The sequence below is a fragment of the Bosea vestrisii genome, assembly GCF_030144325.1.
Classification (GTDB): domain Bacteria; phylum Pseudomonadota; class Alphaproteobacteria; order Rhizobiales; family Beijerinckiaceae; genus Allobosea; species Allobosea vestrisii_A.
This window is the reverse complement of sequence record NZ_CP126307.1, coordinates 4,491,179-4,548,583: the sequence shown is the minus strand read 5'-3', so window position 1 is coordinate 4,548,583 and position 57,405 is coordinate 4,491,179. Positions and strand designations below refer to the sequence as shown.

47 protein-coding genes and 4 pseudogenes (2 of these 51 only partly in view) are annotated in these 57,405 nt (G+C 67.2%); 19 read left to right on the top strand and 32 right to left on the bottom strand.

The window, feature by feature from the left end:
* The 4 genes and pseudogenes from QO058_RS22345 to QO058_RS22330 all read left to right on the top strand — a co-directional run.
* Positions 1-2,952, top strand: a pseudogene (locus QO058_RS22345) (transglutaminase family protein); it begins 431 nt to the left of the window's first position.
* Positions 2,953-2,960: 8 nt separating this feature from the next.
* Positions 2,961-5,483 carry a circularly permuted type 2 ATP-grasp protein gene (locus QO058_RS22340; RefSeq protein ID WP_284168421.1) on the top strand — a complete coding sequence of 841 codons (2,523 nt, stop codon included), beginning with the start codon at positions 2,961-2,963 and terminating at the stop codon, positions 5,481-5,483.
* A gap of 10 nt (positions 5,484-5,493) precedes the next feature.
* The gene (locus QO058_RS22335) at positions 5,494-6,372 is read left to right on the top strand and encodes a transglutaminase family protein (protein ID WP_284168420.1); all 879 of its coding nucleotides are present in this window, start codon (positions 5,494-5,496) and stop codon (positions 6,370-6,372) included.
* Positions 6,372-7,094, top strand: a complete 723-nt coding sequence (locus QO058_RS22330) for an HAD family hydrolase (protein ID WP_284168419.1) — start codon at positions 6,372-6,374, stop codon at positions 7,092-7,094. Before QO058_RS22335 ends, QO058_RS22330 begins: the two co-directional genes overlap by 1 nt.
* 9 nt (positions 7,095-7,103) lie before the next feature.
* Here the strand turns inward: QO058_RS22330 and QO058_RS22325 are convergent, their stop codons facing one another.
* Together QO058_RS22325 and QO058_RS22320 are read right to left on the bottom strand one after the other, a co-directional pair.
* Positions 7,104-8,018, bottom strand: coding sequence for a BMP family protein (locus QO058_RS22325; RefSeq protein WP_284168418.1), 915 nt, complete (start codon positions 8,016-8,018; stop codon positions 7,104-7,106).
* Between the two features lie 214 nt (positions 8,019-8,232).
* A complete protein-coding gene (locus QO058_RS22320) occupies positions 8,233-9,678 on the bottom strand; it encodes an aldehyde dehydrogenase family protein (protein ID WP_284168417.1) in 1,446 nt (481 codons plus the stop codon).
* Between the two features lie 81 nt (positions 9,679-9,759).
* Between QO058_RS22320 and QO058_RS22315 the strand changes: the two genes are divergently transcribed.
* Positions 9,760-11,337 carry a GGDEF domain-containing protein gene (locus QO058_RS22315; protein WP_284168416.1) on the top strand — a complete coding sequence of 526 codons (1,578 nt, stop codon included), beginning with the start codon at positions 9,760-9,762 and terminating at the stop codon, positions 11,335-11,337.
* A 38-nt stretch (positions 11,338-11,375) separates the two neighbouring features.
* Here QO058_RS22315 and QO058_RS22310 read toward each other — a convergent pair whose 3' ends face one another.
* The 6 genes and pseudogenes from QO058_RS22310 to QO058_RS22285 form a co-directional block, all read right to left on the bottom strand.
* The gene (locus tag QO058_RS22310) at positions 11,376-11,528 is read right to left on the bottom strand and encodes a hypothetical protein (protein WP_284168415.1); all 153 of its coding nucleotides are present in this window, start codon (positions 11,526-11,528) and stop codon (positions 11,376-11,378) included.
* 72 nt (positions 11,529-11,600) lie between these two features.
* Complete coding sequence (locus QO058_RS22305) at positions 11,601-12,296, bottom strand: phosphatase PAP2 family protein (protein WP_284168413.1); 696 nt, start codon at positions 12,294-12,296, stop codon at positions 11,601-11,603.
* 8 nt (positions 12,297-12,304) lie between these two features.
* Positions 12,305-12,829, bottom strand: coding sequence for a diacylglycerol/lipid kinase family protein (locus QO058_RS22300; protein ID WP_284168412.1), 525 nt, complete (start codon positions 12,827-12,829; stop codon positions 12,305-12,307).
* Between the two features lie 90 nt (positions 12,830-12,919).
* Positions 12,920-13,288, bottom strand: a pseudogene (locus tag QO058_RS31510) (diacylglycerol/lipid kinase family protein); the annotation flags it as partial.
* Between the two features lies 1 nt (position 13,289).
* Positions 13,290-14,186, bottom strand: coding sequence for a transglutaminase-like domain-containing protein (locus QO058_RS22290; RefSeq protein WP_284168410.1), 897 nt, complete (start codon positions 14,184-14,186; stop codon positions 13,290-13,292).
* Between the two features lie 222 nt (positions 14,187-14,408).
* Positions 14,409-14,792, bottom strand: coding sequence for a PRC-barrel domain-containing protein (locus tag QO058_RS22285; RefSeq protein WP_129158800.1), 384 nt, complete (start codon positions 14,790-14,792; stop codon positions 14,409-14,411).
* 361 nt (positions 14,793-15,153) lie between these two features.
* On the opposite strand from QO058_RS22285, the gene QO058_RS22280 reads away from it, so the two are divergent.
* Positions 15,154-15,420: a glycine zipper domain-containing protein gene (locus QO058_RS22280; RefSeq protein ID WP_284168409.1), complete on the top strand. Its 267-nt coding sequence runs from the start codon at positions 15,154-15,156 to the stop codon at positions 15,418-15,420.
* A gap of 45 nt (positions 15,421-15,465) precedes the next feature.
* Here QO058_RS22280 and hutC read toward each other — a convergent pair whose 3' ends face one another.
* Complete coding sequence (hutC, locus tag QO058_RS22275; RefSeq protein WP_284168408.1) at positions 15,466-16,215, bottom strand: histidine utilization repressor; 750 nt, start codon at positions 16,213-16,215, stop codon at positions 15,466-15,468.
* 14 nt (positions 16,216-16,229) lie between these two features.
* Entirely contained in the window at positions 16,230-17,597 is a 1,368-nt protein-coding gene (locus tag QO058_RS22270; RefSeq protein WP_284168407.1) for a formimidoylglutamate deiminase, read from the bottom strand.
* A 158-nt stretch (positions 17,598-17,755) separates the two neighbouring features.
* Here QO058_RS22270 and hutI point away from each other — a divergent pair, with 158 nt between their 5' ends.
* The 5 genes from hutI (at position 17,756) to QO058_RS22245 (ending at position 23,655) form a co-directional block, all read left to right on the top strand.
* Complete coding sequence (gene hutI / locus QO058_RS22265) at positions 17,756-18,922, top strand: imidazolonepropionase (protein WP_284172993.1); 1,167 nt, start codon at positions 17,756-17,758, stop codon at positions 18,920-18,922.
* Entirely contained in the window at positions 18,919-20,445 is a 1,527-nt protein-coding gene (hutH, locus tag QO058_RS22260) for a histidine ammonia-lyase (RefSeq protein WP_284168406.1), read from the top strand. The genes hutI and hutH overlap by 4 nt, the downstream gene beginning before the upstream one ends.
* Positions 20,442-21,251: an N-formylglutamate deformylase gene (hutG, locus tag QO058_RS22255; RefSeq protein ID WP_284168405.1), complete on the top strand. Its 810-nt coding sequence runs from the start codon at positions 20,442-20,444 to the stop codon at positions 21,249-21,251. Before hutH ends, hutG begins: the two co-directional genes overlap by 4 nt.
* Positions 21,248-22,915, top strand: coding sequence for a urocanate hydratase (gene hutU / locus QO058_RS22250; RefSeq protein WP_284168404.1), 1,668 nt, complete (start codon positions 21,248-21,250; stop codon positions 22,913-22,915). The genes hutG and hutU overlap by 4 nt, the downstream gene beginning before the upstream one ends.
* A gap of 161 nt (positions 22,916-23,076) precedes the next feature.
* Positions 23,077-23,655, top strand: coding sequence for a HutD/Ves family protein (locus QO058_RS22245; RefSeq protein WP_284168403.1), 579 nt, complete (start codon positions 23,077-23,079; stop codon positions 23,653-23,655).
* A 146-nt stretch (positions 23,656-23,801) separates the two neighbouring features.
* Here the strand turns inward: QO058_RS22245 and QO058_RS22240 are convergent, their stop codons facing one another.
* The gene (locus QO058_RS22240; RefSeq protein ID WP_284168401.1) at positions 23,802-24,878 is read right to left on the bottom strand and encodes a citrate synthase/methylcitrate synthase; all 1,077 of its coding nucleotides are present in this window, start codon (positions 24,876-24,878) and stop codon (positions 23,802-23,804) included.
* A gap of 96 nt (positions 24,879-24,974) precedes the next feature.
* Here QO058_RS22240 and QO058_RS31210 point away from each other — a divergent pair, with 96 nt between their 5' ends.
* Together QO058_RS31210 and QO058_RS31205 are read left to right on the top strand one after the other, a co-directional pair.
* The gene (locus QO058_RS31210) at positions 24,975-25,391 is read left to right on the top strand and encodes a citrate synthase (RefSeq protein WP_347975486.1); all 417 of its coding nucleotides are present in this window, start codon (positions 24,975-24,977) and stop codon (positions 25,389-25,391) included.
* A gap of 29 nt (positions 25,392-25,420) precedes the next feature.
* Positions 25,421-26,113, top strand: coding sequence for a citrate/2-methylcitrate synthase (locus QO058_RS31205; protein ID WP_347975484.1), 693 nt, complete (start codon positions 25,421-25,423; stop codon positions 26,111-26,113).
* A 7-nt stretch (positions 26,114-26,120) separates the two neighbouring features.
* On the opposite strand, the gene QO058_RS22230 is transcribed toward QO058_RS31205, so the two are convergent.
* The 11 genes and pseudogenes from QO058_RS22230 to QO058_RS22180 all read right to left on the bottom strand — a co-directional run bounded on the left by QO058_RS22230 (position 26,121) and on the right by QO058_RS22180 (position 36,183).
* Positions 26,121-26,717, bottom strand: a complete 597-nt coding sequence (locus QO058_RS22230; RefSeq protein ID WP_284168399.1) for a lyase family protein — start codon at positions 26,715-26,717, stop codon at positions 26,121-26,123.
* 63 nt (positions 26,718-26,780) lie between these two features.
* Complete coding sequence (locus tag QO058_RS22225; RefSeq protein WP_284168398.1) at positions 26,781-27,623, bottom strand: lyase family protein; 843 nt, start codon at positions 27,621-27,623, stop codon at positions 26,781-26,783.
* 195 nt (positions 27,624-27,818) lie between these two features.
* Positions 27,819-29,021 carry a class I SAM-dependent methyltransferase gene (locus tag QO058_RS22220; RefSeq protein ID WP_465248690.1) on the bottom strand — a complete coding sequence of 401 codons (1,203 nt, stop codon included), beginning with the start codon at positions 29,019-29,021 and terminating at the stop codon, positions 27,819-27,821.
* Positions 29,022-29,218: 197 nt separating this feature from the next.
* Positions 29,219-30,626 (bottom strand): annotated as a pseudogene (locus tag QO058_RS22215) (TRAP transporter large permease).
* Positions 30,627-30,629: 3 nt separating this feature from the next.
* Complete coding sequence (locus QO058_RS22210; RefSeq protein ID WP_284168396.1) at positions 30,630-31,208, bottom strand: TRAP transporter small permease; 579 nt, start codon at positions 31,206-31,208, stop codon at positions 30,630-30,632.
* Between the two features lie 58 nt (positions 31,209-31,266).
* Positions 31,267-32,238, bottom strand: coding sequence for a sialic acid TRAP transporter substrate-binding protein SiaP (locus tag QO058_RS22205; protein ID WP_284168395.1), 972 nt, complete (start codon positions 32,236-32,238; stop codon positions 31,267-31,269).
* Positions 32,239-32,280: 42 nt separating this feature from the next.
* Positions 32,281-33,033, bottom strand: coding sequence for a FadR/GntR family transcriptional regulator (locus QO058_RS22200; protein ID WP_284168394.1), 753 nt, complete (start codon positions 33,031-33,033; stop codon positions 32,281-32,283).
* A gap of 129 nt (positions 33,034-33,162) precedes the next feature.
* Positions 33,163-33,948: an ABC transporter ATP-binding protein gene (locus QO058_RS22195; RefSeq protein ID WP_284168393.1), complete on the bottom strand. Its 786-nt coding sequence runs from the start codon at positions 33,946-33,948 to the stop codon at positions 33,163-33,165.
* Positions 33,945-34,718 (bottom strand): ABC transporter permease, encoded by a 774-nt coding sequence (locus QO058_RS22190; RefSeq protein ID WP_284168392.1) that lies wholly within the window; start codon positions 34,716-34,718, stop codon positions 33,945-33,947. Before QO058_RS22190 ends, QO058_RS22195 begins: the two co-directional genes overlap by 4 nt.
* Positions 34,719-34,720: 2 nt before the next feature.
* Complete coding sequence (locus QO058_RS22185; protein ID WP_284168391.1) at positions 34,721-35,233, bottom strand: mismatch-specific DNA-glycosylase; 513 nt, start codon at positions 35,231-35,233, stop codon at positions 34,721-34,723.
* Positions 35,230-36,183 (bottom strand): ABC transporter substrate-binding protein, encoded by a 954-nt coding sequence (locus QO058_RS22180; RefSeq protein ID WP_284172992.1) that lies wholly within the window; start codon positions 36,181-36,183, stop codon positions 35,230-35,232. The genes QO058_RS22185 and QO058_RS22180 overlap by 4 nt, the downstream gene beginning before the upstream one ends.
* Before the next feature lie 313 nt (positions 36,184-36,496).
* Between QO058_RS22180 and QO058_RS22175 the strand changes: the two genes are divergently transcribed.
* Positions 36,497-38,053, top strand: coding sequence for an acetolactate synthase large subunit (locus QO058_RS22175; RefSeq protein WP_284172991.1), 1,557 nt, complete (start codon positions 36,497-36,499; stop codon positions 38,051-38,053).
* Positions 38,054-38,325: 272 nt separating this feature from the next.
* Positions 38,326-38,832 carry a peptide-methionine (S)-S-oxide reductase MsrA gene (gene msrA / locus QO058_RS22170; protein WP_284168390.1) on the top strand — a complete coding sequence of 169 codons (507 nt, stop codon included), beginning with the start codon at positions 38,326-38,328 and terminating at the stop codon, positions 38,830-38,832.
* A 95-nt stretch (positions 38,833-38,927) separates the two neighbouring features.
* Here msrA and QO058_RS22165 read toward each other — a convergent pair whose 3' ends face one another.
* The 7 genes and pseudogenes from QO058_RS22165 to QO058_RS22135 form a co-directional block, all read right to left on the bottom strand.
* Positions 38,928-40,022: a histone deacetylase family protein gene (locus QO058_RS22165; protein WP_284168389.1), complete on the bottom strand. Its 1,095-nt coding sequence runs from the start codon at positions 40,020-40,022 to the stop codon at positions 38,928-38,930.
* 71 nt (positions 40,023-40,093) lie between these two features.
* Positions 40,094-40,684, bottom strand: coding sequence for an EAL domain-containing protein (locus QO058_RS22160; RefSeq protein ID WP_284168388.1), 591 nt, complete (start codon positions 40,682-40,684; stop codon positions 40,094-40,096).
* Positions 40,681-42,411 (bottom strand): putative bifunctional diguanylate cyclase/phosphodiesterase, encoded by a 1,731-nt coding sequence (locus tag QO058_RS22155; RefSeq protein ID WP_284168387.1) that lies wholly within the window; start codon positions 42,409-42,411, stop codon positions 40,681-40,683. Before QO058_RS22155 ends, QO058_RS22160 begins: the two co-directional genes overlap by 4 nt.
* A 74-nt stretch (positions 42,412-42,485) precedes the next feature.
* Positions 42,486-43,106, bottom strand: coding sequence for a TetR/AcrR family transcriptional regulator (locus QO058_RS22150; protein WP_284172990.1), 621 nt, complete (start codon positions 43,104-43,106; stop codon positions 42,486-42,488).
* Positions 43,103-43,690, bottom strand: coding sequence for an acyl-CoA dehydrogenase family protein (locus tag QO058_RS22145; protein ID WP_284168386.1), 588 nt, complete (start codon positions 43,688-43,690; stop codon positions 43,103-43,105). Before QO058_RS22145 ends, QO058_RS22150 begins: the two co-directional genes overlap by 4 nt.
* A gap of 85 nt (positions 43,691-43,775) precedes the next feature.
* Positions 43,776-44,279: pseudogene (locus QO058_RS22140) on the bottom strand (acyl-CoA dehydrogenase family protein); the annotation flags it as partial.
* Positions 44,280-44,429: 150 nt separating this feature from the next.
* Positions 44,430-44,693 (bottom strand): hypothetical protein, encoded by a 264-nt coding sequence (locus tag QO058_RS22135; RefSeq protein ID WP_126113652.1) that lies wholly within the window; start codon positions 44,691-44,693, stop codon positions 44,430-44,432.
* 256 nt (positions 44,694-44,949) lie between these two features.
* Between QO058_RS22135 and QO058_RS22130 the strand changes: the two genes are divergently transcribed.
* On the top strand, positions 44,950-46,125 hold the full coding sequence (locus tag QO058_RS22130; RefSeq protein WP_284168384.1) for a hypothetical protein: 1,176 nt from the start codon (positions 44,950-44,952) through the stop codon (positions 46,123-46,125).
* 55 nt (positions 46,126-46,180) lie between these two features.
* On the opposite strand, the gene QO058_RS22125 is transcribed toward QO058_RS22130, so the two are convergent.
* Together QO058_RS22125 and QO058_RS22120 are read right to left on the bottom strand one after the other, a co-directional pair.
* Positions 46,181-47,194, bottom strand: coding sequence for a TRAP transporter substrate-binding protein (locus QO058_RS22125; RefSeq protein ID WP_284168383.1), 1,014 nt, complete (start codon positions 47,192-47,194; stop codon positions 46,181-46,183).
* A 295-nt stretch (positions 47,195-47,489) separates the two neighbouring features.
* Positions 47,490-49,388 (bottom strand): TRAP transporter large permease, encoded by a 1,899-nt coding sequence (locus QO058_RS22120; RefSeq protein WP_284168382.1) that lies wholly within the window; start codon positions 49,386-49,388, stop codon positions 47,490-47,492.
* Between the two features lie 190 nt (positions 49,389-49,578).
* Here QO058_RS22120 and QO058_RS22115 point away from each other — a divergent pair, with 190 nt between their 5' ends.
* The 3 genes from QO058_RS22115 to QO058_RS22105 are packed head-to-tail and all read left to right on the top strand — an operon-like array spanning position 49,579 to position 52,921.
* Positions 49,579-50,430: an IclR family transcriptional regulator gene (locus QO058_RS22115; RefSeq protein WP_284168381.1), complete on the top strand. Its 852-nt coding sequence runs from the start codon at positions 49,579-49,581 to the stop codon at positions 50,428-50,430.
* Positions 50,427-52,067, top strand: a complete 1,641-nt coding sequence (locus tag QO058_RS22110) for an acyl-CoA synthetase (RefSeq protein ID WP_284168380.1) — start codon at positions 50,427-50,429, stop codon at positions 52,065-52,067. The genes QO058_RS22115 and QO058_RS22110 overlap by 4 nt, the downstream gene beginning before the upstream one ends.
* The gene (locus QO058_RS22105; RefSeq protein WP_284168379.1) at positions 52,064-52,921 is read left to right on the top strand and encodes a PCC domain-containing protein; all 858 of its coding nucleotides are present in this window, start codon (positions 52,064-52,066) and stop codon (positions 52,919-52,921) included. Before QO058_RS22110 ends, QO058_RS22105 begins: the two co-directional genes overlap by 4 nt.
* A gap of 12 nt (positions 52,922-52,933) precedes the next feature.
* Here QO058_RS22105 and QO058_RS22100 read toward each other — a convergent pair whose 3' ends face one another.
* Positions 52,934-57,405, bottom strand: partial view of an autotransporter domain-containing protein gene (locus tag QO058_RS22100; protein ID WP_284168378.1) — the 3' portion only. The gene runs 631 nt beyond the window's last position; 4,472 of the gene's 5,103 nt are visible here — the last part of the coding sequence; the start codon falls outside the window, past its right edge; it ends in the stop codon at positions 52,934-52,936.

Here is a 57,405-nt window from a genome sequence, read left to right as displayed (position 1 = left end):
CGTCGTCGATCTCAACGCCCGCCTGCAGCGGATGATCGCCTATGGCATCCGCATGGAGGCCGGCGTCCAGGAACCGGAGCAGACGCTGGCGATCAGGTCCGGCTCCTGCCGCGACACATCCTGGCTGCTGGTCCAGATCCTGCGCCATCTCGGCCTCGCCGCCCGCTTCGTCTCCGGCTACCTGATCCAGATGAAGGCGGACGTCGATCCGCTGGAAGGGCCGCGCGGCACCGACAAGGACTTCACCGACCTGCACGCCTGGGCCGAGGTCTATCTTCCCGGCGCCGGCTGGATCGGGATGGACCCGACCTCGGGCCTGCTCACCGGCGAGGGCCATCTGCCGCTGGCGGCGACGCCGCATTACCGCTCGGCCGCGCCGGTCAGCGGTGTCGCGAGCTATGCCGAGACGCAGTTCGGTTTCGAGATGAGCGTCGCGCGCGTTCACGAAGTGCCGCGCATCACCTTGCCCTTCTCGGATGAATCCTGGCTCGAGCTCGATGCTCTCGGCGAAAAGGTCGAGGCCGACCTCCAGGTGCAGGACGTCCGCCTCACCATGGGCGGCGAGCCGACCTTCGTCTCGATCGACGACCAGACCGGCGAGGAATGGAACACCGCGGCTGTCGGCCCGACCAAGCGCGAGCGCGCCGATGTGCTGATCCGGCGCCTGCGCGAGCGCTTCGCCCCCGGCGGCATGCTGCATTACGGCCAGGGCAAATGGTATCCGGGCGAGAGCCTGCCGCGCTGGGCTTTCGCGCTCTATTGGCGCGAGGATGGCGAGCCGATCTGGCGCAATGCCGCGCTGATCGCGCGCGAGCCCGGCGCCAAGACCGGCGGCGACCGCGAACACGAGGTCGTGCCGACCTCGGCTGCGGTCGAGACGCTCGCTGCCGGCCTGTCCGAGCGGCTCGGCCTCGGCGCGGATTACGTGCTGCCGGCCTATGAGGACACCGGCCACTGGCTGGTGAAGGAAGGCCAGCTGCCCGAGAATGTCGACCCGCTCGACCCGAAGCTGTCGGATCCGGAGGAGCGCGCCCGCATGGTCCGCGTCTTCGAGCGCGGGCTCGGCAAGCCGAGCGGCTATGTCATCCCGGTGCAGCGCTGGCAGGCGGCGGCGGAGGACCGGCGCTGGCGCTCGGAGAAATGGAAGCTCCGGCGCGGCAAGCTCTTCCTCGTCCCCGGCGATTCACCCGTCGGCTTCCGGCTGCCGCTCGGATCGCTGCAGCATGTGCCTGCAAAGGCCTATCCGCATATCCATCCGCAGGACCCGCTGGAGCCGCGCGGACCGCTGCCGCCCGCCGCGGCCGGTTCGCGCGGCGCACCGCGCGCCGCTGATCCGCCGCCCGCTTTCGACGGTCCGGTCCAACCGACTCGGCCAGCCGGAAGCAGCGAGCCCCAGACCCAGCGCCAGGACATCGTCGAACAGGAGCTCGGCGCCGAGTCGGTGCGCACCGCGCTCAGCATCGAGGTGCGCGACGGCGTGCTCTGCGTCTTCCTGCCGCCGGTCGAGCGGCTGGAGGACTATCTCGACCTCATCGCCAGCATCGAGGCCGCGGCCGAAGAGAAGGGCCAGCCGGTCCATATCGAGGGCTATTCCCCGCCGCATGATCCGCGCCTCAACGTCATCAAGGTCACGCCCGATCCCGGCGTGATCGAGGTCAATGTCCATCCGGCGAGGAACTGGGCGGAGGCGGTCTCGATCACGCGCGGCGTCTATGAGGAAGCACGCCAGTCGCGGCTCTGCGCCGAAAAGTTCATGGTCGACGGCCGCCATACCGGCACCGGTGGCGGCAACCATGTCGTGCTCGGCGGCATGACGCCGGCCGACAGCCCGTTCCTGCGCCGGCCGGACCTGCTCAAGAGCATCGTGCTCTACTGGCAGCGCCACCCTCGCTGTCCTACCTGTTCTCCGGCCTGTTCATCGGTCCGACCAGCCAGGCACCGCGCATTGACGAAGCCCGGCACGACCAGCTCTACGAACTCGAGATCGCGCTGGCGCAGACGCCCGGCCCGCAGGATCCGGCGATCCCGCTCTGGCTGGTCGACCGGCTCTACCGCAACCTCTTGGTCGACGTCTCCGGCAACACCCACCGCACCGAGATCTGCATCGACAAGCTCTATTCGCCTGATGGCCCGACCGGCCGGCTCGGGCTGATCGAGTTCCGCTCCTTCGAGATGCCGCCGGATGCGCGCATGTCGCTGGCGCAGCAACTCCTGATCCGGGCGCTGATCGCCTGGTTCTGGCGCGAGCCGCAGATCGGCAAGCTCACCCGCTGGGGCACGAGCCTGCACGACCGCTTCATGCTGCCCGAGCTCGTCTGGCAGGATTTCCGCGACGTGCTCGCCGATCTGGAGCGGGCCGGCTACCGCTTCGACCCGGCCTGGTTCGCGGCGCAGCACGAGTTCCGCTTCCCCTTCTTCGGCAAGGTCAACCAAGGCGGCGTCGAGCTCGAACTCCGCCAGGCGCTTGAGCCCTGGCATGTGATGGGCGAAGAGGGCGCGATCGGCGGTACGGTGCGCTATGTCGATTCCTCGGTCGAGCGGCTGCAGGTCAAGGCGAGCGGGCTCACCCCCGGTCGGCATGTCATCACCTGCAATGGCCGGGCGCTGCCGATGAGCGAGATTGCCGCGGGCATCGCCATCGCAGGCCTGCGCTTCAAGGCCTGGCAGCCGGCCTCGGGGCTGCATCCGACGGTTCCGGTGCATGCGCCGCTGACCTTCGACATCGTCGATAGTTGGGTCGGCCGCTCGCTCGGCGGCTGCGTCTACCATGTCGCCCATCCCGGCGGGCGCAATTACGAGACACCTCCTGTGAATTCCTACGAGGCGGAGGCCAGAAGGCTGGCCCGCTTCGAGGCGATCGGCCATAGTCCGGGGCCGCTGGCGATTCCCGCAGAAGAGCGCAATCCGGAGTTCCCGATGACCCTCGACCTGCGCCGGCCGATCGGGGTTTGAGGTCAAGGATGGCTCTGCAGGGCCGATCGAGCTCGATACGGGTGCGCAACGAGCGCCGCAATGCCTTGCTTGCGGGCTATCGGCCGCTGCCCGGCGCCTATGACGAGCTCATGGCGGCGGACGGCACGATCCGGCCGCAATGGGAGCCGTTCCTGGCGGAATGGTCAGCGCTGTCGAGCGATGAGCTGCAACGCCGCTTCGGCCTTGCCGACCGGCATGTCCGCGACACCGGCGTCTCCTATCGCGTCCATGGCGATCTCGACGAGAGTGATCCGCTGGCCGGCGAGCGCGCCTGGCCGCTGAACCACGCGCCGCTGGTGCTCACCGGACAGGAATGGAAGACGATCGCGGCCGGCGTCGCCCAGCGCGCGCAACTGCTCGATGCCGTGCTCGGCGACATCTATGGCCCCGGCAAGCTCGTGGCCGGCGGCGCCTTGCCGGCCGCCGCCATCACCGGCAGCCCCGATTACCTGCGGCCGCTTCAGGGCACGGGCGGCGCCGGGCAGCTCCAGATCTATGCCGCCGATCTCGGTCGCGGCCCGGATGGGCGCTGGTGGGTGCTGAACGACCGCACCCAGGCGCCATCGGGCGCCGGCTATGCGCTGGAGAACCGGCTCGCCATCGGGCGCGCCTTCCCGGACCTGTTCCGGACGATGAATGTCGAGCGGCTCGCCGCCTTCTTCCAGGGCTTCCGCGCCGGCCTCGTTGCCCGCGCCAGGCGGGTCGAGCCGCGGATTTGCCTGCTGACGCCGGGCCAGCTCAACGAGAGCTATTTCGAACAGGCCTATCTCGCCCGCTATCTCGGCTTCCTTCTGGTCGAGGGCGGCGATCTCGTGGTGCGCGACGGGCTGGTGCATGTCCGCACCATCGCCGGCTTCAAGCGCGCCGATGTGATCTGGCGGCGCATCGACGGCGATTTCGCCGACCCGCTGGAGCTCAACGCCCGTTCCGCGCTCGGCGTGCCCGGCCTGGTCGAGGCGGTGCGTGGCGAGAACGTCATCGTCGCCAACGGGCTCGGCTCCGGCGTGATCGAGGCGCGGGCGCTGATGGGTTTCATGCCGCGACTGGCGCGCGAGGTCCTCGGCGAGGAACTGATCCTGCCGAATATCGCGACCTGGTGGTGCGGCCAGCCGCGCGAGCGCCAGATCGTGCTCGACCGACTCGACGAGATGAATGTCGCACCGGCCTTCCGCGCACCCGGCGACGGGCTCGACGGCGGCACCGTGCTGGTCGCGGACCTCAGCAGCGCCGAGCGCGAAGCGCTTCGCACCCGCATCACGGAGCGCGGGCTCGACCATGTCGGACAGGAAGTGGTCCGGCTCTCGACCATGCCGGTGATGCAGGGCGGCCGGCTCGAGCCACGGCCGATGACGCTGCGCGTCTTCGCTGCGGCGACGCCAGATGGCTGGCAGGTGATGCCGGGCGGCTTCTGCCGCGTCTCCGACGAATCCGATGCGCGCGCCGTGACGATGCGCTCCGGTGTGCGCTCCAGCGATGTCTGGGTGACCTCCGACGAGCCGGTCGAACAGGTGACGCTGCTGCCGAGCCCGGACCGGATCGGGATCCGCCGCGTCGTCGGCATCCTGCCGAGCCGGGCGGCGGACAACCTGTTCTGGCTCGGGCGCTATCTGGAGCGCAGCGAGGCGACGCTGCGCCTGGTGCGCGCCCTGCTCGGACGCCTGATCAACGCCGACGACCAGGCGCCTGGCCATGGCGAAACGATCAAGCGGCTCGCCAATCTGCTCGTCGCCTGGGGAGCGGCCCCGGCCACGCCCAAGAATCGTCCCGTCGCGGCGCAGGCACGGGCCGCGTTGCACGAGCTCGATCAGTACGGCTCGGCCGCCGCCTCGGTCCGCGAGGCGCGGCGCACCGCCTCGGTCATCCGCGAACGCCTCTCCGTCGACGCCTGGCGGCTGTTCGGCGACCTCCAGCGCCAGCTCACCCCGCCGGGCAAGGTGGAGAGCGAGGGCGAGGCCTTCGAGATCGCCGACACCGCGCTGAAATCGCTCGCCGCCTTCTCGGGCCTGTCCCAGGAAAACATGGTGCGCGGCGCCGGCTGGCGCTTCCTCGATATCGGCCGGCGCATCGAGCGCGGCGTCACCACCTGCCGCTTCGCCCGCCATTTCATCGAGAACGACGCGCCGGGCAATTGCCTCGACGCGCTGCTCGACCTGACCGACTCGCAGATCACCTATCGCTCGCGCTACATGCTCGGCGCCTCGCTGCAGCCGGTGCTCGATCTCGTCATGCTCGATCCCTACAATCCGCGCTCGGTCGCCTTCCAGGTCGAACGGCTCGATGCCGAGATCGCGGCGCTGCCCTCGCTCAACGACGACGGCATGCTCGAGGAGCCGCGCCGGCTCGCGCTCAAGCTGGCCGCCGAGAACCGCACCGCCGAGGCAAGCCGTCTCGACCGCACCGGCATCCTGTTCTTCGAGCAATTGCTGATGGGTCTCTCAAGCGCGGTGGCCGAGCGTTATTTCCTGCAGAACTCCAGGCCGGAAGGTTCGCGGATGACGCGACTCGCGTAAGGGAGACGGCGTGATCTACGACATCCGCCATCTCACCACCTATGCCTATAGCCGGCCGGTCCCGTTCGCGCGTTGCGTCCTGCGCGTGCTGCCGCGCGAGGGGGCGGGTCAGCGCGTCTTGACGAGTGCGCTGGCGGTCGCGCCGCGCGGAGCAGAACGTCGGGACGGAGTCTGCTTCTTCGGCAACCGCACGACGACGCTGACGATCGCCAGGCCACATCGCGAATTGCGCATCGAGATGACCTCGCGGGTCGAGGTGATGCGGACCGCCGCCCCCTTCCCCGCCATGACCCGACACTGGGAGGAGGTCGCCCAGCTTGCGCTCGCGGCGCAGAGCCTCGCACCCGACTCCCCGGCCCAGTACCTCTACCCGAGCCGTCTTGCACCGACCGTGCCCGAGATCACCGACTATGCCCGCAAGAGCTTCCGGGCGAAGCGGCCGATCTTCGAGGCGGGCTGCGATCTGATGGCCCGCATCCGCAAGGAATTCCGCTACGATCCCGAGGCCACCGAGGTCGCGACCCCGATCCGCGAGGCTTTTTCCGCGCGCCACGGCGTCTGCCAGGACTTCGCCCACATCATGATCGCCGGCCTGCGCGGCCTCGGCCTGCCGGCCGCCTATGTCAGCGGCTATCTGCGCACCATCCCGCCACCGGGCCAGGCCAGGCTCGAAGGGGCGGATGCGACCCATGCCTGGGTGATGCTCTGGTGCGGACCGGAGACCGGTTGGATCGGGCTCGACCCGACCAACGACCTGATCGTCGCCGACGACCATATCGTCACCGCGACAGGGCGCGACTATGCCGACGTCTCGCCGCTCGACGGCGTGCTCGTCGGACCGGGCAGCCAGAAGCTCGACGTCAAGGTCGACGTCATCCCGGTGACCTGATGGCCGATACTATGAGGCCTTGGCCCGCCGTTCGAGGCCTGCTGTTCGACAAGGACGGCACGCTGATCGACTACCAGGCGAGCTGGGCGCCGACCAATCTCGAGGCCGGACGGCTGGCTGCGCAGGGCGACCTCGACCTCGCGGCGCGGCTGCTGACCGTGGCCGGCGTCGACCCCGCGACCGGCTATGCCATCTCGGATGGGCTGCTCGCCTCGGGCAACACCGAAGACGTGGCAGAGGCCTGGGCCGAGGCCGGCTCACCATTCGGCGCGGCGGAGCTGACCGATCGGCTCGACACCCTGTTCCGCTCGGCAGTCGTCGCGGCGGTGCCGGTCTGCGATCTCGCCGCCCTGTTCGCCAGCCTCGCAGGTCGCGGACTTGCCCTCGGTATCGCCTCCAGCGACAGCGAGGCGGCTGTCGCGGCGACCGCCGAGCGCTTCGGCCTCGAACCGCATCTCGCCTTTCTCTGCGGCTATGATTCCGGCCATGGCGCCAAGCCGGGGCGCGGCATGGTCGACGGCTTCTGCCGCGCGACGGAACTGCCGGTGGAAGCCGTCGCCGTCATCGGCGATTCCAGCCACGACATGCACATGGCGGCAGCGGCCGGCGCGGGCTATCGCATCGCCGTGCTCACCGGCGCCGGCAGCGCCGAAACGCTGCGCCCGCTCAGCCACCTGCTGCTGCCGAGCATCGCCACGCTGGAGCAGGCGCTGTTCGCCTGAAGCTGCAGCTCAGGCCGGATTCGCGAATTCCTCGCCCTGCCACTCCGTCGGCACCTCAAATCGGCGCGCGGCGATCTCGGCGGCCATTGTTTCGATCCTGGCCCGCGTCTCCGCCGGCACGGTCGCGGCCATGGTCAAGCGCACGGCCTCGGGGGACTCAAGGCCGATCTGCCGAATCTGCCCGACCGCAAGGTGGCCCGAAATGGCATGCGAAACCGCGTTGAACACGGCCCGCCCGACATCGGCGAAGGCGGACGCGACGAACACCTCCGGCGCCACCAGCGTCCAGTCGCGGACATTGCCGATCTGCTTGGCGCCGCCCTCGCGACAAGCCTCGATCGCGCCGGTGCGGCCGGCATTGAGCATGGTGAAGATGATGTCGGCCTTTGCCGCAATCATCGCGGCGGCGACTTTCTTCGACAGCGCATTGTCGTCCTGGTTGCCGGAGAAGTTGGTCAGGATCTTCACGTCGGGATTGGCGTGGCGGACACCGGCGGCATAAGCCGCCCGCCCCTTCAGACCCGGCGTCACCCGGATGCCGGACATGTGGCCGACGACACCGGTCCTGGTGGTCAGCCCGGCGAGCATGCCGGCGAGGAAAGCCGAGTGCTCCTGCAGCACTTCGTAGCTCGCCAGGTTTGGACCAGTGACATTGCCTTGCGTTACGACGAAGCGGCTGTTGGGGAACTCAGCCGCGACCGTCTTGGCCGCGGCGTTGTTCTGCCCGCCATGGGCGATGACGAGAAGTGGGGTCGTCGCGGCGAGTTTGCGCAGCGCGGCCGCCAGCTCCTCCAGCTTCGGCGGGACGCCCTGCTCGATGATGGCCGCAACGCCGAGGCGGCTTTCCGCCAGCTTCAACCCGTCATAGCCGGCCTGCATGAAGCCGCCATCATCGATCTTGCCGGCAAACAGCGCAGAAACCATGGGTGCGGCGGCGCCGGCTCGTCCCGACAACGATGTCATTGCCGCCAGAGCGAGAAAGCTACGGCGATGAAGCGATCCTGGCATGGTCCTGTCCCCGAGAAGCCGATCGGCCAGCTCAGCAAGACATATACCAGCGTGGATCGCTGCGCGGCAGGCGGACACGAAAAGGGCCGCGCTTGCGGCGCGGCCCTGGCTGTCGGCCTGAAGGCTCGCCTCAGGCGAGCGTATAGGCGGTCTTCACCGTGGTGTAGAACTCGCGGGCATAGGCGCCCTGCTCGCGCGGGCCGTAGCTCGAACCTTTCCGGCCGCCGAACGGTACATGATAGTCGACGCCCGCCGTGGCGAGGTTGACCATCACCATGCCGGCCTCGGCATTGCGCTTGAAGTGTGTCGCGTGCTTCAGCGAGGTCGTGCAGATGCCGGAGGACAGGCCGAACTCGGTGTCGTTGGCGACCGCGAGCGCCTCTTCGTAATCCTTGACGCGGACGACGTTGGCGACCGGGCCGAAGACCTCCTCGCGCGAGATGCGCATGGCGTTGGTCGTCTCGGTGAACAGCGCCGGCTGGAGATAGAAGCCGGGCGTCTCCCGGTTGAGCAGCTCGCCGCCCCAGGCGAGCTTGCCGCCCTCGTCACGGGCGATCTGGATGTATTTCAGGTTCTGGTCGAGCTGGCTCTGGTCGACGACCGGGCCGATCGTGGTGCCGGCCTTCAGCGCGTCGTCGACGGTGACGCCCTTCAGCCGCTCGATCGCCGCCTCGACGAAGCGGTCATGGATGCCGGCCTGGACGATCAGGCGCGAGGAGGCCGTGCAGCGCTGGCCGGTCGAGAAGAAGGCGCCCTGCACCGCGGCCTCGACCGCGGTCTTGAGGTCGGCATCATCGAGCACGACGAGCGGGTTCTTGCCGCCCATCTCGAGCTGGACCTTCTTCATCGGGTTGCCGGCGATGCAGGCCGTCGCGACCTTGCGGCCGGTCGAGACCGAGCCGGTGAAGGAGATCGCGTGCACATCCTTGTGCTCGAGCAGCGCCTGGCCGACGACCGAGCCGCGGCCCATCACCAGGTTGAGCACGCCCTTGGGCAGGCCAGCGCGCTGGATGATGTCGACCAGTGCCCAGGCCGAGCCGGGGACGAGGTCGGCCGGCTTGATCACGACGCAATTGCCGTAAGCCAGAGCCGGGGCGATCTTCCAGGCCGGGATCGCGATCGGGAAATTCCAGGGCGTGATCATGCCGATGATGCCAACCGGCTCGCGGGTGACCTCGACGCCGACGCCGGGGCGCACAGAGGGGATGCTCTCGCCGTTCAGACGCAGGCACTCGCCGGCGAAGAAGGCGAAGATCTGGCCGGCGCGGGTCGCCTCGCCGATCCCTTCCGGCAGGGTCTTGCCCTCCTCACGCGAGAGCAGCTTTCCGAGTTCCTCCTTGCGGGCGAGGATCTCGTCCGAGGCCTTCTTCAGGATCTCGTAGCGCTCCTGCGGCGTCGCGCGGCTCCAGGCCGGGAAGGCAGCCTTGGCGGCGGCGACGGCGTTGTTCAGGTCCTCGACCGACCCCTGCGCGTACTCACCGACGACGTCGTTGGTGTTGGAGGGATTGATGTTGCGCGAGGCGTTCTGCGCGCTAGCCCACTCGCCGGCGATCAGGTTCTTGAAAGGAGCATTCATCGCAAAGCCTCGTGCGTAACCGAAAGAGGAGCCGGTCTTAACCGTTTTATGTCGGCAAAGCCATGCGAGCAGGCCCGATGAATGGCGATGCAGGCCCCGCCGCCAGCGCATGCGGCAGTCCGAACAGGCTTGCTTCGACGCAGTTTGCGCCCGCCATTTCAGCTTGCTTTCACCTTTGTCTGGTTTGTTCTGGCGGCAATGAAGCTTGCTAGCGACCTTTACGTTCTGCATGCCCGCAACCAGGAGCAGGCAACCGCGTCGCGCTTGCCCCCATGGGGTGCAGCGGTGCTGGTCGCGGGCATCGTCTTCGCCGCAGCATTGTTCGGCCATCTCACCCGGCCGCTCGGCTTCCTGTCGACCTTCTGGCCTGCAAACGCCCTGCTGCTGGGCCTGATGGTGCGTAATCCCGGCTGGGCCGGGCCGTTTGGCTGGACAGGTGCGGCGGCGGGCTATCTTGCCGCCGATTTCGCCATGGGCGGCGGCGTTGGCCTGACATTGTGGCTGACGGCAGGCAATCTCACAAACGCCTTCGTCGGTTATCTGTTGTTCCAGCGCGTCGCCGGTCCGGATCGCCAGCTCGGGCGGCCGCAATCCCTGTTGTTCCTGCTGCTGATCGCGCTTGTCTCGGCGACCTTGGCCGCCACCGTCGGCAGCAGCGGCCTCGTCATCTATTTCGGTCACACTCGATTGCAGGCGTTCGAGTTTTTTCTGACCAGCGAGTTTGCCAGTAACCTCGTGGTCCTGCCGGTCGTTCTGACGGCGCCCCCGCTCACGCGGATCGTGCAGGGGTTGGTCACGCGCCCCATGCCAATGCGCGACCTGGCCAAGCGACTCCTGCCGGTTGCGGTCCTGTTGGTCTCGACCCTCGTCGGAACCTTGATCGGCGGCCCGACCGCGATCGCGATACCCGTCCCCGCAATCCTCTGGTGCGCGCTGAGCTACGGTATCTTTCCGACCACGATCCTGACCCTCCTGCTCGGCCTCTGGCAGGGCACCATTCTGCTCGCCAGTCTGCCACCGGGAGCCGCCGAACATGCGAACATGATCAGCTCGCATCGCTTTGGCGTGGCGGTGTTCTCGCTCGGGCCGATCATGGTCGCTGCGATCAATGCCGCCCGCTCGCACCTGCTGAGCGAGCTCGATCTGGCAGCCAATCAGGATGTTCTGACGAAGGTCCTGTCGCGCCGCGCCTTCCTCACGCGCAGCGAGGCCATGCTGGCGGAGAGCTTCTCCGCGAACCGGCCGGTGGCCCTGCTGATGCTGGATGTCGATCGCTTCAAGCCGATCAACGATCAATATGGTCATGCGGTCGGGGACGAGGTGCTCGCGGCCCTCGCGGAGAAGGTCGCGGCAATGCTGCGCCAAGGCGATCTGTTCGGGCGGATCGGTGGCGAGGAATTCGCGATCCTGTTGCCGCATCTGAACCAATCTGCGGCGCTGGCCCTGGCCGAGAGAATGCGCAATGGCTGCGCCGAGCTCCGCGTCCCGGTCGAAGTGGGTGAGCCGCTTGCAATCACCGTCAGCATCGGCGTCGTCTGGGGCATGGCGAGGCCCGGCTTCTCCTTGCTGCACCTGATGCAACAGGCCGACGCTGCGCTCTATCGGGCGAAGCGCGCCGGCCGCGATCGCGTCATCGACACGATGCTCGAGGCGGCCTGAGGCGACGCTTCGCGCCCGGCGGCATCTGAGCTGGCCGCCTACTTCTCCTTGATCGACAGGCCGTTCTTGCCGACCGAGATCTCGACGCCCTCGGGCTGCTTCTTCTCCTGATAGAGCGCATAACTGACGGCCCCGAGGCCGACGACCAGCAAGCCGACCAGGAGAACAAGCGTGTTGCGAGACAGCGTCATCAGGAGCTCCGTTGCAGGCGCCAGAGCGGCGCGCCCATCAACGCTGGCGCGGGCGCCTGGTTCCAGCCCGCCTCATATGACGGGCTCGCCGCGTGCCGCAGCGGCCTGCGCGATCTTCGTTTCCCTCCGAGCCGCGAAACGTCCGATCAGGAAGAGGGCAAGACCGGACCAGGCGACGCCAAGGCACCAGCCGCCGAGCACGTCGCTCGGCCAGTGCACGCCGAGATAGATCCTGCTCACCCCGATCGCGATCATCAGGGCCCAGGCGATCCAGAGGCAGAGCCGGGCAATGTCGGCACGGCGCGAGGCGATGCCGACGAAGCCAGCGATACCGAGCAGCACCACCGCCGAGAGGAAGGCATGACCGCTCGGGAAGCTCGCGGTGAAGGTCAGCGCCGCATGCTCGACGATGCCCGGCCGCTCGCGGCCGAAGGCGAGCTTGAGCAGCGTGCTCGTCCCCGTCGCCGCCAGGACATTGACCACCAAGCCGATCGCCAGCGGTCGATGGCCGCAAAGTCTCAGCGTCAGCGCCGCGATCACCGTCGCGATCCCCAACCCGATGAAGCTGCCAAGCGCGGTCAGGTCGCGCATCATCTCCCGGAACCAGGCCGGTCCGATCGGCACGGAGGGGTTGGCCGGGTCGCGAAACAACATCACCAACGCGCTGTCGACGGCGGACGTGCCATCGGAGACAACGTAGAAGGCCAGCCCCAGAAAGGCGAAGGTAGCCGCGACAGGCAGGAGAAAGCGCGGCTGGAGGAGGAACATCGAACGCCTCATGAAGGGAACTTGTACTCAGCTGGATAGGACGGAAGCTCGGCCGGCCGGGCAGCGATCACCTGCAACGCACCTGGCAGCAGACGATAGGCGAATGGGCTGGCGCGGCGCTCGACCTCGCCGTCGAAGGTGACATGACCGCGGCGCTTGTCGCGGCGGGTCAGGGTGACGGCGGTGCCCGTCAGCGAGATCAGGTGCCGGGAGTTGCGCCAGCCACCGGTCAGCATCGAGAACGCCACCTTGGCGCGCGACAGCGGGCCACCGGTATCGAGGATATGGATCTCGAATTCGCCACCATCGAGGCTGGTGCGACGCCATTCTGCACCGTCGAACTGGTTGACAGTGACCAGAACCGCATCGGCCTCGACCAGACGACGCTCGCCGGCGATCTCCATCTCGATACGGATAGGACGAGTGAACAGGATCGAGCGCGTCGCGGCGAAGAGAAAGGCGATGAGGCGGCTGAAGGGAAAGCGTCGGCGCGCATATTCGCGCTGGCGGGCCATCAGGCTGAAAAAACCCATGCCCGAAATCGAATGGAACAGGTGGCCATCGACGCTGCCGAGATCCATCGACACGGGCTCGCCCTGGCAAAGCGCAGCGATCTGCTGCTCCACCGTGCCGATGAGACCCAGATCGCGGCCGAGCACGTTGACGGTGCCGAGTGGAAGCACGCCCACGGGCCGCTCGCAACCGACCAGGACTGGAAGAGCGCCGTTGATGCTGCCGTCGCCGCCGGCGATGACCGGGGTCACAGCCTTATCGGCAACCGCGGCCTGCAGGCGTTCCCGCAGTTGGCGCGGTTGCACCAGTTCGACCTCGCCTCGGCACCCGGCCGCTTCGAAGGCCGCCTCGATGCGTTGCGCGAAGGTGTCGGATCCAGCCTCCAGAACCGTGCCGGCGCGCGCATTGGCGATGACGCGGAAGCAGCGCGTTGGCGCCGGCGTTTCGAGCTCGGGTGACGGTTCCGACAGTTTCGCCATGTCAGGCGGCGATATGGGCGTCTCTCTTGGCCGGAACAAGGCGGGCCGCCGCCGGCGCAATCCGCAGTAGCTCCTCCTCGACCTCTTCGGTGATCACCTCGAAGCGCCGCAGCCAGTGCGGACCGAAGGAGGTGAGCATCGGCACATCGGTCGCGTCACGACCGCGAGCAAGGACGATGCGGCCGATGCGGCGCTGGTTGTGGCGGGCGTCGAAGGTATGCCAGCGCCCGCCGAGCCAGACCTCGAACCAGGCGTTGAAGTCCATCGGCGCCGGGTTGGGCACGACGCCGATATCGCCGAGATAGCCGTTGCAATACCGCGCCGGGATGTTGAGGCAACGGCAGAGGGCGATGGCGAGATGGGCGAAGTCACGGCAGACACCGATGCGCTCTTCGAAGGCCTCGGCTGCGGTCCGGGTGTTGCGAGCGAACGCGTAACCGAAGCTGATATGATTATGGACGAACTGGGTCACGGCCTGAACGCGAGCCCAGCCCGGCTCGACCTGGCCGAACAGGCTCCAGGCGGTGCCAGCCAGCCGGTCGGTCTCGCAATAGCGGCTGCCGAGCAGATAGGGCAGGACCTCGTCCGGCAAGTCCGCCGGCATGGCCTCGCGGGCAGAGAGATCGGCCGCATCGGGCTCGCCGCTATCATGAATGAGGCCGTCGCATGCGAGCACGACACCGCCCGCCGGCGCGGTGAAACGGCGACAGATGTTACCGAACGGATCGAGATGCTGGCTGATCTCGATCGGCGCAGGCCGGGCCACGACGGGCGCCACGCGCATCTCGTCCGGGCGGATCAGATCGTGCCGGCGCGAGGGGTGAATATCAAGCAGCGTGAGCAGGGCGGTCGGCTGCTCGCAGACGACCTCGATCCGGTAGCCGTAACGAATGTGCATGATGACCTCGATGATGCACGAAGGGAGTTGCCCACCGTGGTGGGAGCGGTGCCCAGCCGGCACTCAATGACGCGCAGCTCCTGCCGAGGTTCCCGGTGAGGCAGCCCAAAAAAAGGTGCGGGCCTTTCGGCCCGCACCACGCAATCACGACGATCCGGCTGGGGGGATAGCGACCGCCGCGAGTTGCGCCTTTGTGTGGAACGCTGGCCCTGCGGCGCGCTCTCACATCATCCAATACGGCATCGTGCCGTAGTAATCGTGCACCCGCTTGCCGTATTCCTTGTCGTGCCAGTCAGGCTCGCCATCGGCGCCGTACATCGGGGCGGCTTCGAGCTTCTCGCGGGTCAACGGCACGACATAACCACCCTTCTCGACGTCGTAGTCGAGCATGCTCCACGGGATCGGGTGGTACTTCTCACCCAGGCCGAGGAAGCCGCCGAAGGACATGATCGCGTAGGCGACCTTGCCGGTCGCCTTGTCGAGCATGACGTCATAGATCGAGCCGAGATGCTCAGCGGCGGTGTTGTAGACTTCGGTTCCGGCAACACGAGCGCCGGCGATCAGCGGGTTGGCGGCGTGAGAGGCTGCGGTCATCGTAGCGCTCATCGGTCCCTCCATAAATAGCTTATTGGGCCGACCATCGAGCCGGCTCGTTCCATCAACCCGATGGGAGCAACCGGGTTCCCAACGCGAAAGACAAAAAGATCGTGCCGTTCAGACGGGACCCCGACAGCCGCGACGGCTCACACGGGGCAGGTGCGGAACAAATGCCGGCCAGCACGGTTTGAGGGTGGATTGAGCGTGCGGCTTCAGCCGACACGCTTCAGGCGGCAAGCGATCGCCAGGGAGGCGCTGCCGCACGACCCGCGACAACCACACGAGGATGCCGACGGCCCCTTTGCAAGTTCGTTCTTGCATGTCGCGCCGCGATGCCGCCGGAACTCGCCATGAAGGGAAGGAACGTCCTATGATGAAGAAGCTTCTACTGGTAACCGCTGCGGTGGCCGCGCTCGGCGCCTGCACGCCCCGCGAAGAGAGAACAGCCACCGGCGCGGTGATCGGCGCCGGCGCGGGCGCCCTCATCGGCGGCGCCGCGACAGGCCGTGCCGGCGGCGCGCTGGCGGGCGCTGCGATCGGCGGCGCCGGCGGCGCCATCATCGGCAATGCGACCTCGCCGGATCAGATCTGCTACGGCCGCGACGAGTGGGGCCGGCGCGTCCGCTACGCCTGCTGACAAACGCAACAGCGCGAATGGCGGCAATCACCCGCCATTCGCATGTCAAACCGCCCCATAAGGCCCGAAGCGCCCGACGAAGCGGTGACGACCGCCGGGATAGAGCAACCGCACGGCGGTGATCGGCTCGGACTGGTTCCAGGTCCGGCGCTCGACCAAGAGGCAGGGCTCGCCTGCATCGATCTTCAGCAGCTCCGCTTCCTGCAGCTCCGCCGCGATGGCGCTGATTGCATGCTCCGCCTGCGACCACAGGCTGTTCTGGAGGAGCCAGTCGCCGGGCGGTGTCTCGGTGAAGCTCTCCTCCAGGACCTGCGGCAGCGTGGCAAGGTGGATCACCCGGTCCTCCAGCACATGCGGCCTGCCATCGGCGAAGTGTAGCAAAGTCAGGTGCGTGATCTCCACGGAGCGGCGAAGTTCGAAGCGCGTCGCAACCTCGCGCTGCGCCTTGCCGTCACGCCGTTGCAGGATGCGATAGCTGTAGGCCTGCCCGAGTTCGCGAACCTCCTGCGGGATCGAGAGGATGTCGAGCATCGCATGGCTTGCCGGCGGGCTCGCGACGATCGTGCCCGAGCGGCGCCGGCGCGTGATCAGTCCCTCGCGGGCAAGCTGCGCGAGAGCCCGATGCACGGTCATGCGCGAGGCGCCAAGACGCTCCATCAGCGCATGCTCGGGCGGCACCGCCGTGCCCGGCGGCCAGGTCCCGGCCAGGATCAGATCGCGGACGGCGCGACGAATCTGGTCATAGAGCGGACCGGCTCCATCCAGCGCCACGGCATCGATCTGAGTGGCTGACATGGGCTCCCTGAGGCTCAGCTGAGGAGATTTCGGATCACCTTGCCATAGCGGGCAGCGATGCGGGCGCGGTCAATGTGCCGGCCGGCGCTGACCACAGGCTTTCCACCGACGACGACCTCCGCGACCGGCAAAGCGGGAGCGGCGAAGATGGCGCTGTCGAGGGCGAAGTCGCCAGCCTTGCCGACGATGGCGGGATGCTCGGCATCGAGCGTGACGAGGTCAGCGCGATGGCCGACCGCAATCGCGCCGATGCTGCGTCCGCAAGCCTGCGCGCCGCCGGCGCAGGCGTCCTGCCAGAGCCTCAAGCCAGCCGAGACGCCAGCTTCAGCCCAGAGCGCCCGCCGCCGATCCCGCAGGCGCTGCGAATATTCGAGAAGGCGCAATTCGCCACCGGCGCCGATCTCGACATTGGAATCGCTGCCGACACCGATGCGCCCGCCCGTCTCGCGGTAGCGCACGCCGTCGAAAATGCCGTCGCCGAGATTGGCCTCGGTGATCGGGCACAGGCCCGCGACAGCGCCGGAGAGCGCCATCGCATCGCGCTCGGCATCGCTCAGATGCGTCGCGTGGATCAGGCACCAGCGCTCGTTCACCGCGACGTTCTGCATGAGCAGCTCGACCGGGCGGCGGCCGGTGATGGCGAGGCTGTCCTCAACCTCGCGGGTCTGCTCGGCGACATGGATGTGCAGCGGCACGTCCTGGCGCAACTGCGTGAGCCAGCCGAGGTCTTCGAGTGCAACTGCCCGCAGCGAATGCGGCGCGAGGCCGACGCGGGCATCCGGCAGGCTTGCGACCGCCTTCTCGCTGCCCTCGATCAGGCGCGCATAAGCGTCGCGATCGTTGAGGAAGCGGCGCTGGCCCGGCGCGGCCGGCGCGCTGCCGAAATTGCCGTAGCGATAGAATACCGGCAGCAGGGTCAGGCCAATGCCGGTCTCCTCGGACGCCGCCGCGATCGCAGCGCCCATCGCGGCGATGTCGCCATAGGCGCGGCCGTCCTTGTCGTGGTGGAGGTAATGGAACTCGGCGAGCGCGGTGAAACCACCCTCCAGCATCTCGACCATGGCCTGGGCGGCGATCGCCTGGACATCGTCGGGGCTCAAGCGGTCGAGGAAGCGGTACATCACCTCGCGCCAGGTCCAGAAGGAATCTTCGGAGGCGCCGCGGCGCTCGGCGAGGCCCGCCATGCCGCGCTGGAAGGTGTGGCTGTGCAGATTGGGCAGGCCGGGCAGCGCGAGGCCGGCGAGCTTCGTCGCGCCAGCAGGCGCCGCCTGCCCCGCCGCGACCGACATGATCGTTCCATGATCGAGCGTCAGCGTGACGTTCTCGGCGAAGCCCTCGGGCAGCAGCGCCTGGGCGAGATGCAGTGTCGTATGTCCGGTCACGCTGGCGTCCCTCTTTAATTGCATATGCAAATGAAGCTTGCTATTTGCATATGCAATTGTCTAGCATAGCCACAAGGCAGATTAAGTCGAGAGGAGGCGACGTGGCGGCGACCCTTTCCCCCAGCGGACGAGTGTGGACCAACGCACGGCTCGCGACCATGGCGGCCGATGCAGGCACACCCTATGGCGCGATCGAGGACGGCACCGTCATTGCCCGCGACAGCCGCATCGTCTTCGCCGGCCCACGTGCCGAGGCGCCCTCCTTCGGCAGCGCCGAGGTGATCGATTGCGAGGGCCGCTGGATCACACCCGGGCTGATCGATTGCCACACCCATCTCGTCTATGGCGGCGATCGTGCCAACGAGTTCGAATTGCGCCTCAAGGGCGCGAGCTATGAAGAGATCGCCCGCGCGGGGGGCGGCATCGTCTCCAGCGTCAAGGCGACGCGCGCGGCAAGCGAAGATCAGCTCTTCGCCAGCGCCGACAAGCGCCTCGCCGCCCTGATCGCCGAGGGCGTCACCACCGTCGAGATCAAGTCGGGCTACGGGCTCGACACCGAGAGCGAGGTCAAGGTCCTCGCCGTCGCCCGCCGGCTCGGGCGCGAGCGTCCGGTCGGAGTGCAGGCCACCTTCCTCGGCGCCCATGCCGTGCCGGCCGAATTCAAAGGCCGTTCCGGCGACTACATCGACCTCGTCTGCGGGCCGATGCTCGACGCCATCGCGGAGCAAAACCTCGCCGACGCCGTCGACGTCTTCTGCGAGGGCATCGCCTTTTCGCCCGAGGAGACCGCTCGCGTCTTCACCGCGGCCAAGGCGAAGGGCCTGGCCGTCAAGATCCATGCCGAGCAGCTCTCCAATCTTGGCGGCGCAGCGCTGGCAGCCAGCTTCGGCGCCCTCTCGGCCGACCATCTCGAGCATCTCGACGAGGCCGGCGTCATTGCCATGGCCAGGGCCGGCACCGTCGCGGTGGTGCTGCCCGGCGCCTTCTACTTCCTGCGCGAGACACAAAAGCCGCCGATCGAACTGCTGCGCCAGCACGGCGTGCCGATCGCGCTCGCCACCGACGCCAATCCCGGCACCTCGCCGCTGACCTCGCCGCTGCTGACCATGAACATGGGCTGCACCTTGTTCCGGCTGACGCCTGAGGAGGCGCTGGCCGGCATGACCCGGAATGCCGCCCGCGCCCTCGGCCTCCAGGACGAGATCGGCACGCTCGAAGCCGGCAAGGCCTGCGATCTCGCAATCTGGGAGATCGAGCGCCCGGCCGAGCTCGCTTATCGCATCGGCTTCAACCCGCTTCACGCCCGCATCCGGAACGGACAATGACCACGCTCTCTCTCACTCCCGGCGAGGCCCGCCTCGCCGACTGGCGCCATGTCCTCGACGGCGCCACCGTCACCCTGACCCAGACCGGCGCCATCGCCGCCGCGCAGGCGATCGTCGACGACATCGTCGCCGCCGGCACCGTGACCTATGGCGTCAACACCGGCTTCGGCAAGCTCGCCAGCGTCCGCATTGCCGACAACGACCTCGCCAAGCTGCAGCGCAATCTCATCCTCTCGCATGCGGTCGGCACCGGCCCTGCTTTGCCGGACGAGGTCGTTTCCCTGATCCTCGCCATGAAAGCGGCGAGCCTGGCCCGCGGCGCGTCCGGTGTCCGCCTCGTCGTGGTCGAGGCGCTGATCGGCGCGCTGAAAGCCGGCGCGCTGCCGGTCGTGCCGGCCAAGGGCTCGGTCGGCGCCTCCGGCGATCTCGCCCCGCTCGCGCATCTCACCGCCGCGCTGATGGGCGTCGGCGAAATCAGGCTGAAAGGCGAAGTGCTGCCGGCAGCCGAGGCGCTGAAGCGCATCGGCCAGGCGCCGCTGGCGCTCGGCGCCAAGGAAGGCCTTGCGCTGATCAACGGCACGCAGGTCTCGGCCTCGCTGGCGCTGACCGGGCTCACCAGCATCGCCCGCGTCTTCGACGCCGCGCTGATCGCCGGCGCGCTCTCGGTCGATGCCCTCAAGGGCTCCGACACGCCGTTCGATCCGCGCATCCAGGCGCTGCGCGGTCAGCCCGGCCAGATCAAGGTCGCAGCATTGCTGCTGCAGTTGATCGCCGGCAGCGAAATCCGCGAGAGCCACCGCTTCGGCGATTCCAAGGTTCAGGACCCCTACTCGCTGCGCTGCCAGCCGCAGGTGATGGGCGCGGTGCGCGACCTGCTCGCCAACGTCGCCGCGACGCTCGCGATCGAGGCCAACGCCGTCACCGACAACCCGCTGGTGCTCGGGCCCGGCGAGATCGTCTCGGGCGGCAATTTCCACGCCGAGCCGGTCGCCTTCGCCGCCGATATGCTGGCGATGGCGGTCTGCGAGATCGGCAACCTCGCCGAGCGCCGCATCGCGCTGCTGGTCGATCCCGTCATGAGCGGCCTGCCGCCCTTCCTCGCCCGTGATGCCGGCCTCAACTCCGGCTTCATGATCGCGCAAGTGACCGCCGCCGCGCTGGCCTCCGAGAACAAGCAGAGGGCCTATCCGGCGTCGGTCGACACCATCCCGACCTCGGCCAATCAGGAAGACCATGTCTCGATGGCGACGCATGGTGCCTTCCGCCTGATCGAGATGGCGAAGAACGCGGCGAGCATCATCGCTGTCGAATTGATGGCCGCCGCCGAGGCGATCGAGCATCACCGGCCGATGAAGACCTCGCCGCGACTCGAGCCGGTGCTGGCGCTGATCCGCGGAAAAATCGCGCCGCTGACCGAAGACCGCTATCTCGCGCCCGACCTTGCGGCAGCGACGGAGCTCGTGCTCTCGGGCGCCCTCGGCAAGGCGGCGGGGGTCGACAGCTTCGCGGAGCTCTCCGCATGAGCAGCCCCACCGTCAGCGTTAGCCGCGCCTCGTCGCCGCTCGTCCTGTCGATGCCACATCCCGGCACCGGCCTGCCGGCCGAGGTCGCGGCGCAGCTCAATGCGCGCGGAAAGCTGGTCGAGGACACCGACTGGCATATGCGCCAGCTCTACGCCTTTACCGAGCGCTTCCAGCCGAGCATCGTCGAAGCACAGCTCTCGCGCTTCGTCATCGACCTCAATCGCGACCCGGCCGGCGTCTCGCTCTATCCCGGCCAGGCGACGACCGAGCTCGTGCCGACCACGACCTTCGACGGCGCGCCGATCTGGCAGACCAATCCCGACGAGGCCGAGATCGCCCGCCGGCGCGAGGCCTATTTCCAGCCCTATCACGACGCCCTCGCCGCCGAGATCGAACACGCCAGGGCGCAGCACGGCTTCTGCCTGCTCTGGGACTGCCATTCGATCAAGTCGGTGATCCCGCGCCTGTTTCCGGGCTCGCTGCCGACGCTCAATCTCGGCACCAATTCAGGCGCGAGCACTGCGCCTTCCGTCGAGGCTGCGGCTGCTGCGGCGATGGCCGGCGGCGCCTTCACACAGGTGGTCAACGGCCGCTTCAAGGGTGGCTGGATCACCAGGCATTACGGCCGCCCGGCGGACCACGTGCACGCGCTCCAGATGGAGATCGCGCTCTCGGCCTATCTCGACGATGAAACCGCGCCCTGGGCCTTCGCGCCCGCCAAGGCCGCCAGCCTGCAAGCCACCCTTTCCACCATGATCGAGGCGGCGCTCGCCGCCGCCACAAAGCTCGAACGGAGCAAGCCATGACCCGCATCGACAACAGCCGCGTCATCCGCGCGCCCCACGGCAACGAGCGCAGCGCCAAGTCCTGGCTGACCGAGGCGGCGCTGCGCATGCTGATGAACAATCTCGATCCTGATGTCGCGGAGAAGCCGGGCGAGCTCGTGGTCTATGGCGGCATCGGCCGCGCCGCCCGGACCTGGGAGGATTTCGACCGGATCTGCGCCTCGCTGCGCTCGCTCGAGGCCGACGAGACGCTGCTGGTCCAGTCCGGCAAGCCGGTCGGCATCTTCAAGACGCATCCGGACGCGCCGCGCGTGCTGATCGCGAACTCCAACCTCGTCCCGGCCTATGCCAATTGGGAGCATTTCCATCATCTCGATAAGCTCGGGCTGATGATGTACGGCCAGATGACGGCCGGCTCCTGGATCTATATCGGCACGCAAGGCATCGTTCAGGGCACTTACGAGACCTTCGTCGAGGTCGGCCGCCAGCACTACAATGGCAGCCTCAAGGGCAAGTGGGTCCTGACCGGCGGGCTCGGCGGCATGGGCGGCGCCCAGCCGCTGGCCGCGACCATGGCCGGCGCGTCGATGATCGCCGTCGAGTGCAGGCCGTCGAGCATCGATTTCCGCCTGCGCACCGGCTACCTCGACGAGAAGGCCGGCAGCGTCGATGAAGCCCTGAAAATCGTCGAGGCCGCCCATGCCAAGGGCAAGGCCGTCTCGGTCGGCGTGCTCGGCAACGCCGCCGAGATATTCCCCGATATGGTCCGCCGCGGCATCCGCCCGGATGTCGTCACCGACCAGACCTCGGCGCATGATCCGCTCAACGGCTATCTGCCGGCCGACTGGACGCTGGAAGAGTGGGAGGAGCGCCGGGAGCGCGATCCCGCCGGCACGATCCTGGCCGCCAAGACGTCGATGGCAAGCCATGTCAAGGCGATGCTCGACTTCCAGACAATGGGCGTGCCGACGCTCGACTACGGCAACAATATCCGCCAGATGGCGAAGGACATGGGCGTCGACAACGCCTTCGACTTTCCCGGCTTCGTCCCGGCCTATATCCGCCCGCTGTTCTGCCGCGGCGTCGGTCCATTCCGCTGGGCCGCTCTCTCCGGCGACCCGGAGGACATCTACCGCACCGACCAGCGCGTCAAGGAGCTGCTGCCCGACGACAAGCACCTGCACAACTGGCTCGACATGGCGCGCGAGCGCATCCAGTTCCAGGGCCTGCCGGCGCGGATCTGCTGGGTCGGCCTCGGCGACCGCCACCGGCTCGGCCTCGCCTTCAACGAGATGGTGGCCAAGGGCGAGCTCAAGGCCCCGGTCGTGATCGGGCGCGACCATCTCGATTCCGGCTCGGTCGCCTCGCCCAACCGCGAGACCGAGGCGATGAAGGACGGCTCGGACGCGGTCTCGGACTGGCCGCTGCTCAACGCCCTGCTCAACACGGCCGGCGGCGCGACCTGGGTCTCGCTGCACCATGGCGGCGGCGTCGGCATGGGCTATTCGCAGCATTCGGGCGTGGTCATCGTCGCCGACGGCACGCCGGAAGCGGCGAAGCGCCTCGAGCGCGTGCTTTGGAACGACCCGGCGACCGGCGTGATGCGCCATGCCGATGCCGGCTACGACATCGCTCTGGATTGCGCCCGGGAGAAGGGCCTGAAGCTGCCGGGGATTTTGGGCTGAGCCATCGTGTCATTCCGGGCTCCGCGTAAGCGGAGAACCCGGAACCCACGACTGGGTGAATCCTACCGATCACCACGTCGCACCCCGTCGTGGGTTCCGGGTTCGCCCTGCGGGCGCCCCCGGAATGACAAATGTTGAGCGCGAATACGAAGGACCGTTCCATGCGCATCATCCGCGCCGCCGACTGCCTGGTCATGCCGTGGAAGAACGGCGGCGGGACGACCACCGAGATCGCGGTGGCGCCGGAAGGCGCTTCATTTAACGATTTCGACTGGCGCATCAGCATGGCCCATGTCGGGCAGGACGGGCCGTTCTCGTCCTTCCCCGGCATCGACCGGACGCTGTCGGTGCTGACCGGCGCCGGGATCACGCTGGCCTTCGGCGATGGCGAACGCGTCAGGCTGGATCGCGCCAGCACACCCTACCCCTTCGCCGCCGACCGGACGGTCGACGGGATACTGGTCGACGGGGCAATCGACGATCTCAATGTGATGAGCCGGCGCGGCCGCTGGCGGCACCGGGTCGAGCGCATTTCCGACGCAGGCTCGCTCGCTACGAGCGAGGGCCTGCTGGTGCTCGTCGCCCGCCGAGGCGATTGGCTGGTGAACGGCGCGGCGATCGCCGCCGGCGACAGCGCGGTTCTCGATGCTCCCGGGCGCGTCGATCTTATGGCGAGCGACGGCGAGGCTGAACTTTATGCGGTTCGGTTGACGATCGAGGCGCGGGGAACCCTCTCCTGAAAGGAGAGGGCAGGGTGAGGTGTTCGGGAGGGATATCGCGAGCCTCAACCCAACCGCGCGGTCAGCATTCGCGGCACTGGTCGAGGGGCCTACACCTCACCCCTGCCCCTCTCCTTACAGGAGAGGGGTTCCCCGCGCATGACGCCTCAAGCCGCCCGCCTCGGCTGCGGGCCGACATAGACCGATTGCGGCCGGATCAGGCGGCCGGTCTCGATCTGTTCGCGGGCATGGGCGAGCCAGCCGGTGGTGCGGCCGAGCGCGAAGACGCAAGTGAAGGCCTCGGGCGGGAAGCCGAGCGCCTCGAGCAGCAGCGCGGTGTAGAATTCGACATTGGTTTCGAGCGAACGGCCGGGCTTGCGCTCGCGCAGGATGGCGAGGGCCGCCTGCTCGACGGCCTCGGCAAGGCGCAAGCGCCCGGCATCGGCGCCGAGCTTCGCAATCGCCTGCTTCAGCGCATCGGCGCGCGGATCGCGGACGCGATAGATGCGATGACCGAAGCCCATCAAGCGCTCGCCGCGACCCAGCGCATCTTCGAGCCAGGCACGTGCATTGGCCGGCTCGCCGATCGCGTCGAGCATCTCGATCACCGGGCCCGGCGCGCCGCCGTGCAGCGGGCCCTTCAGGGCACTGATCCCGGCCAGCACGGCCGAGACCAGCCCGGCCCGCGTCGAGGCGACGACACGCGCCGCGAAAGTGGAGGCGTTGAGGCCGTGATCGGCGACGGTGACGAGATAGCTGTCGAGCGCTGCCGCCTGGGCCGCGGTCGGCGCTTCGCCGCGCAGCATGCGCAGTGTATCGGCCGCCTGTGATAGCGCCGGATCGGGCGCGATCGGAGCAAGGCCGCGCCGCTTGCGGACAGCAGCCGCTGTGAAGACGGCCGGCGCGGCGAGCAGCTTTAGCGCCGTATCAGGTCCCTCGCCGTCAGCAATCTGCGCAGTCCAGGCGCGAATTGCCTCGACCGGGCCGAGACCATCCGCGAGCGCGGTGCGCTCGACCATGCCAAAGAGATCGGCTCGGGCACGGCCGAGCGCCAGCGAGAGCTCGCGGCCCTGTGGCAAGCCGGGCAGCAAGCCATCGAGCATCAACGCCGCCATCTCCTCGAAGCTGGTGCGGCCAGCGAGCTCGGCAAGGCTGTGGCCGCGGATCACCAGGCGACCGGCCGCGCCGTCGACCTCGGAGAGCACAGTATGGGCGGCGACGACGTCATCGAGACCATCGGACATGTCAGGAACTCCTCAAAACGTTCGTTTTGAAAATCGGCTCCCACATTGCAACAATCAATCTTGAACAATATAATCAATATATCTGAGGGAGAGGCGATGCAGGACTGGCTGACGGCACAGGAGGCGATGGCGCGGCTCGGCCTGAAGCCGCAGACGCTCTACGCCTATGTCAGCCGCGGGCTGATCGAGGCGCGCGGCGACGGCGAAGATTCGCGCCGCAGTCTCTACCGAGCCGAGGACGTCGCCCGGCTGGAGCATCGCAAGGCGCGTGGCCGGCGCCCGGCCGCGATCGCCGAGGACGCGATCGCCTATGGCGAGCCGGTGCTCGCCTCGGCCATCACCACGATCGAGCGCGGTGGCCTGTGGTATCGCGGTCAGGATGCGGCGCGACTGTCCGAGAGCGCCAAGCTGGAGGATATCGCGCGCCTGCTCTGGGATTGCGGCACGCAGCGCTTCCCGCCTTTGGCGACGATCGTGCCGCCGGGGAGCCGCTGGCGCGTGTCTTCGCGGTGATCGCGGCGCGGACCGCAACCGACCGGCCAATGGTCGGGCGAGCCAAGAAGGCGCTCTATCTCGAAGCCGCCGCCGTTCTCGACACGCTGGTCGACGCCATTGCCGGTGGGCCGGGCGAAGGGCCGATCCATGCCCGGCTGGCCCGGGCTTGGGGCTGCGAAACAGAAGGCGCCGAGCCGATCCGGCGAGCGCTCGTCCTGCTCGCAGACCACGAGCTCAACGCCTCGACCTTCGCTGCCCGCGTCACCGCCTCGACCGGCGCCTCGCTCGCCGCCTGCGCGCTGGCGGGGCTCGCAGCGCTCTCAGGGCCCTCGCATGGTGGTGTCGCGCCGCGCGTGCTGGCACTGATGCGGGACATCGAGCGCGACGGGCTGGAGGCGGCGCTGGCAGTAAGGCTGGAGACCGGCGCCAAATTGCCCGGCTTCGGTCACCCGCTCTATCCCGATGGCGACCCACGGGCGCGAGCCCTGTTCGCGGCGTTCGAGCCGCCAACCGCCTATGCGCAGGCGCAGGCCGCGATCGGCGCGCTGACCGGCGAGGAGCCGAATATCGATTTCGCCCTCAGCGCGCTCGCGGCGCGGCTTGAGCTGCCGGAAACCGCGCCGTTCCAGATCTTCGCCGCGGCGCGCTGCACCGGCTGGCTCGCCCATGCGCTGGAGCAGAATGAGACCGGCCGGCTGATCCGCCCCCGCGCCCGTTACATCGGCCCGGCGCCCGCCTGAGGCGACGCTACTGGACCTGTGCCCGCAGCGCCTCGAAATCCTTGTCGAGCCGTCCAAGCGAGGCCGCGATCCGCTCGTGCCCTTCCTTGATCCAGGCGCCCTGCTCCGCGATCCGCGCCTTGGCACCCGCCAGCATCCGCTCCATCTCGGCCGGCTGCGGGCCGCCGGCGGTGGCGCGGTTGCGCACGATCGCGACGGGGTCGAGCGTGGCGCGGAACTCGGCCTCGGCGATCGGAAGCTCGGCCGGATAGTCGGTACCTTTGACCGCCGCGGCATAGATCCGCTTCGCCTCGACATAGGGGAAATCGAGCGGCTTGATGTCGTGATCCTTGGCATGGGTGACGACCTCGGAGGCGAAATGGTGGCCGACGCGGAAGGGCAGCCTGTATTTGCGCATCAGGAGATCGGCCAGTTCCTGCGAGGCGGTCCAGTCGCTGTTCAGTTCCTCCAGCGCCCGCTCGGGGCTGATCACCAGCCCTTTCAGGATGCGGTCCCAGTTGGCGAGCACGGTGACCGCGCTCCTCACCATCGCGCTGTTGGGCTTGACGTCCTTGGGGTCGCTCATGCCCGGCGTGATGTTGTGGGCCTGGATCGCGGCTCCCATTGCCAGCGAGATCGCGGTCGAGGCCTGCTGGCGCGTGGTGTTGAGCAGGCCGGGATTGCGCTTCTACGGCATGGCGCTGGAGACATAGGTGTTGCCGTCGCCTTCCTGCAGCAGCATCCAGGGCCGCGCGAAGGCATATTGGGTCATGACGTCCTCGACGAAGGCGCCGGCATGGAGCGCGATGCTGGTGACGATCGCGCCCGCCTCGACCGGGTGCTCGGCCGAGGAGATCTGGCCGGCGTCATAGGCGTTGTCGACGATCGCCGCGAAGCCGAGATAATCGGCCATGCGCTTGCGGTTGAGCGGCCAGCTCGTGCCGTTGAGCACGGTCGTGCCCATCGCCGAGCGGTCGATCCGGGCATAGGCCTCGCGGATGCGCTCCGCGTCGCGTTCGAGGCCGGCGGCATGGCCGAGCAAAGTGTGGCCGAGGCTGTTCGGCTGGGCCGCAACGCCATTGGTGTAGTTCGGCACGATGGTCGCAGCGTGCTTTTCCGCCAGCCCGACCAGCGTTGCCGTGGTGCGATTGAGCTGGTCGGCGAGCGCCAGCATGTCGTCGCGCAGGATCGCGGCGCGGTAGGTCGCATGCATGTCCTGGCTCGAACGGCCGGCATGCAGGAGCGTGACTTCCTGACCGCCAGCCGCGATCAGCAGCGGTTCGAAGCTGATCACGGTCGAAGGTCGCTTCGCGCCGGGCTTGGCGCCCTCCTGCAGCACCTTGCCGAGACCAACCGCAATGCGCGGCGCCAGCGCCTTGTCGAGCAGGCCTTCATCCGTGTTGATCACGGCCGTGGCCTTGTTGATCTCGCCGAGCCAGAAGAACTCGTCGCGAGGCTGGCGTTCCTGGGCAAGGGCTGGAAGAGCTGACATCTGCGCTGCGAGCGCTAGCGCAATCATCGATGACCGCATGCTTGATCTCCGCTAGCCCCCGCCGGGCCGGAGCCTAGAGCCGGATGATCTCAAGTGGAACCGCTTTGCGGTTCCACTTGAGATCTGAATCCGTCTCTCATCAAAAAGTTAGAGCAGGACTATTGCGAAAAACCGGTTCCCACTTTTTCGCGTCCTGCTCTAGCGGGGGCATCGCGGCAGCTCAATCGCAAGCGCTCAGGCCGCCCGGTCGACCGGCTCGGCAGCCCTGCCCTTCTCGCTCATATAGTCCCGCGTCATCGGCAGCGTGCCCAGCCGCTTGGCGAGCTGGAGCTGGAAGACGACGAGACCGTCATAGCGGAAGCTCGCTTCGGAGGCGGCGAGGTAGAACTCCCACATCCTGGCGAAGCGCTCGTCATACATCGCGACGGCCTCCGGCCGATGGGCGAGGAAACGCTCGCGCCAGGCCTTCAGCGTCTCGGCATAGTGCAGGCGCAGCACTTCGACATCGGTGATGATCAACCCTTCCTGCTCCACCGCAGCGGCAACCTCCGACAGCGCCGGGATATAGCCGCCGGGGAAGATGTACTTGGCGATGAACGGGTTGGTCGCGCCGGGCGGCGTGCTGCGGCCGATCGTATGGATCAGGGCTACGCCGTCATCCTCGAGCAGCTCCCTGATCTTGCGGAAGTAGTCGCGATAGTAGCCGACGCCGACATGCTCGAACATGCCGACCGAGACGACGCGGTCGAAGCGCTCGCTCACGGCGCGGTAGTCCTGCAGCCGGAACTCGACCGGCAGTTTCGACTCTTCCGCTCGCTTGCTCGCCGTTGCGAGCTGCTCCTCCGACAATGTGATTCCGGTCACCCTGGCGCCGGTCTCGCGCGCGATCGAAAGCCCGAGCCCGCCCCAGCCGGAGCCGATGTCGAGCACGCGCTGGCCCGGCTTCAGGGCCAGCTTCGCCGCGATCCTGCGCTTCTTGGCGGCCTGCGCCTCCTCCAGCGTCGCGCCCGGATGCTCGAAGAAGGCGCAGGAATACTGCTGGTCGGCATCAAGGAAGAGCCGGAAGAACTCGCTCTTGAGATCGTAATGGTGATGGACGTTGTGCTTGGCCCAGGCCGGGGTGTTGTGCTGCTTCAGCCGCCTGACCGCTGTACGCAGCTTGGTCAGCGACCCGGCCCAGGCCGAGGGCGGCTGACGTGACAGCCCGCAGACCAGGGTCTCGAGCAATTGGTAGATCGTGCCGCGCTCGACGATGACGCGGCCATCCATCACGGCCTCGCCGAGCGCGAGCTCGGGATCGAGGGCCAATCTGAATTCGGTTTCACGGTCGGCAATACGCAACCTGATCGCCGGCACAGCACCTTGGCCGGCCGAATGGAGCGATCCATCGGCAAATACAACGTCAATCCTGGGTTCCCGGACCAACCGGGACAACATCTTCGCAATCAGCGCCCGCATGGCTCCACCTCGCGGCAGTGCCCCTTCGCCACCAAGATGGCAATCGCCCGCGGCAGCGTAACAGTGGGTTCGGCGCAGGGCCGATACACGCCCGCCGCATGCCGCAGCTGTCAGCCTCCTGACAGAAAAAATGGGGACTGCGGGCCATTTTCGCCAGTCCGCCCCCGTAAGGCGCCCTATCTGATCATGCCCATGGTGCGCGGCAACCAGAGCGTCAGCTCGGGGATGAAGGTGATCGCGAACAGCGCCGCAAAGAGCGGGATCAGCCAGGGCAGGATCGCCATGGTGGTGCGCTCGACCGAAAGCTTGGCGACGCGCGAGAGCACGAACAGCACCATGCCGAGCGGCGGGTGCAGCAACCCGATCATCAGGTTGAGCGTCAGGATCAGGCCGAAATGGATCGGGTCGACGCCGAGCTTGAGCGCGATCGGCAGCAGGATCGGCACGACGATGGTGATCGCCGCGATGGTGTCGAGGAAGCAGCCGATGAAGAGCAGCAGCAAATTGACCAGGATCAGGAACACCCACTTGTTCTGGGTGAAGCCGAGGATCAGGTCGGAGAGCAGTTGGGCCGTCTGCGACACCGTGAGCAGCCAGGCGAAGATCGAGGCCGCGGTGACGATGAACAGCACCGAGGCCGTTGTCTCGATCGTGTCGAACGTCGCTTTGGTCAGGCTGCGCATGGTCATCGAGCGATAGCGCACCAGGCCGAGGAAGAGCGACCAGATCACCGCCGCGGCAGCGGCCTCCGTCGGCGTGAACCAGCCCATGGTCATGCCGCCGATCAGGATGACCGGCGTCATCAGCGCCATCACAGCCGAAAAGTTGAAGTAGTAGTCCATGGCCAGCAGCACGGCGAGCGCGATGCCGATGGCGAGGTTGGGATCGAGCCCGGCGAAGACCAGCAGATAGGCCAGCACCGGGAAACCCATCACGACCAGCACCTCGACGCCGGCCGAGCCGAGTTCGCGCAGCGAGAACTTCGTGTCCGCCCCCCATTTGTAGATGCGGGCGAAGATCGCGACGGTGAGCATCATGAACAGCGTCATCACCACGCCGGGAATGACGCCGCCGAGGAAGAGCGCGCCGATCGAGGTGTTCGCCATCATGCCGTAGATGACGAAGGGCAAGGATGGCGGGATGATCGGCCCGAGCGTGGCGGAAGCGGCGGTGACGCCGACGGCGACCTCGGCCGAATAGCCATGGTCCTTCATCGCCTTGATCTCGATGGTACCGATGCCGGCGGCATCGGCGATCGCGGTGCCCGACATGCCGGAGAAGATCACCGAGCCGATGATGTTGACCTGGGCGAGGCCGCCACGCATCCAGCCGACGAGGGCCACCGCGAAGGCGTAGATGCGGCCGGTGACGCCGGCGATGTTCATCAGGTTGCCGGCGAGGATGAAGAAGGGCACCGCCAGCAATGGGAAGCTCTCGACGCCAGCGATCATGCGCTGGGCCAGGGATCACGTCCGGCACGGTGCCGGTGATGATGATGAAGGCGAGCGAGGCGACGGCCATCGAGATGGCGACGGGCACGCCGAGCACCATCAGGCCGAGGAAGGTTCCGAGCAGGATCAGCATGGGTCAGGCCTCCGAGCCGTCGAAGGCCGAGGGACGCTCCAGCACGGAGTAGCCGCGCCGCCAGTTCTGCCAGGCGACCTGGATCGCCCGTAGCGTCATCAGCGCGAAGGCGATCACGACGGCGTAGAACACCACCGATTTCGGGAACTGGATCGTCGTCATCATCTCGTCCGGGATGAGCTCGGCATAGCGATGCGTCAGCACCGTGCCGTAGGCGAAGAAGCCGATGCGCACGACGTCGACGAAGGTCGAGAGCGCCCGGCCGGCGCCATGCGACAGATAGCGGTAGAGGAAGTCGACCTGGATGTGGCGCGAGGCGCGCACGCAGAGCGCAGAGCCGAGGAAGACGACGACGATCAGCGCATAGATCGCGATCTCCTCGGTCCAGGCGAAGCTGTCGTTGAGGACATAGCGGGTGAAGAACTGCGCCACGACGCAGGCGACCATCAGCCAGAAGGCGGCGAGCGTGACCCAGTCCTCGAGACCGTAGCCAGAGAGATCGGCCGGCGGCGGCGCCTCGTCAAAGACGTGGGCGATTTCCTCGCTGGTGACTTGGGTATGGACTTCCGGCGTGGTGGTCATGGCTTCTTCCGCTCCGGCGAAGGCAGGCGGGCCGGCACGAGGCCGGCCCGCCGCGGCGTCACTTGATCGCCTGGATGCGCTCCCAGTCGGCCTTGCGATAGCCGTACTGCTCGAAGCTCACATTCTTCTGCACGGCGGCGAGGAAGTCGGCCTTGTCGATCTCGGTGACCGAGAGGCCCTTGTCCTTGAAGACCTGGACGAGCTTCACCTCATCGTCCTGGATCTTCTTGGTGGCGCGCGTCGCCGCCTCCTGGGCGACGTCGGTGAAGAGCTTGCGATCCTCGGGCGAGAGCTTGGCCCAGAGCTGCTTCGAGACGACCGTGTTGAGATGGTCGACGATGTGACCGGTCAGCACGATGTGCTTCTGCACCTCGTAGAACTTCTTGGCGTCGATGGTGTTGAGCGGGTTCTCCTGCGCCTCGACGGTGCCGTTCTGCAAAGCGAGATAGACCTCGGCGAAGGCGATCGGCGTGGTGTTGGCGCCGCAAGCGCGCGGCATGGCGAGATAGGCCGGCACGTCGGGCACGCGGATCTTCAGGCCCTTCATGTCGGCGCAGGTCTTGATCGGCTTGTTCGAGGTGGTGTGGCGCGTGCCGTAATAGGTCACGGCCAGGATCTGGTGGCCGCTCTTCTCCTCATAGCCCTTGGCCATCTCCTTGAAGACGTCGCTCTTCACATAGGCGAGCAGATGGTCGGGGCCGCGGAAGATGAAGGGGTAGTAGGTCACGCCGATCGGCGGATAGGCGCGGGCGGCGAAGCTCGAGCCGGAGATGATCATGTCGACCGTGCCCAGCGTCAGGCCCTGGTTGATGTCGGTCTCCTTGCCGAGCTGCGAGGCCGGGTAGACCGTGATCTCGTATTTGCCGTTGGAGCGCTTCTTGATCTCCTCGGCGGCCCAGACCGACTCGGTGTGGAACGGCTCGGAGGTCTCGTAGACATGGGCCCATTTCAGCTTGGTCTGGGCCTGCGCCGGGGCACCGGCGAAAAGAGCGCCGGCGGCGAGCGCGGCGAGAGCGTAGTGCAACTTCATCTCATGTCCTCCCTGGACTTAACGATGCGATTTGGCCTTGCGTCATTTGATCGGGCGTGGCCGGCGCTGACGCTCGCCTGCCCGCTTGAAGTCGGTCTCGCCGAAGCTCTGTGAAAAGCGCTCCTGCGAGGCCTGCAGATGAGCGCACATCGCCGTACGCGCCTCCTCGCTGTCCCCGCGCGTGAGCGCTGCATGGATGGCGCGGTGCTCATTAGCCGCGGCGCGCCATGACTCTTCGTTCTCGAAATATTGCGCGAGCTGGCGGAAATACGGGCTCATGCGCTGGTCGAAGAGCTCGCCGACGCAGCGCACCAGCACGGTGTTGCCGAGCACCGCCGCGATCTCGACATGGAAGGCGCGGTCGAGCGCGATCAGCCGTTCGGCCGGCAGCCCGGGCTGCTCCATCTGGTCGAGGATACCGGCGAGCCCGGCTAGTTGATCCGGCTTGGCCTGCACTGCGGCGTCGGCAGCGACCGCGCCCTCGATCAGCCTGCGCGCCGCGAGCACCTCGAACGGCCCTTCGACGGGAAAGCCGGTTCCGGCGAGTTGCGCTGCGGCCTGGGCAGAGTCGACGACATAGACGCCCGAGCCCATGCGAATGCGGACGCGGCCCTCGACCTCGAGGGCGATCAGGGCCTCGCGGACTGAGGGGCGGGAGACGCCGAGCTTCTCCGCAAGCTCGCGTTCGGGCGGCAGGCGGCTGCCGACCGGGAATTCATGCTGGTCGATGAGATGGCGCAATTGATCGGCGATCTGCCGATAAAGGCGCGGCGACTCGACGACTGCGAGCGGCATCAGCTCCCCGGACCCTTCCCTGCGCCGCCCGTTTTGTGCGGCATCGATTTGGCCATGTGGTCAGGCCAATTTCGCAAGGAAGGAACCACCATACCGGCGAGGAGTCAACCGGTATGGTGGCTGCAGTCGCTAGTGCCCCTCAGCCGCCAGCACGGCCTCGACCCGGATCTCCTCGACCAGCCGCTCCTTCAGGGCGACGAACTCCGGCGAGGTCTTGATCGTATAGGGCCTGGGATGGGGCAGCTCGACCGAAATGTCGGCCTTGATCCGGCCGGGCCTGGCGCTCATCACCACGACGCGCGAGCCGACGAAGATCGCCTCCTCGATGTCGTGGGTGACGAAGAGCACGGTCTTCTGCTCGCGCTCCCAGATGCCGAGCAGCATCTCCTGCATCAGCGCGCGGGTCTGGTTGTCGAGCGCGCCGAAGGGCTCGTCGAGCAGCAGGATCTTGGGGTCATTGGCCAGCGCACGGGCGATCGCGGTGCGCTGCTGCATGCCGCCCGAAAGCTGCTTCGGGAAATGGTCGACAAAGCCGGCGAGCCCGACGCGCTGCGCCCAATCGCGGGCGATGCCGAGCCGCTCGCGCTCCGGCACGCCCTTCTCGCGCAGGCCGAAGGCAATGTTCTGGGCCACATTCAGCCAGGGGAAGAGCGTATAGCTCTGGAAGACGAAGCCGCGATCGGCGCCCGGCCCGGTGACGGGCGCGCCGTCGAGCAGGATCTTGCCTTCGCTCGCCGTCTCCAGCCCGCCGATGATGCGCAGCAGCGTCGACTTTCCGCAGCCGGACGGGCCGAGAATGGTGATGAAGTCGTTGTCGGCGACGCTGAGCGAGGTCGGCATCAGCGCCCGCGTCGCCTGACCCTTGCCGCGCGCCGGGAAGACCTTGCCGACCTGGTCGATCAGGAGCTTGCTCATGCCTGCGCCCACGGAAACAGGCGCTGGTTGACCGCCTTGAAGAGGAAATCGGAGACCAGCCCGATCAGGCCGATGATGATGATGCCGAAGATGATCTGCCCGGTGTTCAGCAGCGCCTGGCTGTCGGTGATCATGTGGCCGATGCCGGAGGACGAGCCGATCAATTCCGCGACGATGACATAGGTCCAGGCCCAGCCGAGGACGAGGCGGAAGATCTCGGCGATCTCCGGCGCGGCATTGGGCAGCAGCACGCGGCGCACCACGGAAGGATCGCTCGCGCCCAGCGTATAGGCGGCGTCGACCAGATCGCGCCGGATGCCGCCGACCGCGACCGCGATCATCAGCACGAGCTGGAAGAACGAGCCGATGAAGATGACGAGCAGCTTCTGCGTCTCGCCGATGCCGGCCCAGAGGATCAGCAGCGGGATGAAGGCCGAGGCCGGCAGGTAGCGCGCGAAGGAGACGAAGGGCTCGAGGAAAGCCTCGACCGGCTTGTAGGCGCCCATCAGGATGCCGAACGGCAACGCCAGGACCACGGCCAGGACGAAGCCGCCCAGCACCCGCCAGATCGTCATGCCGATGTCGAACAGGAAGCCGTGGTTGACGAGCAGGTTCCAGCCCTCGGCGACCATCGTCAGCGGATCGGCGAGGAAGAGCCTCTGCACATAGCCGCCGAAGGTCGCGACGGACCAGACGGCGACGAAGAGCGCGAAGAAGGCGATGCCGTAGCCGACGCGGGCGCCGGCGGAGACGGGCTGGAGTGGTTTCATCGTCAGAAGCTCGCTTCCTTCGCGAGAGCGGCGAGTTCACGCCAGGGTTCGATCGACCAGTAACGAGAAGCTAGTCCAGCGGTCGAGGGCAGAACGAACACGTCAACTCCGGCCAAACGCTGCGGCTGCAGTCCAAACCCAAGTTGCGCACTTTGCTGGCCGAGCACCGTGGACGCTGCGCGTTTGCCATTGAAAGCAATCATACGAGGTAAGTTCAAAGCCATCCGTGCGTGAAAACCGGCGACATCGAAATGAGAGAAACGGAGTGAGGAATCCGGTCCAAACGTCAGCTTGGCAACATCGGTAAGGCCAACACCGTAGTATCGAAGTTCGCGGAATTGGGATGCCGCCAGCTTCGCCGGCACAAGACCAATCGCATGAATGACCCACCAGAACTTGTTGCCGCGCCCCGCGTAGTACTGGCCGGACAAGGCTGACGCCTTGCCGGCCTGCGTGCCGCAGAAGACGACGCGCAAGCCTGGCCCCAGCACGTCCGGCAGGACGTGATCAGTCACTTGCCGGCGACGTACTTCGTGTCGACCAGCGTGGTGATGTCGGGCTTGGCCTTGATCAGGCCGATCTCGAGCAGGAGGTCGGCAGCCTTGTTGGTGAAGGCCTGCCACTCGCCGGCGAAGAAGGCCTTGTTACCCTCGGCGTCCGACCAGCGCAGGAAGTTCGCCGACTTGCCGAACTGCTCGCCGGTCTGCTTCACATCGGCGCCCATGATGCCGTAGGCCTTGTCCTTGTCGGCCTTGATCAGCGCGAGCGCCTCGAAATAGCTCTTGGTCAGCGCCGTGGCGGCCGCATCGTTCTCGGCGAGGAATTTCGGGGTGCAGCCGAAGGTGTCCATCACCATCGGGTAGTCGAGCGTGGTGGCGATGATCTTGCCGGCATCGGGCTTCTCGCGCACCGCCGAGAGATAGGGCTCATAGGTCATGGCGGCGTCGTTCTGGCCGGCGATGAAGGCCTGCGCCGCCGGGCCGGGCTCCATGTTGACCACGCTGACGTCCTTCACCGACATGCCGTTCTCCTTGAGGATCCAGGCCAGGGCGAAATAGGGCGAGGTGCCGGGAGCGGAGGCTGCGACCGTCTTGCCCTTCAGGTCCTTGATCGAGCCGGTGGCGCTGCGCACCGCCATGCCGTCGGCGCCATAGCTCTTGTCGAGCTGGAAGATCTGCTTGGTCTTGATGCCGGCGGCGTCCCAGACGATCCAGGTCTCGACCGTGGTCGCAGCGCACTGGATGTCGCCCGAGGCGATGGCGAGGTGGCGGTCCTTCTGCGGGATCTTCTTGATCGAGACGTCGAGGCCGTTCTTGGCGAAGATGCCGGCCTCCTTGGCGAGCACCAGCGGGGCGAAGCCGGTCCAGCCGGAGATGCCGACATTGACCTTGGTCTGCGCCTGCGCGCCGCCCGCGGCGATGAGAGCCGCAAGGCCGATCCCAGCGGCTACCCCGATACGCTTCACAACTGTCATGACGAACCCACTCCCCTCTTGTTTCCGCTCGCAGCGGACACCCCGGCCATCGCAGCCCGATCGTGCCCGATAAAGCAAGCTTCGTTCCAAATCACGTTAAATGCATATGCAATTCCGTCAAGGCGCTGCGCTAATTGGCTTTGCGCGAACTCTGCTCGCCCGGCCGATCCCGGCCGGGCGGAGCGCGCGCTGATCAACGCCGCTTGGGAAAGCAATGACATTCTCTTGTTTGACACCGCAGGAGCGATCCCGTCCCCTCGGATCATCGGCGCGAAACGCCATGGCTATCGAGAGGTTCTTCCGGATGAATGGCGCCGACCGCCTGTGCGACACGCTGCTGGTCAACGATGTCGATGTCTGCTTCGCCAATCCCGGCACCTCCGAAATGCACTTCGTCGCGGCGCTCGACCGCAAGCCGCAGATGCGCTGCGTGCTCGGCCTGTTCGAGGGCGTGGTCACCGGCGCGGCCGATGGCTATGCCCGCATGGCCGACAAGCCGGCAGCGACGCTGCTTCACTGCGGGCCCGGCATGGCCAATGCGCTCGCCAACATGCACAACGCCAGGCGCGCCTGGACGCCGATGATCAACGTGGTCGGCGACCATGCCACCTACCACCTGCAGCATGATGCGCCGCTGACCAGCGACATCGAGAGCCTGGCCCGGCCGATGTCGCAGTTCGTGCGCCGCATCGCCTCGCCGGAGGATGTCGGTCCGGCGATCGGGGAAGCCTATGCCGCTTCGCTCAGCCTGCCCGGTGTCACCACCGTGATCCTGCCGGCCGATTGCGCCTGGGGCAGCGTCGAGCCGGCGGAGCTGAAGCCCACGCCGGTGCCGGCACCGAGAGAGGTCGATGCGGCGCTGATCCGCGAGGTCGCCGGCCTGCTGCGCAAGCATGGGCCGCGCGCGGCGATCATGCTGACCGGCTCGGCGCTGCGCGAGGGGCCGATGGCGATGGCGGCGCGTGTTTGCGCGGCGACCGGTGCCCAGATCTTCGCGCAGATGTCGAACGGCCGGATCGAGCGCGGCGTCGGCCGCGTCGCCATCCCGAAGGTGTTCTACCCGATCGACATGGCGCTGCAGCAGCTCAAGGACATCGACCTGCTCGTCCTGATCGGCGCCCAGGTGCCGGTCGGCTTCTTCGCCTATCCGGGCAAGCCAGGCCGGCTCGTGCATGAAGGCTGCCGCGTCGAGCAACTGGCCGTGCCCGGCGACGACCTGCCGAGCACGATCGAGGCGCTGGCCGACGCGCTCTCGGCCAAGGCGACACCGCCCGCCTTCATCGCCGCCCCGCAAGCCCAAAGCGAGGCGCTGCCGACCGGCGCGCTCGATGCCGACAAGGTTTGTACCATCGTCGCACGGCTCCTGCCGGAGAACGCGATCATCTGCGACGAATCCGTCTCGTCGGGCCGCAGCTTCTATTACGACTGCCATGGCGCGCCGCAGCACGACTACATCCAGCTCACCGGCGGCGCGATCGGCGAAGGCATCCCGCTTTGCGTCGGCGCGGCCGTCGCCTGCCCGGACCGCAAGGTCATCGGCATGCAGGCCGACGGCTCCGGCATGTACACGGTGCAGGGCCTGTGGACGCAGGCGCGCGAGAACCTCGATGTCATCACCGTCGTCTTCGCCAACCGGACCTACCAGATCCTGCACGGCGAGATGCGGGCGGTCGGCGTCAACGATTTCGGCCGCAACGCCAAGCTGATGCTCAACCTCGACGAGCCGGCGCTGGACTGGGTCGCGATGGCGAAGGGCATGGGCGTCGAGGCCGGACGGGCGACGACGGCCGAGGAGTTCACCCGGCTGTTCAAGGGCGCGCTCGGCCGGAAAGGGCCGTTCCTGATCGAGGCGGTGATCTGAGCGTAGTACGGAAGAGGCGCGAGAAACCCCTCCCCCTTGTGGGGAGGGGGTCGGGGTGGGGGGCGTAAAGTCGAAGCGAATTCGCCGGGAACCAGGCTGATCCGCTTCTACAAGTCCCGGATCACCCGGTCGCTCGCCCCCATCCCCATACCCTTCCCCACAAGGGGGAAGGGAGGAATCAAGGCGATCAGCCTTGCCAGCCGTAACCTGATGCGACGCCATGGCGAACTCAGGCTTCGATGCTTATCTCGGCGGGATCAAGGAGGTTTGACATGACGGAACGTGCTGTACTCGCAGGCGGTTGCTTCTGGGGCATGCAGGACCTGATCCGCAAGCTCCCCGGCGTCGAGACGACCCGGGTCGGCTACACCGGCGGCGACGTGAAGAATGCGACCTATCGCAATCACGGGACCCATGCCGAGGGCATCGAGATCACCTTCGATCCCGGCAAGATCGGCTACCGCCAACTGGTGGAGTTCTTCTTCCAGATCCATGATCCGACGACGCTGAACCGCCAGGGCAACGACCTCGGCACCAGCTATCGCTCGGGCATCTACTATGTCGACGAGGCGCAAAAGAAGACCGCCGAGGAGGTGATCGCCGAGGTCAACGCCTCCGGGCGCTGGCCGGGCAAGGTGACCACGGAACTGAAGCCCGAAGGCGATTTCTGGGAGGCGGAGCCGGAGCACCAGGATTATCTGGAGCGCTATCCGGCCGGCTACACCTGCCACTGGGTCCGCCCGGATTGGGTGCTGCCGCGTCGCGAGGCCGCGGAATAGCGGAACCTTCCTTCTCCCCTCGGGGGAGAAGGTGGCCCGGCGAAGCTGGGTCGGATGAGGGAAGGGTCGCGCAAGCGGCCCTTTTCTTCATCCAGTCACACCGCCCTCATCCCCCTGCCGGGACCTTCTCCCCCGAGGGGAGAAGGGGCATCACTTGAATCCACCCAGGAACGCGTCGAGGCAATCGCCGATCGCCTCGATCGCGTAACCCCCTCCTGCACCACCAAGGTCGGCAGGCCGAGCGCCTTTACCCGCTCGCCGATCGTGCCGAAATCGGCAGCTTCGAGCTTGAGCACGCCGATCGGATCGTCCTTGTGGGCGTCGTAGCCGAGCGCGATCACCAGGGCTTCCGCGCCGAACTCGCGGATGGCGCGACCGGCGCGGTCGACCGCCGCTTCCATCTCGGCGCCGGCAGCGCCGTGGGCGAGCGGCAGGTTGAGATTGAAGCCGTCCCCTGCCCCATTGCCGCGCTCGTCCTCATAGCCGGTGAAGAAGGGGTAGTAGTTGACGGGATCGGCATGGACCGAGATCGTCAGCACGTCGTCGCGACGATAGAAGATCTGCTGGGTACCGTCGCCGTGATGAGCGTCGACATCGAGGATCGCGACCTTGCCGAATTTGCTGCGCAGGCGCTGCGCCGCGATCGCTGTGTTGTTGAGATAGCAGAAGCCGGTGGCGCGGTCGGCGCGGGCGTGATGCCCCGAGGGGCGGCAGAGCGAATAGACGGCGCGTTCGCCGGCGAGGATCGCCTCGGCGCCCGAGACTGCCGTCTCGGCCGAGCGCAAGGTCGAGAGCCAGCAATGCTCGCCGACCGGCACGGAGAGGTCGCCGAGATACCAGCCGAGCTGGCCCATGATCCCGGTCGGCCGGCAGGGCGGGCGGACATCCTCGTCGGTACGGCCGCTCCAATAGGGGAAGGTGTTGGGCCAGGCCTCGGGTCCACGCTCGGGCAGGGCAAGCCAGCGCGCCCACAGCCCTTCGAGGAAGCGAACAAAGCCCTCGTCATGAACCGCAAGGATCGGGCCGGTGCCGTGCTCGGCCGGACGCTCCGGCGTGACGCCATGCTTGGCCAGCGCGCCGAGCAGCCGCTCGGTCCGCTCCGGCAGGTCCTTCGGCGCCACGATCTGGCCGAAGCGCATATATTGCTGCGGATCGTGCTTCGACTGGTCGGGATGGTAGAAGGCGCGCATGCAAGGCTCGTGGCTTTGATCCGGAAGCGCGCATAGCGCCACGAAAACCGCGCCGCGACCAGTGCGCCGGCTCAGGCAGCGGCACTATCCCCATGCATGGCGCCGTTCTTCGGCAACAGGTCCGGCAGCTGCAACAGCCAGGGCACGCGGCCGGCAGGCGCTGGCTTGGCATAGCGGTAGCCCTGCGCGAAGCGGCAGCCATGCTCGCGCAGGAAGGCCTCCTGCTCGAGAGTCTCGACCCCCTCGGCGACGACATCGAGACCGAGATCGGCCGCGAGCTGGATCAGCGCCCGCACGATCGCTGCGTCACCGCGCCCTTCGGCGACATGGCTGACGAAGCCGCGATCGATCTTGAGGGCATCGACCGGGAAGCGCTTGAGATGGGTCAGCGAGGCGTAGCCCGTGCCGAAATCGTCGAGCGCGACGCGCAGGCCCGCGGCGCGCAGCGTCTTCAGCGTGCGCTCGGCCTCATCGGCATTGCGGGTGAGCAGCACCGTCTCGGTGACCTCGACGCCGAAGCGATCGGCCGGCACACCGGCGGCTACCAGCTGACCGAGCAGGCGCTCCGGCAGCGCGGGGTCGCGGAAGACGCTCGCTGCGAGATTGACATGGACGTGCCCGACATCAAGGCCGGCGTCGAGCCAGCGCCTGAGATCGCTCACCGCCGCAGCGATGATCGCATCGCTGATCCCGTTGGCGATCTCGGCGTCCTGAAACCTTCCTGGAAGGCGGCGGCCGGGATGATGCCGCGCTCGGCATGGCGCCAACGCGCCAGCGCCTCGAAACCGATGATCCGGCCGGTGTCGAGCGCGACCTGCGGCTGGTAGAAGGGCAGGATGCGCTCCTCCTTCAGCGCGCCGGCCAGCCCCTGGCAGACGGCGACGCGGCGCGCCATCGCGGCCCGCATCGCCGGCTCGTAGACGATCGCCATGTTGCGGCCGTTCGCCTTGGCCCGGTAGAGCGCGAGATCGGCGTCCTTCATCAGCTCGACGGCATCCCGATCATGCTCGGGCGCGAACGCAAGGCCGAGGCTCGCCCGCGTCGCGATCGTCTGCCCGGCATGTTCGCAGGGCTGGCGCAGCACCTCGATCAGCCGCTCCCCCTTCGCCAGGGCCTGCGCCGCCGTCAGCCGCTCGGCGGAGAGCACGATGAACTCGTCACCGCCGAGACGGGCGACAAAGTCCTCCGGGCCGATCGCTGCGGAAAGCCGCGCCGCCGCCTGAATCAGCAGCGCGTCACCGGCATCGTGGCCGAGCGTGTCGTTGACCGATTTGAAGTCGTCGAGGTCGATCAGGAAGAGCCCGACCGCGCCGCCCTTGCGCGCCATGCGCGCCAGCTCCCGCTGCAGGCGCTCGCCAAAGAGCAGCCGATTCGGCAAGCCTGTCAGCGCATCATGTGTCGCCTGCAGGCGGGTCCGCGCTTCGGCCGCCTTGCGGTCGGTGATGTCGACGATCCCGGCGACGACTGCCGGTGCTTCGCCGATCGGCAGCGTCGTCGCGGTGATCAGGACGTCGCGCACGGCGCCGCTGCCGTCGCGGACCTTCGCCTCATGGCTTTTGATCTGCTCCTGCTCATGCAGCAAGCGGGCGATCATGCGCCTGTTGCCGCCATCGAGCAGGATGTCCTGGACCTGTGCCTGCGTGACCTCCTCGCCGAAATAGCGCTTTGCTGCATCGTTGCCGCGCAGGAAGCGGCCCTCCTCGCGCGAGGTGACGATGAGCGGGATCGGCACAGCCATGAAGATGCGCTCGATCATCGCCTGGCTGGCGACGAGCTCGTCCTTGGCCTGGCGCTCGGCCTGCGTCGCCGCCCATTCGAGCCGGCGCAGGCGGTTGCCGTGGACGACTACCAGCCCGAGCGCGAAATTGAGCATCACGAGGACGAGGATCAGGCCCGGCAAGGTCGTGGGCATCGGCCCGCGACCAAGGTAGCCGGCGAGCATCAGAGCACTGCAACCGACACCCAGGACCATGCTCCAGCGAAAGGCCGTCGGCGCCACCAGATAGAAGATCGAGGGCAGCATCAGCACGACGAAGAGCGCGAGATCACTGCGCGAGGACACCAGCAGCGCGACCGCGAGGGCGGTCGTGACCTCCCAGCCGATCAGCACTCCTTGCGCCTGCGAGAACCGCGTCGCTCGGCGCACTAGTGCGAAGCAGAGCAGCGAGGCGAAGACGACCGCGAGCCGTGCCGGCACGGCGACGAAGAAATGCGGCGTGCCGTGGAAGCGCCAGTCGCTGGCGAGGAAGAGCGTGTTGAGGATCGCCGAGATCAGGAAGATCAGGCGGCACTGCCGGAGCATTTCGGCAAAACGCGCATCGCGGAACGCCACCTCCCGGAGGGAATCGCGGAATTCACCACCGAATCGAAACAGGCCGTCGCGCGTCATGGCCTACCGTCACCCGGCGCTGGTCAAAGCGAGGTTAAGGTGAAATGGCCAGCTGTCTTGGCCAATAGTCTTGGCTAGCTCTCTCCGCCGACCTTGATCGGCGCGACCAGCGCCGCGAGTTCATCCGCAAGCTGGTCGATATCGAAGCGCCCCTCGCGATACCAGTCGACCGAGCCGTTCATTGCCCCGAGCAGGAAGAGGCGCAGCCGCTCCGGCGCGGCCCCCGCCGCGAGCGCGCCCGTGCCGGCGAGCTCCTCGATCAGCAAGCGCCAGACATCCTCATAGTCGCGCCGCATGCGCCGGACGCTCTCCGGCGTCGGGTTCTCGCCGAAGCTGAAGACCTTGATGCTGGCGCAGGTGTAGTCTGAATGGCCGTGCAGTGCCGACAAATGCGCTGCGATCGCCGCTGCGAGCCGGCGGCGCGGATCGGTTTCGCCGGCGGCGGCGAGCGCTGCCGCCACGGCCTCGTGGACTAAGCGGACACCGTCATTGACCACCGCCTCGACGATCTCCTCCTTCGAGGCGAAGTGATGGTAGAGGCTGGCCTTGCGGATGCCGACGGCTTCGGCGATCTCGCGCAGGCTGGTCTGGTGATAGCCATTGCTGCGCAGCAAACGTGCAGCATGATCGAGGATGAGGCGGCGTGCGCCGCCCGCCAGCTCCGCCCGCTCGCTGCGTCCCGTCACGACCGTCACAGGCGCTTCGCCACCTCTTCGAGCATGACTTCGGTGGCGCCGCCGCCGATCGCCTGGACGCGTGCGTCGCGGGCCATGCGCTCGATCGCGCTCTCGCGCATGAAGCCCATGCCGCCATGGAACTGGACGCAGGCGTACATGACCTCGTTGACCAGTTCGCCGCAATAAGCCTTGACCATCGAGACCTCGCGCGTCGCGTCGAAGCCCCTGGCATCGAGCCAGGCGGCATGGTGGACGAGCTGGCGCCCGGCCTCGACCTTGGCGGAGAGCATGGCGAGCTTCTGGCGGATCGCCTGCTTGTCCCAGAGCGGCGCGCCGAAGGCCATGCGCGTGCGGACATAGTCGACCGTCAGCTCGATCGCGGCCTGCGCCTCGCCCATCGCCATGGCGCCGATCACGGTGCGCTCGTTCTGGAAGTTGCGCATGATCGCGTAGAAGCCGCGTCCCTCGCCGCCGAGCAGGTTCTCGGCGGGAATCCGGCAATCCTCGAAGATCAGCTCGGCAGTGTCCGAGGAACGCCAGCCATGCTTGTCGAGGGCGCGGCCGACGCGGAAGCCCGGCGTGCCTTTCTCGACCAGGAACATCGAGACCGCCTGCGAGGGGCTTCGCCGACGGATCGGTCTTGGCGGCGACGCAGTAGAGATCGGCGTGGACGCCATTGGTGATGAACATCTTGGCGCCGTTCAGCACGTAGGAATCGCCCTCGCGCCGCGCCGAGGTGCGAATGCCCTTCACGTCGGAGCCGGCATCGGGCTCGGTGACGGCGATGGCGCAGATCACCTTGCCGGCGATGATGTCGGGCAGCCAGCGGTCGCGCTGCTCCTTGCTGCCGGCATGGAGGACATGGACCGAGGCCATGTCGGTGTGGACGAGCGCCGTGATGGCAAAGCCCGAGAAGGTCGAGCGGCCGAGCTCCTCGGCCAGCACAACGGTGGCGAGCGTGTCGAGCTCGGAGCCGCCATATTCGGCCGGGTAGCGGATGCCGAGGAAGCCGAGCTCGCCCATGCGGCGCAGCACCTCGCGCGGCACCATGCCGGCCTCTTCCCAGGCGAGCCCGTGCGGCTTGACCTCGCTCGCGACGAAGCGGCGCAACTGGTCGCGCAGCGCCTCGTGTTCCTCGCTGAAATAGGGCGAGCGGAGGGTCCCGCCGCCAGCTGCATCGAAATTGTCCATCGCCGCCAGCATGCTCCCATGTCTCCGCATAGCTTATCCTACCGGTCGGCAGGTAGACAACTCTCGAATGCCGTGAAGAAGAGAGGAGCGGCGCTCGCTCCTCTCTTCCTCCGGGCTGGTGTCATCGACCGGCCTGGCTCTCCTCAGGTCTCAGTTGCAGCCGCAGCCGTGCCCGCCATTGCCGATGCCGATACCGCCACGGCCGACGCTGACCCGGTTGCCGTTCAGGATGCCGTTGCCGCTCAGCACCGAGACGTTGTTGAGCACCTTGACGTTCGAGACGGCAGTCGTGACCGAGGCCACCGAGGTGACCAGTCCACCGAGAAGGCCGCCGCCGCGGCCGCCCTTGCTGCCGGCGAAGGCGGGGGTGACGGAAAAGGCAGCGATCGAGGCAAGAACAATTGCGTACTTCATCTTTCTCTCCCTGCACTCGCTCCGGGTATCGAAGCGATATGCACGTTATGGTTGTGTTTTACTTTGAGCACAATCTGAACGCATTGTTAACCATACTTGCTAGCCTTAACCGGAGAGCGCTTGAATACAGAAGCCAATATTACCTCGGTTTCAATGTATTACACTAGACCTATTCTTTGAACTACCAGCAACATCTTGATTGAATTAACTGGCCGTTAGGCATGATCACCTATCTTTGTCTGAGAGGGGTGATATCATGCGTCCTGTCCGTACGGTATTCGCGCTTTGCTGCGCCTTGCTCTGCGCCCCTCCGGCGACGGCCGGAGAGAAAGCGGAGGAGAGTTTGGTCTCGACGGCGGTGGTCGGCCTGCGCGGTGGTTTCGATTCCAGCCCGACCAACAGCAAGGGCGAGAAGGGCAGCCCGACGCTGACCGGCTTTGCGAGTTGGAACTATCTGCGCGGCACGGTGCAGGACGGCTACGGGCTCGACCTTCTCCTGGTCGACACCCAGTACGATCCGCGCCAGCTCGCTGCCAGCCGGCTGCATACGCTGATGCTGAAGCACGCCACCGGGATCGGCGAGAACCTCACCCTGCAATCCTCGCTGGCGCTCGAGAACGAGCAGACCTGGTCGCGCCGCCGCAGCAGCCTGACCTGGCGCGAGCGGCTCAATCTCAGCCTCGGCTCCATCAGGCTCTTCGCCAACGCCGAAGCCCGACTCGCCGCGCTGAACGAGCGCAACGTCTTCGCCAGCGGCGATTTCCTGCCTCAGGACGAGAACCTCGCCACGCTCGGCATCACGCCGGGTATCGCCTGGCGCCAAAGCGAGACCGAGATCGGTGTGTCGTTCATGGCGTCACGCACGCGCTTCACCAACGGCACCGACTATCTCGGCATGCGCCGTGACAACTACCGGTTGCAGCCCAATCTCTTCGTCTCGACGGCGCTCAAGGGAGCGACGTTCGAGGCCTCGCTCTCGCCGCTGCAGATCATCTTCCCGGACAAGGAGTTCGAGAACGAGAAGAAGCTGCTCTATACGGCGAAGCTGCGCGTTCCCTATGAATGGCTGACGCTCGACCTGTCGTCGGGCCGCACCGTCGAGGACACCACCCTGCCCTTTGCGGTGGTCAATCTCGTCACCCAGCACGAGGGCAAGCTCACCGCCCGCTTCAACGACACCAACGCGCTCTCCCTCACCATCAGACAGAAGCTGGAGGATTATCTCGGGCTCGACTCGACGACGCGCACCGCCAGCATCGGCCTCGACTATGCGCGCGGCCTCGGCAACGGCATGACCGCGACCGCCTCGGCCGGCTGGCGCAAGACCAAGGATACTGGACTCGAAGCGGTGCCGGCCTTCGTGGTCCAGCTCGGACTGCAGAAGCAGCTCGATTTCAGCGACCCGGGCAAGACGGCGAAGAAGGGTGGTTGAAACGCTTGCGGCGCGCCTGAGGCGCGCCGCAACGATCAATCGAGACTGACTTGGATCAGGCCAGCTTGCCGCCGACCGCCTTCTCCAGGATCGCCCAGGCCTCGTCGCCGTATTTGCCCTTCCACTCGCCGTAGAAGCCGGCCTTCTGCAGCGCGGCGCGGAATTCGTCGGCCTTGGTCGGGTTGATGACCATGCCCTTCGAGGTCAGCTCGGCCTGCAGGCCGGCATTGAGCTTGGCGACGTCGGCACGCTCTAGCAAAGCGGCGGCGTCGATGTTCTTGGCGACGATGGTGCGCAGGTCCTGCGGCAGCCGGTCCCAGGCGCGGCGATTGGCCAGGAACCAGAAGCCGTCCCACATATGGTTGGTCAGCGAGAGGTACTTCTGAACCTCGAACAGCTTGGCGGTCGCGATGATCGCGAGCGGGTTCTCCTGGCCGTCGACGATCTTGGTCTGCAGCGCCGTATAGACCTCGGCGAAGTTGATGCTGGCCGGGGCCGAGTCGAAGGCCTTGAACATCGAGGTCCAGAGCGGCGAGACCGGCACGCGGATCTTGAAGCCCTTGAGGTCGGCCGGGCTCGTGATCGGGCCCTTGGACGAGGTCATCTGGCGGAAGCCGTTGTCCCAGATCTTGTCGAGGACGTGCAGGTTCGCCTTGGCGATCTGCCCGCGGACATAAGCACCGAGCTCGCCATCCATCGCCTTCCAGACGGAATCATAATCCGGGAAGGCGAAGCCGATGCCGCTGACCGAGGCGTTCGGCACCAGCGTCGACAGGATCAGCGGCGACAGCGTGAAGAACTCGACGCCGCCGGAGCGGACCTGGTTCAGCATGTCGGTGTCGGAGCCGAGCTGGTTGTTCGGGAAGATCTGGATGACGACCCGGCCATTGGTCTCGGCCTTGATCTTCTCCATCGCCTCGGCGGCGCGCACGTTCATCGGATGCGCCAGCGGCAGGTTGTTGGCGTATTTGTAGGTGAACTCAGGCGTCTGGGCGCGGGCGATCGAGAAGGTCCCGATCGTGGCGGCGGCAGTGGCGCCCTGCAGGATCGTGCGGCGTGAGATCGACATGGTCTTTCCTCCCTGAAGGTTCTTCATTGGTCAGCGCGGCCTCGTGCGGACACGCCAAGGTGTTTTGCTCATGCTGCGCGGCACATACCGCATGGACAACTGATCGCGATGGTGGGCGGCCATGCCAAGCCGGCATGTCCCAACTCAGCCCTCATCCTGAGGAGCCGCGCAGCGGCGTCTCGAAGGATGCTCCAGGAGGCTCCGGAGACAACTGGAGCATCCTTCGAGACGCAGCCTGAAGGCTGCTCCTCAGGATGAGGGCTCACGGGGGAAGTCGGCGAACTGACTCGATCCATCACAGGAACATCGTCGAGAAGGACGGGACATAGGCGATGATGGCGAGGCCAGCGAGCAGCGCGAGCAGATAGGGCCAGATCGCGCCCATCGCCTCGTCCGGTTCGACATTGCCGATCTTGCAGGCGATGTAGAAGCCGATGCCGACCGGCGGCGTCATCAGGCCGATGTTCATCGCGGTGACGACGACCATCGAATAGTGGATGTCGTTGATGCCGAGGCTCTTGGCGATCGGGAACATCAAGGGCGCCATCAGCACGATCGCCGGCAGACCCTCGAGCACGCAGCCGAGGATCATGAAGACGACGATCGTCACCGCCATGAAGCTGATCCAGCCGCCGGGCAAATGCGACATCGCCGTCGCGAGATCGCGGGCGAAGCCGGTCTGGGTCAGCGCCCAAGCCATCGCCGAGGCGGTGCCCAGGATCATCAGGATCGCGCCGGAGAGCGCCGCGGTCTCGACCAGCATGCCGTAGAAGGTGCGCCAACTGATACCGCCATAGAGCACAATGCCGACGATCAGCGCGTAGAGCACGGCGATGGTCGAAACCTCGGTCGCGGTGGCGACGCCGCCGCCGACGGCGCTCCGGATCAGGAAGGGCAGGACAAGGGCGGGCGCCGCGATCAGCGCGGTCTTCCAGATCACCGCGAACGGCGCACGGCGCACGCCCTTGAGCATCTCGCCACGCGCCTTCCAGCGCGCCAGGATCGCGAGCACGAGCAACAGCACGGTCGCGACGACGAGACCGTTGGTGAAGAGCCCGGCGATCGAGACGCCGGCGACCGAGCCGAGCACGATCAGCACGATCGAGGGTGGCACGGTCTCGGCCATGGCGGCGCCGGTCGAAAGCAGCGCGATCAGCTCCTTGGGCTGGTAACCGCGCCGCTTCATCTCCGGGAACAGCGCCGGCGCCACCGTCGCCATGTCGGAGACCTTGGAGCCGGAGATGCCGGAAACCAGGAAGAGCGAACCGAGCAGCACATAAGACATGCCGGCGCGGACATGGCCGAGCATGGAGGCGAGGAAATCGACGATCGCCTTGCCCATGCCGGTAGCGTCGAGAACGCAGCCGAGCAGAACGAAGATCGGTACCGAGAGCAGGATCAGGCTCGACATGCCCTCGTCCATGCGCCCGATCATCACGAAGATCGGCACGGTCGTGCTGAACGACAGGAAGCAGAGCGCGCCCAGCCCGAAGCAGAAAGCGATCGGGATGCCGGCAAAGAGGCAGAGGCCGACGACGCCGAGCAGGAAGATCACGATGTTGACGTAGCCCAGCGTCTTGAACACCGGGGTCAGCAGGAAGAAGGCTGCCGCGACGACACCGATCACCGCCGCCGAGATCAGGAGGTCGCGCAGCGTGCAGGTGCGCACCGCATAGGTCAGCACCAGCGCCAGCATGGCGATGATGCCGAAGGCGATGGCCGAGACGCGGTAGCTCGAGGGTATGTTGAGCGCCGCCGAGGTGACGTAGGATTCCTCGATGACATAGTCGATCGCCGGCCAGGTCATCACCGCGAGGAAGGTCGCGACCGCGAGCAGGCCGAAGGCATGGACGAGGCCGCGCAGGCGCTCCGGCAGCATGCCGACGAACAAGGTCAGGCGCAGGTGCTCGTTGCGGTCGATCGCGATGGCGGCGCCCAGCATGGCGAGCCAGAGGAAGCAGATCGAGGCAGCCTCGTCGATCCAGACCACCGGAATCGACAGGACATAGCGCGAGGTCACGCCGGCGAGCAGCAATGTGACGATGGCGACGAGCAGGATCGCGGCGATGACCTCGAGCGGGCGCACCAGCGCCGAGCCGACACGCTTCGGAGTGTGGTCGAGGCTCTCCAGGACCGCGGCGACGCCATCGCTGGCATGCGCGCCGGCGGCTGCGCTCGTGCTTGTTTCGGCCATAAGGGCCGCTCCTCCCATCCGCCCATCGCGTCGGCATCGCCGATCGCAAGGGTCCACATTATGGCGATTTAGCTCGCTCGTTCCGCCTGGAACATACACGGATCAGCCATTGTTGCAATCACTGGCGCGGCCATCTACACCTTTAAAGCAGAAGAGAGGTCCGCATCATGGACCCAATACGGCGGAGGACATGCAGCCCGATCTTGTGCCGACGCCCGATCTGTCAGGCTCGCAGAGCGTCGACCGCGCGCTGCGACTGCTCTCGCTCGTTGGCCGTGAGACGGCATCCGGCCTGCCGCTCAGCGAGCTCGTCGAGAACAGCGGGCTGAACAAGCCGACCGTCCGGCGCCTGCTGCTGGCGCTGATGCGGGCCGGGCTGGTCGAGCAGGAGGCGCGGACGCGGCGCTACCATCTCGGCGAGGAGGCCTTCGTGCTCGGCCTGCTCTCGGGCCAGCGCCACGGGTTGCTCGACCTCGCCATGGAGAGCCTGCGGGAGCTCTCCGACACGACGCAGGACACCAGCTTCTTCTCGATCCGGCGCGACCGCTTCGCCATCTGCCTGCATCGCGAGGAAGGCACCTGGCCGGTGCGCACCCATGCCTTGCAGGCCGGCGACCAGCACCCGCTCGGGGTCGGCGCCGGCTCGCTCGCCATGCTGGCGCTGATCCCGGACATCGAGGCTACGGCGATGATCGAGGCCAACCGCGCTGTCCTCGCCGCGCGCTACCCGGCCTATGCGCCGGCCCAGCTCATCACCGACATCGCGCTGGCGCGGGCTCAGGGCTTTGCGCTCAACCCGGGGCGTATCGTCGCGAACTCCTGGGGCATCGGCGTCGCCGTTCGTTATCCGGATGGGCGCGTTGCCGGTGCGCTCAGCATCGCCGCGATCGATTCACGCATGCAGCCGCAGCGGCAGGAGGAGCTCGCCACCCTGCTGCGTCAAGAGGCGCGGCAGGTCGAGCACAGGATCGCCGCCATGCTCGCCCGGCGGCAGGGCAAGCCGGCGCAAGACGAGATCAGGACAGCGGAGACGACGCCATGACGACGAGCGCAACAGGCGCCGGCCCGGCGGGCGGGCAAAAGCCCATGACGACGCGGGTGATGAACCTCGCGCATTTCCTGACGCGCAATGCCCGCCGCTTTAGTGATCGACCCGGGTTGATCTGGGGCGAGCGGCAATGGAGCTGGGGCGAGCTCGACGCGGCCGCGCACGCGCTCTGCGCCGCACTGTCCGCCCGCGGCATCGGCAAGGGCGACCGCATCCTCGTCCACTCCAAGAACTGCGACGAGATGTTCGTCTCGATGTTTGCCGCCTTCCGTCTCGGCGCCGTCTGGGTGCCGACCAATTTCCGGCTGATGCCGGACGAGGTCGCCTGGCTCGCGACCTCCTCGGGCGCCAAGGGCTTCCTCTGCCATGGCGATTTCCCCGATCACGCCGCGGCCGTCGCCAAGGAGAGCAATGCGCTGGAGTTCATCTGGCGGATCGGCCCGGGCTCCTTCGGCGAGACGACGCTGACCGAGGCGATCGCCGCGCATCAGGGCAGCCATGTGCCCGATGCGGTCGTCGACCGCGACGATCCCTGCTGGTTCTTCTTCACCTCCGGCACCACCGGCCGCTCCAAGGCGGCGGTGCTGACCCATGGCCAGATGGGCTTCGTGGTGACCAATCACCTCGCCGACCTCGTGCCGGGCTCGACGGAGCAGGACGCCTCGCTGGTCGTAGCCCCGCTCTCGCATGGCGCCGGCGTGCATCAGCTCGTGCTGTCGGCTCGCGGCGCTCCGACGATCCTCTTGCCGACCGAGCGCTTCGACATCGACGAGGCCTTCCGGCTGATCGAGAGGCACCGGGTCACCAACATCTTCACGGTGCCGACGATCCTGAAGATGCTGGTCGAGCATCCGGCCGTCGACCAGCACGATCACTCCAGCCTGCGCCATGTCATCTACGCCGGCGCGCCGATGTATCGCGAGGATCAGAAGACGGCGCTGAAGAAGCTCGGCAAGGTGCTGGTGCAGTATTTCGGCCTCGGCGAGGTCACCGGCAACATCACCGTGCTGCCGACCTATCTGCACGCGGAAGAGGACGGGCCAGAAGCGCGCATCGGCAGTTGCGGCGTCGAGCGTACCGGCATCCAGGTCGCGATCCAGAACGATGCGGGCGAGGAGCTCAAGCCCTTCGAGACCGGCGAGATCTGCGTGATAGGCCCGGCGGTGTTCGCCGGCTATTATGAGAACCCCGAGGCCAATGCGAAATCCTTCCGCAATGGCTGGTTCCGTACCGGCGATCTCGGCCATATGGACGAGCAGGGCTTCGTCTACATCACCGGCCGCGCCTCCGACATGTACATCTCCGGCGGCTCCAACATCTATCCGCGCGAGATCGAGGAGAAGCTCCTGACCCATCCGGCGATCGCCGAGGCCGCCGTGCTCGGCGTGCCCGACGCGGTCTGGGGCGAGATCGGCGTCGCGGTCTGCGTCGCGCGCGGTCATATCGATGAAAATGAGCTGGCAAACTATCTCGCCGAGAAGATCCCACGCTACAAGATGCCGAAGCGCTTCTTCTTCTTCGAGGAGCTGCCGAAATCCGGCTATGGCAAGGTGCCCAAGCGGCTGGTGCGCGACGAGCTGGAGAAGCGCGGCCTGCTCGATTTCATCAGGGCGCCGGGAGCCTCAGCGTGAGAAGAATCGAGCAGCCGGGACCGGCCGAACCCGAGCGCATCCAGTGGTTCGAAGGACGCGGCCGCAAGCTCACGCTTGAGCTGAAACCCGGCCTGCTGCTCGACGCGATCGCCGAGGCCTTCGCGGCGCAGGGTTTTTCCAGCGGCGTGCTGCGCCTGCCGGCCGGGCTGGCGCTCGCGCCCTTCGCCTATGTGATGCCGGCGCTTTCGGCGACGCCGGAGCACGCCGCCTTCTACAGCGAGACCTTCCGGCCTGATGGCGTGACCCGGATCGAGACCGGAGCCCTGACCTTCGGCGAGCGCGACGGCGCGCCATTCTTCCACGGCCACGCGCTCTGGCGCGAGGCGGATGGCAGGCATAATGGCGGTCATATCCTGCCGGATCAGAGTTTCCTGGCCGAGCCGATCAGCGTCGATGCGGTTGGGCTGGAGGGTGCCGGCTTCGTCGCAGGCCATGATCCGGAGACGAATTTCAAGCTGTTCATGCCGGCCGAACGCCAGAGCGGCGGAGCGAAAACTGGAGGTCGCTTCTTCGTGCTGCGGCTGCGGCCGAACCGCGACGTCTTCACCACCCTGGAAGGGTTCTGCGCCGAGCGCGGCATTACGCAGGCGATCATCCATGGCGGCGTCGGCTCGACCATCGGCGCCCGCTTTGCCGATGAGCGCGTCATCGAGCCTTTCGCCACCGAGATCGCGATCACCGCCGGCCATGTCGCGCCAGGCGAAGACGGCAAGCCGGAAGCCGCACTCGCCATCGCGCTGGTCGACTATACCGGCGGCATGGCACAAGGCGCTCTCCAGCGCGGCGAGAATCCGGTGCTGATGACGCTGGAGCTGGTGCTGGAGGCGCAGTAGCGCTCCTGCTCCTCAGAACCGCATTTCGACCCTGCCCTTGAGGGCGTGGTCTCTTGAGCGTTCGCCGATGGCGGCGGAGTAGGTCAGGCCGAGGGCTGTGGCAGACGAGAGGCGCCAGTCGAGCCCAGCCTCGGCGACGAGCGCCTCGCGATCGATCTGGGCCGCGAACACGCGCGCCGGGGTGGTTCCGAGGGCGAAGGCCGTGCTTGCCGTCGGGGTAAGCTCGCCAAAGCCGTGACGCCAGCCGAGCATGGCGCGGGCGAAGAGCGGGGCCGAGCCGAGCTGCGCCTCGGCACGCAGGCCGAGCGTTGTGAAGCCGAGGGTCTGGTCCGAGGAGAGCACCCGCAGCGCCGCGGCGCCGCCGCGTTCCGTGCCGGCGTCGGTCGAGACGCGGATCAGCGCCAGCTGGGCAAAAGGCTCGAGCGCAAAGCCGCTGAGGGCAAAGCCATAGCCGAGTTCGGCGAAGCCTTGCGCGACCGCGCCCGGGCGCTGCAGCCGCAAGCTGTCGCCAAAGCCGCGGATCTGGACCTGGCGGCGGATGTCGCTCTCGGACCATGAATAGGCGAGGCCTGCGTCGAGCCGGAGATTGCCGAAGCGGCCCCCGGCGTAGAGCGCCGCATGGCCACTGTCGAGCTTGCCCGAGGAGCGCCGGGCATCGAGATCGAAGCGCGACTGGCTGTAGCCGCCGGCGACACCGAGCTTCAGCGACGAGCCCGGCGCGTCATAGAGCATCAGGTCAGCGCCGAGCAGCGCCCCGCCGCTGCGGCGGCTGAGGCTTCCGGCATTGCCGTCGGCGTCGGTATTGCCGGCGCCGCCAAAGGCCTCGCCCCAGAGCGTGTAGCGCGGCTGCGGCGCGTTCATCAGCACCGCGCCCTTGCGGCCGGGCAGGTCGGCGCTGAAGGCGGCAGCGACCTGTGCGCCGGGAGCCGTCAGCAGCGGCCCGCGCAGGCGGTTGAGGATGGTCTCACGCACCAGCCGGCTCTCGTCGATCATGACGCTGACCGCCTGCGCATGCGCCTCGCCCGAGAGCAGGTCGAAGCCGGCGCGCGCCTCGGCCGCCGTGCCCGAAAGCAGCGTGTCGTAGATCGGGTTGCCGACGCCGAGACGCTCAGCCGCATTGGCGATGAACCCCTGATTGCGGGTCGAGGCGACGTCCAGGAAGGTCGTGGCTGTTCGGCTCATGGTCAGGACGACGTTGTTGCTGTCATAGGCCAGCGACGGCGTCAGGAAGACGAGGTCCGAGGTCACGTCGGCGAAGCGGCCGGTGACGCCGCCGGCGGCGGTCAGGATGGTGTAGCTGGTCGAGGCCGCGTAGGTGCCCCTCTCGGCCAGCACGGCGACCGTGCCGCCCGAGATCGTCGCCAGCCCGGAAGCCAGGATCTTGTCGCCCTGCCCGGCCGGGTTGATCTCGACCTGATAAGTCGAGCCACTCGCGAACGAAATGTTGCCGGCAACATTGAGCGTCCCGATCGAGTTGCCGGGTGCGACCGTTCCGCCGGCATTGGCGGCGATGCCGCCGACCGTGCCCGAGCCACCGAGCGCGCCGCCATCGATCGTCACCGCGCCGGTGAGCGAGCCGTTCACGACCAGCTTGCCGCCCGACACCGTCGTCGCGCCGGTATAAGTGTTCGCCCCCGTCAGCGTCAGCGTGCCCGAACCGCGCTTGGTGAGCGTGCCGGTGCCGGAGATGTCGTAGGTCAGCGTCGCCATGTCGGTGAAGTCGGCAACGATGGCGCCGTCGTTGACGATCGCTCCCGCCGTGATGGTCAGCAGACCGGCCCTGCCGCCATTGCCGAGGTTGAGCGTGCCGAGCGTGTCGATCTGGAGATCGCCCGCGGTGATCCGGAGTTCGCCGCCCTCGGCGAGGGTGACAAAAGTCGGCTCCGTCGAGCCGGGGCCAATGGCGAAGGTGTTGGGGATGGTCCACAGCGAGCCCGCGCCGGTCACCAGCGCGCTGGCGCTGCCGCCTAAACCGGCCTGGACCGCGGCGCCGAGGTTTACGGTCAGCGTCGCGCCGCCCGAGATGATCAGCGAGGCGTTGCTCGCCAGACCCTGCAGCAGGAATATGTCGGTCGTGACCGAGGAGCCGACGCCGTCGATGCGCAGATCAGAGAAGACGACGACGCCCCAGCCGGGATTGGCGAGCTTGCTGCCCTGGCTGACGACCAGCGCGCCACTATTGACCTCAATATTATGGCCGGCCGTCAACAAGCCGGCCTGATCGAGAAGCAGCATGCCGCCATTGACCTGGACGCCGCCGCCGAAGGTCAGCGATCCACCGCGGATGATGAAGGAGCCGGTGCTGCAGGCGCAGATGAGGAGGTCGCCGCCGAGATTGCCCGTGCCGGTGTAGATCTGCGTGCCGGAGCCGTCGAAGCGGAGCGAGCCATCGCCGAAGAAGGTTCCGGAGAAAGTGGCGGTCTGGTTAGTGGTCCCGGTGATCAGCATCTCGTCGAGGCCGATCAGGACGAAGCCGGCACCCGACAGCGAGCCCACCCTAGCCGCGGTAAAGGCACCACCCGCCACTTCGAGCACCGCCCCCGCCGCAACCGTATAGTCCGAGTTCGCGGAGAAGCCGGTCGAATTTCCGGCGATCAGCCGCCCGCCCAGGACCTGTGTTTGGCCCTTGTAATCGTTGGTACCGGTCAGCGCCGTGATGCCGGCGATCTGGCGCACCGAGCCGTCACCGGTGATCGAAGACGCGAACGTGTAGCCGACATTGGTATGGTTGAAGACCAGCTGGCTCGCGCTCGCCACCAGATCGACCTTGCCGACGAGGAGATCGCCCGCCGCCACGGCGCCGCTGCCCTCAGCTGCGCCGATATTGATGATGCCGCCGGCGCCGCCGGCGCTCAACCCCGCGATGATCGTGCCGTCGCCGGCGCTGCCGAGCTTGAGGCTGCCGCCGGCCGTGACCGTCAGCGATCCCGCATTGGAATGGCCGACATAGAGGTTTTCGCCATTGCCGAACCATTGCGAGCCGGATCCGGTGATCGTGACCGAACTCGCGCCGCCGGCGCCGACGATGCCGACCGTGCCGGAGCCGCCACCGGTCTTCACGGAGCCGCCTGCCTCGATCCGCAGCGTGCCGGAGCCATGCTCGCCAACTCGCATCTGGCCGAAAGTCTCCCAGCTCGAGCCGGTGCCGGTGACGATCGCGGTCGCGCCATTGCTGATATAGGCCTGCCCGCCGACGCTGTTGCTGCCGAGCTTGCCGCCGGCTTCGATGCGCAGCGTGCCCTCGTTGACCCAGGTGCGACCTTCATAGCCGGCCGAGCTGTCGCCGGTCAGCACCAATGTGCCGGCGCCCTGCTTGACGAAGCTGGGGGTGGTGCCGACGGCGCTGATCGCGCCGGTGAGTGTCAGCGTCGTTCCCGCATCGGTCTCGATGCGGCCACCACCACTGGTGAAAGCGATGTCACGGCCGCTGGTGAACGAAGCCGTCGTGCGCAGCACCGCATCAGCGCCTGTGCCGGCGCCAGCGACGATGGTCGCGTTGTTGAAGGTGATCGTGTAGCCCGCACTGCCGAGATTGGCGTCGGAGGAGACCGAGACCGTGCCCTGCGAGATCGTGTTGCCGCCGGTGTAGAAGTTGCTGCCGGTCAGGATCAGCGTCCCGCTGCCGGCCTTTATCAGGCCGCCGGCGCCGGTGATCGTACCGCCCATGGTGAAGTTCTGGCCGGCAGTGACCTCGACCGTGCCGGTGGCGTTGAGCACCATCGCCCGGGCCGTGGTGAAGCTCCCCGTCACCTGCAGGGTGCTGGCGCCGCCGAAGGTGATCCCGCTCGCCGCATTGCCGAGATTGGCATCGGCCGAAATCGAAAGCGTGCCGGCATTGAGCGTCGTGCCTCCGGCATAGGTGTTGGTGCCGGTCAGCGTCACCGTGCCGGCACCGTCCTTGGCGAGCGCGCCCGCGCCGGTGATCGTATTGGCGATGGTGATGCTGCTACCGGCGCCCTGGTCGAGCGTCAGCGTGCCGCTCGCGATATCGATATTGCCGATGATGCTGGCGGTGCCGGCCGCCGTGACCGTCAGCTTGCTGCTGCCGTTTACCTGGAGGGCATTGCCCAAGGCACCACCGGCGCCATCGGCATCGCTGATCATGCCGCCGGTACCAAGGACAACCGTAAGATTGTTGCCGGCGATGCCGGCTCCATGCCCGCCCGCAGCCCCCGAAACCGGTCCTACGCCACCATTGCCGCCGAGACCACCGACGACGGAGGCATTGACGTTGACTGTCCCACCATTGGCGATGAACACACCACCGCCGCCTGCCCCCCCTACTCCGCCGGGCGCGCCGCCGCCGCTGCCGCCCATTCCGCCATTGCCGCCGCGGACAGCGGCATTGATGGTGACGGTCGATGCACCGCTCAGGAACAGGCCTGCCCCGCCATCTCCACCGCTGCTGCCCGGCCATCCCCCCAAAGCAAAGCTGCCGATCCCGCCAACGCCGCCTTGAACGACGCCGGTGAGCGTCAACGACG

Bases quoted from the DNA above. Each gene is read 5' to 3' on its own strand.
- QO058_RS22340 (WP_284168421.1), top strand. From the start codon at position 2,961: ATGGCTCTGCAGGGCCGATCGAGCTCGATACGGGTGCGCAACGAGCGC.
- QO058_RS22330 (WP_284168419.1), top strand. From the start codon at position 6,372: ATGGCCGATACTATGAGGCCTTGGCCCGCCGTTCGAGGCCTGCTGTTC.
- QO058_RS22325 (WP_284168418.1), bottom strand. From the start codon at position 8,018: ATGGTTTCTGCGCTGTTTGCCGGCAAGATCGATGATGGCGGCTTCATG.
- QO058_RS22320 (WP_284168417.1), bottom strand. From the start codon at position 9,678: ATGAATGCTCCTTTCAAGAACCTGATCGCCGGCGAGTGGGCTAGCGCG.
- QO058_RS22315 (WP_284168416.1), top strand. From the start codon at position 9,760: ATGGCGATGCAGGCCCCGCCGCCAGCGCATGCGGCAGTCCGAACAGGC.
- QO058_RS22310 (WP_284168415.1), bottom strand. From the start codon at position 11,528: ATGACGCTGTCTCGCAACACGCTTGTTCTCCTGGTCGGCTTGCTGGTC.
- QO058_RS22305 (WP_284168413.1), bottom strand. From the start codon at position 12,296: ATGTTCCTCCTCCAGCCGCGCTTTCTCCTGCCTGTCGCGGCTACCTTC.
- QO058_RS22300 (WP_284168412.1), bottom strand. From the start codon at position 12,829: ATGGGTTTTTTCAGCCTGATGGCCCGCCAGCGCGAATATGCGCGCCGA.
- QO058_RS22290 (WP_284168410.1), bottom strand. From the start codon at position 14,186: ATGCACATTCGTTACGGCTACCGGATCGAGGTCGTCTGCGAGCAGCCG.
- QO058_RS22285 (WP_129158800.1), bottom strand. From the start codon at position 14,792: ATGAGCGCTACGATGACCGCAGCCTCTCACGCCGCCAACCCGCTGATC.
- QO058_RS22280 (WP_284168409.1), top strand. From the start codon at position 15,154: ATGATGAAGAAGCTTCTACTGGTAACCGCTGCGGTGGCCGCGCTCGGC.
- hutC (WP_284168408.1), bottom strand. From the start codon at position 16,215: ATGTCAGCCACTCAGATCGATGCCGTGGCGCTGGATGGAGCCGGTCCG.
- hutI (WP_284172993.1), top strand. From the start codon at position 17,756: ATGGCGGCCGATGCAGGCACACCCTATGGCGCGATCGAGGACGGCACC.
- hutH (WP_284168406.1), top strand. From the start codon at position 18,919: ATGACCACGCTCTCTCTCACTCCCGGCGAGGCCCGCCTCGCCGACTGG.
- hutG (WP_284168405.1), top strand. From the start codon at position 20,442: ATGAGCAGCCCCACCGTCAGCGTTAGCCGCGCCTCGTCGCCGCTCGTC.
- hutU (WP_284168404.1), top strand. From the start codon at position 21,248: ATGACCCGCATCGACAACAGCCGCGTCATCCGCGCGCCCCACGGCAAC.
- QO058_RS22245 (WP_284168403.1), top strand. From the start codon at position 23,077: ATGCGCATCATCCGCGCCGCCGACTGCCTGGTCATGCCGTGGAAGAAC.
- QO058_RS22240 (WP_284168401.1), bottom strand. From the start codon at position 24,878: ATGTCCGATGGTCTCGATGACGTCGTCGCCGCCCATACTGTGCTCTCC.
- QO058_RS31210 (WP_347975486.1), top strand. From the start codon at position 24,975: ATGCAGGACTGGCTGACGGCACAGGAGGCGATGGCGCGGCTCGGCCTG.
- QO058_RS31205 (WP_347975484.1), top strand. From the start codon at position 25,421: ATGGTCGGGCGAGCCAAGAAGGCGCTCTATCTCGAAGCCGCCGCCGTT.
- QO058_RS22230 (WP_284168399.1), bottom strand. From the start codon at position 26,717: ATGGGAGCCGCGATCCAGGCCCACAACATCACGCCGGGCATGAGCGAC.
- QO058_RS22225 (WP_284168398.1), bottom strand. From the start codon at position 27,623: ATGCGGTCATCGATGATTGCGCTAGCGCTCGCAGCGCAGATGTCAGCT.
- QO058_RS22220 (WP_465248690.1), bottom strand. From the start codon at position 29,021: ATGTTGTCCCGGTTGGTCCGGGAACCCAGGATTGACGTTGTATTTGCC.
- QO058_RS22210 (WP_284168396.1), bottom strand. From the start codon at position 31,208: ATGACCACCACGCCGGAAGTCCATACCCAAGTCACCAGCGAGGAAATC.
- QO058_RS22205 (WP_284168395.1), bottom strand. From the start codon at position 32,238: ATGAAGTTGCACTACGCTCTCGCCGCGCTCGCCGCCGGCGCTCTTTTC.
- QO058_RS22200 (WP_284168394.1), bottom strand. From the start codon at position 33,033: ATGCCGCTCGCAGTCGTCGAGTCGCCGCGCCTTTATCGGCAGATCGCC.
- QO058_RS22195 (WP_284168393.1), bottom strand. From the start codon at position 33,948: ATGAGCAAGCTCCTGATCGACCAGGTCGGCAAGGTCTTCCCGGCGCGC.
- QO058_RS22190 (WP_284168392.1), bottom strand. From the start codon at position 34,718: ATGAAACCACTCCAGCCCGTCTCCGCCGGCGCCCGCGTCGGCTACGGC.
- QO058_RS22175 (WP_284172991.1), top strand. From the start codon at position 36,497: ATGAATGGCGCCGACCGCCTGTGCGACACGCTGCTGGTCAACGATGTC.
- msrA (WP_284168390.1), top strand. From the start codon at position 38,326: ATGACGGAACGTGCTGTACTCGCAGGCGGTTGCTTCTGGGGCATGCAG.
- QO058_RS22165 (WP_284168389.1), bottom strand. From the start codon at position 40,022: ATGCGCGCCTTCTACCATCCCGACCAGTCGAAGCACGATCCGCAGCAA.
- QO058_RS22155 (WP_284168387.1), bottom strand. From the start codon at position 42,411: ATGACGCGCGACGGCCTGTTTCGATTCGGTGGTGAATTCCGCGATTCC.
- QO058_RS22145 (WP_284168386.1), bottom strand. From the start codon at position 43,690: ATGTTCCTGGTCGAGAAAGGCACGCCGGGCTTCCGCGTCGGCCGCGCC.
- QO058_RS22135 (WP_126113652.1), bottom strand. From the start codon at position 44,693: ATGAAGTACGCAATTGTTCTTGCCTCGATCGCTGCCTTTTCCGTCACC.
- QO058_RS22130 (WP_284168384.1), top strand. From the start codon at position 44,950: ATGCGTCCTGTCCGTACGGTATTCGCGCTTTGCTGCGCCTTGCTCTGC.
- QO058_RS22125 (WP_284168383.1), bottom strand. From the start codon at position 47,194: ATGTCGATCTCACGCCGCACGATCCTGCAGGGCGCCACTGCCGCCGCC.
- QO058_RS22120 (WP_284168382.1), bottom strand. From the start codon at position 49,388: ATGGCCGAAACAAGCACGAGCGCAGCCGCCGGCGCGCATGCCAGCGAT.
- QO058_RS22115 (WP_284168381.1), top strand. From the start codon at position 49,579: ATGCAGCCCGATCTTGTGCCGACGCCCGATCTGTCAGGCTCGCAGAGC.
- QO058_RS22110 (WP_284168380.1), top strand. From the start codon at position 50,427: ATGACGACGAGCGCAACAGGCGCCGGCCCGGCGGGCGGGCAAAAGCCC.